Raw genomic sequence first — 56,797 nt, 5'->3', positions numbered from 1 at the left:
CGAGGAACATCACCGAAATGAAAGCGCTGCGGCATCCCGTTGCCGTATGCGGAAGCGTGGCTGCGCATCCATCGCACGACCAACCCGGCCGCCAGCGCAACCACCACGAAAGCCACAAGAGACAACCAAATCATGAGCGGCCGATGGTACCCGTGCTTGCCGCCCCAGCCCGTAACAAAAGACGCGCCTGCGCATATACGGGCGAATTCCAAAGCCTCAGCAGGCTGCGCACATGCCACCGCAAATGACTCCACCGCCTGTGACTGGCACGCTGCCCCGCGTGCACGACATGCACAGGCACCCGCACCAAGGTGCGCCCCAGCAGACGAATACGCAGGCACAGATCCACATCTTCACAATACATGAAGTACGCCTCATCGAATCCACCAACCGCTAACCATACGGGCTGCGGAAGCACCAGGCAGGCCGCATTCACCCAATCGACCTGGCTCTCGTCGCGCCCCAGAAGGCGTCGTCGCCACAACGCCCAAGGGGTAGGCAACTCGCGCTCGCTATCTTGCAACCGCCCCTGCTCATCCAGTTGTACCGGGTACGCACAGCCAGCCCCTGGCTGCCCTGCAGCTTGCACGAGAAGTGCAAAGGGGTCCCCCCCGCCAAGCCGCACATCTGGGTTGAGCACACAGACTGCGGACTCCTCTGCCCCCGCCAAAGCCCGGTTGTGGTTGCTGCCAAAACCAGCGGGTGCTGTATTTTTGACAATTTGAAACACAAATGGCCACCCGCCGGCTGGGGCTTCGGGCTCTGCCTCAGGCAAATTTTGCGTCAGCACCACACGCCCAACTGTCTCCGCAGACAATCGGGCCAGATCGTGAAGCAAAGCCTGGACCAGCGCGCCATGACCATGGCTGACCACGGAGATCACAAGACTGCACTGAGAGGTAGGGGAGACATTCATCAAGCCGCCATTGTCCCAGTTCTCACACCGTCCTCTGTTACAAGTGCACTCTCCCCACCGTCATAATCCCCGGATGACGCATTCAACGGAAGATTTGCACGTTTATCTACGCAGTATCGCAGCGGGCGAACGCACTTCGCTGTCGGTATTGGCCAGCCTGATTCACAGCAACGCAACGGTGCTGGACCTGGGCTGCGGCAGTGGAGCCCTGGGACAGCACGTGACCGAGACTCAGGATTGCATTGTGGACGGCGTCACTCTCAGTGAAGCGGAGGCCACCCATGCCAAGCCCTACTACCGCCGCGTGGTCGTGGACAACCTCGAGTCATGCGACTTGGTTGCCACTTTCGAAGGCCAGCGCTATGACTACATTGTGTGCGCGGACGTGCTGGAACACCTGAGTCGCCCCGAAAAGGTCTTGGATGCTTGCCGCAAACTGCTCAAGACCAATGGAAAACTGCTCATTTCTGTACCCAACGCAGGCTACAGCGGCCTCATTGCAGAATTACTGGAGGGTGAATTCCTTTACCGCGAAGAAGGCCTGCTGGACCGTACGCACCTGCGTTTCTTCACGCGCAAATCGCTGCAGCGTTTTCTCGGCGAGCATCGCTGGGCCTCGGACTCCATTGACACCATCGTCCGGGAGCTGCCCGAGTCGGAGTTCGATGTCGCTTTTGACCGCCTGCCACCCTCGGTAGCACGGCACCTCCTCGGCGTCCCTGACGCTCTGACTTACCAGTTCATTTGCGTCGCCCACCCTACTGCCGAGGCGGCAGCAAACACGGCAGAGCCCACTGCGCGCTCCGAAATGCCCGTCCAGGCGTTGTTTACGACCCAGCTTTATCTAGGTTACGCGGGTCGATACGACGAGGCTCACAAGCTAACGGCGTCAGGTGTCATTGGCAAGGAGCGCCAAACCCTTTGCTTTGATCTGCCCGACTCAGAACTGCCCGTCACACAACTGCGACTGGATCCTGCCGATCGCCCAGGCTTCGTCCACCTGTACCGATTGACGTTGCGAACTGCACAAGGAGGCGTTTTGTGGCAATGGATGGCTGACTCCGGTTCGCGCTCACTTCTGGCCACAACGCCCCATAGCCAGATCGTCTGGCAGGCCCCATTGCCCGCAGCCTCGGGCGCCACACTGTTGCTGCTTGCTGGGGACGAGCCCTGGTTTGAGCTGCCTATCTCCGCCGAAGCCTTGGCCAACAGCCCGCGAGGCGGCACCAAGCTAGAAGTCGAATTGGGCTGGCCCATGTCGGCGGACTATGTCGCCTTGTCTGGCACGGTACTTCCACTGCACGACCGAATCGTTCAGTTGGAAAACAACTGCCGTGACACTGCGAGCAGGCTTAATCAAGCGCAAACAGACCTCGCGGCCACACAAAATCGCAACCAGATCCTCGAAGAAGCCAGCCAGGCCGCATCTCGGCAGCGTGCCACCTGGCAGCAAGAAGCGACTCGACTCCGTAGCGACCTGGACGAACTGGCCCAGCATCTCCACAACATCGAAACCTCTACCGTGTTCCGCGCCACTCGTCCCATTGTTCACGCCAAGATGCGCCTGGACCGACTCCTGGGCCGAGGCCCCAAAGCAGCTCAGCCAGCCAAGCCGGCCCACCAGCCCACGCCAGCCACGCCCCCTCAGCACCCGGTGGACATCATTGTTCCCGCATACCGCGGTCTGGCCGACACCCGCTTGTGCATTGAATCCGTGCTGGCCAGCGCCAACCAGTGTGCCTGGCGTCTGATTGTCATCAACGATGCCAGCCCTGAACCTGAAGTCACGGAATGGTTGCGCGAGCGCGCCGCACAAGACAGCCGTATCACTCTGCTGGAAAACGCCGAAAACCTGGGTTTTGTCGGCACAGTCAATCGAGGCATGGCACTCAGCGACAGCAACGATGTACTGCTGCTCAACAGCGACACCGAAGTGGCCAATGACTGGCTGGACCGCATTCGCCGCGCCGCTTATGGCGATAGCAAGGTGGCCTCGGTCACACCGTTTTCAAACAACGCCACCATCTGCAGCTACCCCCGGTTCTGCAAAGACAACAGCTTGCCAGCCGACTACGACACCGCGCGGTTGGATGCCCTGTGCGCCCAGACCAACCCCGGCGCGGTGGTGGACGTGCCTACGGGCGTAGGTTTCTGCATGTACATCCGGCGCGATTGCCTCGCGCAAGTTGGCCTTTTTGACACCGAGAACTTCGGCAAAGGCTACGGCGAAGAAAACGACTTCTGCCAGCGGGCGGCAGAGGCAGGTTGGCGCAACCTGCACCTGCTCGACACTTTCGTGCTACACACCGGTGGAGTGAGCTTTGGTGACAGCAAAAGCCCCCGCGAGCGCGCGGCCATGGAAACACTGCGCCGCCTGCACCCCCGCTACGAACGGGATATAATGGCTTTTGTGCAGGCAGACCCTGCGCAGCCTTACCGGCTGGCACTTGATATTGCGCGCATGCACCAAGCGCACTTGCCGGTGGTATTGGCTGTTTTGCACGACCGAGCGGGCGGAACCTTACGCCACGTACGAGAACTGGCCTCGCACCTCACAGAGCACGCCCTTTTTCTCACACTCACTCCGGCGCCAGACCGTTGTGTGCGCCTGGAGTTTGCCACCCGGCATGAGGGTTTTCGGCTCACCTTCCGATTGGAGGATCAATACCAGGATCTCGTCCGGATGCTGACGCTACTGGGAGTCAGGCATATCCACTACCACCACCTGTTGGGTCATGATCCAGCGATCATGGACCTGCCTTCGCAGTTGGGGGTCCGCTATGACTTTACCGCGCACGACTTTTACAGCTTCTGCGCGCATATCTCCTTGACGGGCAAAGACAACCGGTACGCCCCCGAACTGGCGCCTGGCGAGTGCGCATGCTGCTCGCCTCAAGACCCAGCCCCTTCCGGCACAGGCACCGTGGCAGACTGGCGGCACCGCAACCGCCACTTCCTGATCGGGGCTCGCCTTGTGATGGCCCCCAGCCACGACACCGCAAGACGCATGGCAGCCTTTGCGCCTGGAGCGCGTGTGCGCGTCATACAACATACCGACATCGCCGATCGGAGCACAACACATCCATCCCAGGCGCCGAACCCCAGCCCACTGCGGCCGGATAAGCCGCTCAAAATTGCGGTGTTGGGTGCGCTCAGCGCCATCAAGGGGGCGGATGTTCTAGAAGCCACCGCACTATACACAGCCCAGTCGGGTGCACCGCTGGAATTTCACCTGCTTGGATATGGCTACCGTCACCTGCAAACCCAGCCACGAGCGCGGCTTACAGTGCACGGCGCCTATCAGGATGAAGACTTGGCCGGGCTGCTCACGTGGCTGCAGCCAGACATCGTCTGGTTTCCAGCAGTTTGGCCAGAAACGTACAGCTACACCCTCAGCGCAGCCATACAGGCAGGCCTGCCGGTGGCAGTGCCAGATATAGGCGCTTTTGTAGAACGCGTGGCAGACCGTGCGTGGAGTTGGGTCTGCCCCTGGGACCAAAACCCCAAACAATGGGTCGGCTTCTTTACCGGCATCCGAGCGGAGCACTTTGCGCAGGCCGTTGGCCCAATGCCCCCGCCATATCCGCTCATCCCAGCCTCTGGTGATGCCTGGGGCTACATTCGCGATTATCTCAGTGGCGTAGAGTCTGCGCCGCGCGCGTCGGCCCCTATTTCTGCGGAGACCCTCCTGCCCTACGCGCAAAAAGCCTCCGCAACAATCCGTTCAGGCGCCCTGGATGCCTTGGTGCACATGCGCTCCTTGCCCCTGCTCAGCAGCATGGCACGTGCCATTCCGCTGCACTGGCAGCGTCGCGTCAAGAACTGGCTACAGAAGTAATTGCACGGCTTATTCACCACGAACATCATGTCAGACCCCAATCTCCTCCTCATCGAATCCGCCCGCGTACTGATTGACCAAGGCCAGTTGACCGAGGCCGCAGATGTGCTCAATAAGGCACGGGCGCAAATTCCCAATGACCCACGCGTTTACATGATGGCCGGTGTCATGTCCGAAAAGGCGGGTAATGTCGCAGGTGCATTTCAACTCATGCGCACCGGGCTGGAACTCGCGCCCAACTGGGCGCCCGGTATTGTCGTTCTAGCCCAATTGCAGGCCAGGCAGGGACAGCTTGCAGAAGCAAAGGAAAACGCAGCCACCGCACTGCAGCTTGATGCCGAAAGTGGAATGGTGCGAGACGGCGCAATCGATGTGGCACATCACATGATGGACGTCAATTTGGCAGTCAGCCTATTGCAGGATGGGCTGAAGCTGCAGCCGACCAACGCCAAGTGGCGCCTGCTGCTGGCTAACGACTTGAGCCATTTGGAGCGCTACGACGAGGCCCTCGCACTTTGGGATGGCCTGATTGCAGAGTCACCCCATGACGAGAAAGCGTTGACGGGTCGCATGCACACACTGCTCGCAGCAGGTCGTCTGAATGAGGCCGCCGCAGTGACAGCAACCTTGCTTGCCCTCGACCCTGCGAACGCGGTTTACGCTTACTACGACGCGCGTGCGAAGGGTCAGACCCCCACCCACCAGCCAGCTGAGCTCAATCGCAAGCTGTTCGATACCGCAGCTCATATCTTCGACCAGCAGCTTGTGCAAGGTTTGCGCTACCAACTCCCGGAGCAGATCGCGAGAAAACTGGTAGCGCTTCACCCAGATAAAAAAATCCGGCTCCTCGATCTGGGCTGCGGTACCGGACTGCTCGGCGCACGACTGGGCAAACTCGACGGACGCCTCGACGGCGTGGACGTGTCACCAAAAATGCTGGAGCAGGCCAGCCGCCTCAAGCTTTACGACAGCCTGAAAGAGGCGGACTTGCACGACACACTACGTCAAGCAGAGGCTGAATCCTACGATGTGATCGCTGCACTGGAGGTTTGCGTGTACGTGGGCGATCTGACGGAGGCCGTTCCTGCAGCTTGGCGCGTATTAGCACCTGGTGGGCGCCTAATTTTTTCCTGCGAAATTGGCCCCGAGGACGGCCCCGACCTGTTTCTCAATCCGACTACTGAGCGGTACGTACACAAGCGCAGTCATGTTGAGGGAGTGTGCCGCGCCGCTGGTTTCTCTGTGGATTCTGAAAACACGGTCTTGCGCTACCAAAAAGGCCAACCCGTGCATGGCTTCGTGATCACGGCACAGAAGATCGCCTAGCGGAAGAAACGCGCGCGGTAAACGCTGGTAGCGGCAAGCAAGCTGCCTTGCCGCTACCCGCCTTTTCGCAAGAGCAGGAAAATTTCATTGTTTCGCAAGACGGTATCGCCGTACTGTTTCAGCAATTGCGCAGGCGGCTGTAACTCCACATTGCGCCGATCTTGCCGCTCTACGGTAAAGCCTGCTTGCTCTACTAGGCTAACCAACTCGTCTGCAGTCAGCCGGTTGAGATGTTGATACTCCTTGAAAACAAACCGCTTGTAGCCCTCCACGCCAAAATCGGCAAACCCGAAATCCACCTCTTCGGCATTGATGGGGCCTTGATGGGCATCAATGATTTGCCACAGCTCCTCCTCAGGCACCAGCAGGTGGTGCCATGGCACATCGTCGTAACGCCGCAGGTGGGAGCCAAACGGTGAGTGGAACAACGGCTCAATCTGGAGAAAAAAAACCCCCCCTGTGCGCAAGCAGGCGTGCAAATCCCGCAGGATTGGCAGAACCTGTTCGCGCTGCACATGCTCAAAGGTTGACCAGCTCATGATGCCATCCAGCCCCGTGTGACGACTTGCCAGTGGTGTCCCGGGCGAAATAGTCTCAAAGGTCAACGCGGACGGAATCCTCTGCATACCCAGTTGCTCACGCGCAATACGAGGCAGCTTGGCATATTCGCGGCGAATATCTACGCCATGGATGGCTGTTGCACCATACCGCAGCACCAGCGATAGATCGGTAATTCCATCACCGCACCCAAAATTGAGAAACCGGGCAGATCGCATATCCAGCACATCGCCCACCCATTGATGTACAACATCGGCCGCGTAGTTGAAATGCGCCCGAAACCACTCGTCACTGATTTGCTCGGCATCCCATGGCGCCAGGCCCCATATACGCTCTTGCAGCTTAAGCCACCAGCTACTGTTCATCACATCTCCGTGAAATGCACCATGTCACAAGACCTTGTACTTCCAGACGCGGGGAAAGCCACTCAGGGCCGACGCAGCACATAGGCATCCTGGTGATTCCAGAAGTGCACTGGTGCCTTATGCACCAGCCTGTCCGCTCCAACGGTTTCAGCGATCCGCGCCAGCACGAAGGCCTCTGACGTGAACGTTGTTCCATACTCTTGTTCATCGATCGCCGTTGACTCACTTGATGCGGCGAAAAAGTACCCCTCCGGATCCAGGGTCACATGGTCAAAGTCGGCAGCCTTGGTGCCATGGGTGCTGAACACGAGCAACCCACCCGGCGCCACCGACTCGTATAGCACCTTGAGCCAGCGTGACCAGGTAGAGCGGGGCAAATGACTAAAAAGGGACAACACAAAGACCAGGTCATAGCGCCCAGGCCATTGCACGGCTTCAGGCATGCTGGCCGAGAGAAAGCCATTCACACCAAACGTTTCTCTGGAGAAACTGATCGCACTTGGCACCACATCCGAGACCTCCACACGGGCAGGCCCCAGGGCCTTGACCAAATGCCGTGTAAATCTGCCATGCCCACTCGCAAACTCCAGCACACGCTGGGTTTTGAGCAGAGGCTGGTCCACGGCCTCCAGTAGCAGCATCAACTCCGACAAGGTGCGCCAACCATCCGCAAGATAGTCCCGCAACGGATTCAAGCTGGAGTGGTGGCCTCTGAAGAATCCAAAAATGTCGTCTTGCTCGGAAATCGTGCAATCCAGGCCCATGACGTTGGTGAACGAGCCGACAAGGTCATTGGTTTCAATGAGCGCGTGGGCAGTCAACACCACATCGCGCTCGTTGCGGGCCCGGGCAAGCACCTGCGCGGCAGCCACTCGGTCACCCCTGCTGAGCAGTTCGCGCCCTTCCTGCAGCAACTGCTGCCCCAGGGTCAATGGTGATTCTGAAGTTGAAGTCATATTCTTTCTATACCGGAGACAGCCGATTATCAAGCGCACGCCCCGAGCTCTCGCTGCCAGCCTGTTGCCCATACCTTACGTAAAAGATGTTGCACAGAACATGTAAGGTTCGCAGCACAATTGCATCCCCAGGCGGACTGATCCGCTGAGGACCGGGACAGAGCGCATGCTGCGCCAAGCTTTTCTGGCACTAGCGCCAGCTGTGCGGCAACCGCACCAGGCCCGGCAGTGGTTTGGGGAAAATGAACCGGAAATGAAGAAACTGGAACCATTCGTCGTAGACAGCCAACCCTGTTTCGTCGAACAGGAATGCACTGATCACGTAGTCCCCGCTGTGCAGCGGCAAGTCTGGGAACGTCAGCACCGACTGCCAAGTACCATCGTTCAACTGTAGAGGCGCCGCCCCCTCTTCGTGTGTTGCCAGCGAGGTGATACCAACCCCTTTGGACTGCTCAATCATAAAACCGATATGGGGTCGTTCTGCACCACGCCCCCGGGCCCGGATCGTCACCATTAGATCTTGCCCCTGTAGCACGGGTGGCTGGTTCCCCACGGGCTCCCCCAGATTTGCCACATCCACAGACAGAATACAGGCACCACCTCCTTCGCCTGCCGCCTGCTGCGGCGAACCTGCGGAACATTGCGGCCCGGCTGCCATGTCGTCCGTTGGAGACTCTTGCGAAGCAGTCTTGGCTATCGATTGGGCGGGCTCATTCGGGGCATTGGCGCCTGTTGCGTTTTCGCGCTCTCGGGTGTGCACGTCGTAGGCAGCCAACACCGCTTCGGTGTTGCCAAATTGCTCCACCCGCCCCGCCTTGAGCCAAAGTGCCCGGTCGCAAAGATGGCGGATGTGATACGGGCTGTGCGAGCAGAACAGAATGGTGCACCCGCTATTGCGGAACGCCGTAATACGTTCGACGCATTTTTTTTGAAAGTTTTGGTCGCCAACAGCCAGTGCCTCGTCGATGATCAGAACATCTGGCTGCACTGCCGTCACCAGAGCAAAGGCCAAGCGTACCGTCATGCCGGACGAGTACGTTTTTACAGGCCGATCCAGTGCCTCACCCAGTTCGCAGAAATCGATGATTTCGGGCTCCAAGCGTGCCATCTCATCATGGGTGATGCCGATCAGGCTGCCAGCAAAGTAAAGATTGTCTCGCCCACTGAAGTCGGGGTGAAAGCCAGCCCCCAGCTCCAGAATGGCCGTCACCCGGCCTACGCGGTCAATGCGGCCATGGCTGGGCTGCAAGGTGCCCGCCAGTAGTTTTAGCAAGGTACTCTTTCCTGCTCCGTTGTCGCCGATCACGCCAATGCATTCACCCCGCCGTAAATCAAACGAAACATCGTTCAGCGCCCAGTGACTGCGGTGTGTGGCCCTGCCCGTCAACAACGCACGCAATCGGGCTCGGGGGGTGGGATATAGCTTGTACTCCTTGGCGACGCCTGCAACTGACAACACGGTGTCACGCATAGCGCCTTCTGCGTAGGAAAGACTTTGGGCACTCACAGCCAGTCCACCAATTGATCGCGGCTGCGAGCCACCAACGCGTTCAGAACAACCATCAGCAAGCCCACCCACACCAGTGCAGCACACCACACGCTCCAGTGCGGCCACTGGCCTTGCAGCAGGACCTGCTGATAGCCCATCACCAGGCCCGTCATCGGATTGAGCCATAGCACCCACCGCCAATCTTGAGGAAAGAGCTGAATAGGGAACAAAATGGGCGACAGATAAATACCCACGGAAAGCAGAAAGCCGACCAGTTGCGCGACATCTCGCAGAGCCGCCGCCAGTATGGCCAGTGCGTAACCCAGCACCATGCACAGCAGCATTTGCAGCAGCAGCAGAGGCACCAGAGCCAAGATGGCAGGCTTCAGCCCATGGGCAGGAATGTAGGCCACTGCCACCAGCAGCAGCAACGGGCCATAAATTGAAAAACTGGCCAGCACCGTGCGTGAAGTAAACAGCACGGGCGGCAGCGGGTTCTTGTGCAGCAGACTACCAGCGTCGATCAAGCTCGTCATGCCACGCTGCACCGCATCGCAAAACGCCATCCAGGGCAAGGCGCCAACCACCAAATAGGCGCCAACGGCCCGCGTAGGGGCCTGCTCCCCAAGGCGCATGCCAAAAACCACGTCAAACACCAGATAGTACGCAGCCACAGTAAGCAACGGCTGCAGGTACGGCCAGACAATGCCCAGCGCCGTGCCAGTGTGGCGCGAGGCCACCTCACGGCGCGTGAGAACCCACACCAACATGCGCGCGCGCCATAACGCGCGCGCTTCGTTCCAGAGAAAGGTCATGAGCGAAAGGGTTGCGGGCGGACGAGCCGCCTGCTGTGGCTTTTCTGGTCTGTTGTTGCTTTTGGCAACGAGCTGTTACTTGCCGCTCTGCACCGGAATGCCTGGGCCCTTGGCGTAGCCTGCAGCAAAGGCTTCAATCGCCTTGGTGTCGGGTTCCACGCCTTCGCCCAGCTTTTGCGCGGCCTTCACGCGGGCGTCTTGCGTCACGCTGGCACGCACTTCCTTGAGCAGCTCTTCCTTCACTTCGTCAAAGGTGCGCGTGGTGGGTGCTTTGCGATCTTCCAGCTTAAGGATATGGAAGCCAAACTGCGTTTCCACCACACCACTCAGGTCACCCTTCTTCTGTAGGGCAAAGGCAGCTTCTTCAAAGGCTGGCACCATGCGGCCCTTGGCAAACAGCCCAAGGTCGCCACCGCGTGCGGCGCTACCCTTGTCGGCTGATTGCTCTTCTGCCAGCTTGGCAAAATCGGCGCCCCCCTTGATGTCGGCCAACAGCTTTTCGGCCTGTGCGCGCGACTCAGGCTTGGTACCAGCAATCAGAATGTGCCGCACCTGCACTTGTTCGCCCACCTGGAAGCGCTCTGGTTTGGCGCGGTAAGTGGCGCGAGCCAATTCCAGCGCAGCAGCATCGCTGGGAGCATTTTGGCTATCAATGCGCTCCAGCATCATGTCCGACAACACTTTGTCGCGCGCGAGCTGTAGCATGGCCGCTACCTTGGGGTCTTTGTCCAGCCCTTCTTGCACCGCCTGCTGACCCAGCGCGCGGCGCACATACATGTTCATCGCCACCTGGCCCACGCTCTGCTTGTTGGCCAGCACCATCGGGCGCATCTCTGCGGGCATGCGCATCAGTGCATCGGCTTCGATGTCGGTGGTGGTGATCGCGAATTTGCCGCCTTGGGTCAGGGGCACTGGGCCTGCCGCATGCACCAAAGATCCACCTGCCAGAACGGCAGCAGCAAGAGCCATGCTGCGCATTGGCGAGAAACAGGTTGTCATCAAGAGCTTCATGGATAAGAAAACAAGTTGTGAAATGAAAAAAAGGCGGGGAAGACCCCGCCTTTTTGGATCGCGTTGCCGCGATTAAGTGCCCACGAATTAACGCGTGAAGCGGTGTGCCCAGTTGATACCGTAGGTACCAGACACGCCAGCACCAGCTTGTGGGTTGCTCAGCTTGATGAAGGACTCACCCAGCAGCGGCAGACCTTGGGCTGCGTTGGTCGTATCGATCACGCCCCAACCGTTGGTGTAGAAACCGGAAGTGACCGTGTTACGAGCCACCGAAGCGCCCAGAACGGAGTTGCCGGTGTCTTGGAAAGCCAGCACGCTGACTTCACCGCAGAACGACACGGTGCTGGCGGTGCCAGGCGAGAACACGGGGCCAGCCGAAGCAGAGGTTTCTTCGCGGTCGAAGAACTTCTGGCCGTCAGCGAACACGCAGATGTTGCCAGCCGTGTCCACGGTTGTGTTGCCACCAGCCTTGAAACCAGCTGCAGCTGCGTAGTCAGCGCTCACAGCAGGATAGAACCACTCACCAGCTTGAGTAGCAGTTCCATTCAGGTCGGTGAACAGACGGTACTTGGCGTTGGCGGTCGTTGGGCCCGTAGCGCCAGTCGTGCCGGTCACAGCGGCGTAGTTGGCAGCCACGTTGTAACGACGGGCGGGCATGGAGAACACCCAGTCGGTCTTGGCAGTGATGCCAGCATCCAGAGCGTACTGGTTGGTCACCGACTTCACCGACAGAGCCGTCAGCAGGTTGGTGGATTGTGCCAGCGTGTTAGCGGACGAAGCGACGCTGAAGAAAGGCGTCGACAGGTCAGGCGCGTCGTAGTTCAGCATCGTCAGTGCGGCGGTCGTAACCTTGGCGCCAACAGCGTCGAACACGTTCAGATTGCGGAACAGCGGGTCAGCGGTCACGCCGTTGGCTGCGTCACCGTTCAGGGTCACCAGGTTGTTACCCAGTTGAGCGAAGTGACGGAAGTTGCCGACAGCAGGAGCAGTACCAGCGCCCGTGTTAGCCACGATAGCGGTAGCAGCGCCAGAGAACGTCGTAGTTTGTGGCACGTTGATGATGTACCAGTCACCCATCAGACCGCCCGAACCGCTGTCCAGACCAGCCGTAGCTGCTTGCAGCTGCGTGGTGTAGTCAGCAATAGCAGCGTTGTTCAGCAGCGTGCGAGCAGCGGAACCAGCCACGGAGCAAGGAGCCACGCCACTGACGTGCTTGGTAGCCGTGTACAGAGCAGAACGGTTAGGGCCTGCAGCGTTCAGAGCACCGTTGGTGTCAAAAGCCTTCAGAGCCGAAATGTCAGCCACATTGAAAATTTCAACGTAACCTTCACGGGTCAGCGCGTTGCGCTGAGCTTCGGTCAGGTACGAAGGCAGACGAGCGGAGGAGTTATTGAACGACTGGGGCACGCCGGAAGCCAGTGCGGGCACCGTGCAGGTGTTGTCGGCGGTCACGATTTGTGCCAAGCCGTTGGCGTCAGCCACCACAGCAGCGGTCCACACGTCGCCAGGCGACAGGAACACTTGGAAGTCCAGCAGGTCGTCAGAGTTCGAAGCAGAGCGGAAACGCACCTTAGCGACCTTACCGTTGACTTGGTCGGTGTTGGTCACGTGCAGAACGGTCATGTTGCCGTTTTGCGCGTTGAAGTAAGGCACGATCAGAGCGTGGCCCACGCCTGCACGCGTCACTTCGAGGTTGTTGGCCGTAGGCGCAGCGATCTTGCCAGCAGCCATGTCAGCAACGGTCAGAGGCGTTGCGCCGGTACCGACGATCACGTCGGCCGAAGCGGCACCAGCGAAGCCCAGGCCACCAATCATGGCAGCAATGCTCAGGGCCATCACATTTTTTTTCATACAAGAACTCCAGTTAAAAAAGTTGGTAAGCGCAACTACCACGATTGATTACGCTAGGGAATCGTAGCACAGCACTTCTGGGAACTACACTTGATTACGCGGGCCCATTCTTCTTTGTTGACCAAATACAACAGTCCCCAATACTCAAATATCATCCCCTGGGCCTGCAAGGAGCCGCCGCGAATCTTTACAGATCCTGGTAGCGCCACCACTGGCCGTCTTCCAACAGCCAAGTCTCACTCAGGTGGGTAGCAATGGTACCCAAATTCATGCCCACCAAGGCAGGTGCAGCACTGATTTTAATGCGGACTGTGCATTTTTCCGGCTCGCAAGTGACATTGACAGGCTCGGCATCCTTAAGCGAGGCGGCGCTACCAAACTGCTTACGAAACTGCTCAGCCGTATGCAGCTTGCGGTAAGAGGGGGTGGACAGGGCATATGCCTTGGCGTGGTCCCCGGCAACGCGAGCCTTCCAGTACTCGGTGGCGCGCTGTTGCACCACTTGCTCTGGCGTGCTCGATATGGTGGCGCACCCCACCAGCGCGGTGGCTGCCATGGCGGCCAAACCCACTGCCCGCAAATTGCGGTGCCTGCTGCTCCACAAGAGGTTCTTCATTTCATCTCCTTTAACTATCACCAACTACTACCAATAGAAAATTGACATTAATCGCACAAAGCGGGAGCAAACCTTCTATTGCGAAGGCACAGGCTGCGCAGTTGCCCCCTCCGCCCCCCCCGGCGCAACACGAGGCTGGACGCGATCTCGCATTTCAATGATGTTCAGCCCCCGCAGGCGATCACGCAGATCCTCACTGACCTCGCGGATCTCGGGGTCGGTGCGAACCACTTTGGGCGTAATGACCACCAGCAGTTCGGTGCGCGCACCGGTGTTTTCGCTGTTGCTAAACAGGGCTCCCACCAACGGAACATCTTTGAGCAAAGGCACCCCGGTCTTGCCGGACGACCGTTTGTCCTTGATCAAACCACCCAGCACGATGGTTTCGCCGCTGCGCACCGCCACCTTGCTGGCAATTTGGCGCTGCATGAAGATGGGCTGGCCATTGGCGCCGGTACTGGGCGACTGATCAGTCATGACCTGATCGATCTGCATCGTGACCAGGTTGCCAGCATTGACAGAGGGCGTCACCGCCAAGTTCACACCTGTATCACGGTACTGAACAGTGCTGGTGGTGGTGCTGCCAATATTGCTGTCAATGATGCTGGAGAGCACCGGAATCTGGTCGCCCACAGACATGGATGCGGTGTGGTTGTCCAACACCATGAGCGAGGGGCTGGAAACCACCTTGAGCAGATCCTGGCTGGCCAGGGCATTCAAGATGACCCGCACGTTGCCCGCCGAGTTGATGAGCGAGTAGGTGAACCCCTTGCCCGCGCTGACATTGAGGTTGCCACTGTTGCTGGCGTTGTTGGTGCCTGTGGACAATTGCCCCGTCCCAGAGCGTCCGCCCCCTGTGCCACCGCTGAACGCCCATTGCAGCCCATATTGCAAGGAGTCATTGAGGGTGACTTCGATGATAGAGGCATCAATAAGCACCTGGGTGGGCGGCAGATCCAGCCGCTTGAGGGTGGATTCGATTTTGAGGAATTCCGAACGCGTGCTCCACACCAGAATGGAGTTATTGAGTTCATCGGCCATCACACGCACGCCACCAATGTTTGTGGCCGTACCCGTGGCGCCCGTCTGGACTGCCGCGTTCTGGCCCGTGCGGTTCTGCGTGCTGCCAAAGGCGTTGCCAAATCCACCTGTGTTGACAGTGCCTGTTCCCGTACGACCCAGGCTAGAGCCTGTATTGCCCCAGGTGTTGCCAAAAGGGCTGGTGTTGCCAAGCCCCTGCTGTTGACCGAATGACGAACCCCCACTCGCACCCAACCCTGGAGCCACTCCGCTGTTGGCGGCATAGCCCGCGTTTTGAGTAGCCCCAAAAATACCCGAAAGCACACCGGCCAAGTGCTTGGCATTGCCGTTTTGCACGCGGTAGATGAACAGCTGCGCCTCTGCCCCGTTGTCACTGGGCTGGTCGAGCTTTTCAATCCAGCGGCGCGCCTCCTCCAGATAAGCAGCACGTGGAGTAACAACCAGAATGCTGTTGAGCCGCTCCACCGGCATGATGCGCAGAGCGCCAAACAAGGGGTTCCCCTCCCCGAGCATCGCAGCGGAAGCCGCCGAGGCCGCCCCCGCAGATCCACCGGTCACCGCAACAGTGGAGCCGCTCGGCGCGGTGGGACTGGCCTGGGGAGAGCCGCTGACAAGGCGCAGGGCTGCTTCAACTTCCTTGATGGTGGCGTACTTGAGCGGAAAGAGCCCCACGGACATGCCTTTGAGCAAGTCCACGTCGAAGGTGTTGATGAGATCGAGCCAACCTTCTGCCTGACTGCGTGTACCGGCCAGCACCAACAGATTGCGAACGTTGTCCACCCGCACAATGGCATCGTTGGGTGCCATGGGCCGCAAAATGGTAGCCATCTCTGCGGCACCGATGTACCGAAGCGGCACAACAATGGCGCCATACCCCGGAGGCAACGGCGCTCCATTGCCCGTCACTTGCCGCACGGCACTGCCCACAGTGCGCAAAGCATCGGCCCGCCCCACGTGGTATGTGCCCCGCGCATCGCGCACCATTGCAAGCCCGTTGGCCTGCAGAGCACCCTCAAGCAAAAACACCGCCTGATCAGGTGATATGGGTGCACGGCTGGAAAGTGTGACAGTGCCACTCAACGGTGGATGCAGCACGTAGGCCATTTTCAGGATGTCCCCCAAAATCGTGCGCGCAACTTCCGCAACAGGCGCCTCTTCGAAATTGAAAGTCAGTGGAGGCCCATCCACAGTCGGTGCGGCTTTGGCAGGCGCCAGAATCTGATCGTTGCCCCGGATGTAACGCGGCTGAGAGGCAGCTGGCGCGACGTCACTGGCAGGCCGAGCAGATTCGGAGGATTCCGTTGCAACAGGCGCGCCGCCTTGCCCCCCGAGAGTCGGCGCATCCGCCACAGGTTGCCGCAGAGCATCTGACGCAGGATTTGACACGCCCTGAGCAAGCACGGCTTGGCACGCTGCCAATGCCGCAACGGTGAGTACAAGTCGGGTTGAATTCATAAATTTACGCAAGCCCTTGTGGGGAAAATGATTACGGTGCACGTCACAGACGTCCTCAGTGCGCCGCGCTGCCGCCGAAAACGGGTTGCAACTGTCGCCCCCCCGCGCGGGATGACTGTGGCGAAGGAGCACCAGCCCCAGGAACAACTGACGACGCGCTGGGTGGCGCCTGCACCGCCCGCACAGGCGCGGACGGCACGCCCGCAGACGGAGCCAACCCCGTGTATGTTGTCACCGCCGCTCGCGGAAGCTGCAGCACGCGGCTCTGGCCACTCCGAGTGAAAGTCACGCTTCGGTCCTGAATATCAGACAACAACCAGCCTTCCACGTTTTCGTTAAGACGTACGCGTCGATGCTTCCCGGCGATCTGAATAATCACGCCGCCATCCTTGTCGCCCCTGAAAAGGCCCGACAGTTGCGCCGTAGTGAGGCTGTCCACAGGCTCCTTTTCCTGCGGAGGCGGAGGTGGCGGAGGAGGACGGCGTGTAGGCGAAAACACGGGCCTGTCCAGCATCGCTATGAACTGGCTTGTGTCAGCTGGCGCCACACCCGGGACACTGGGCACCATCGCCCCGTAGTCAGCCGTTTGCGGTTTGGGCGCCTGCCAGCGCACGTTGCGCAGATGCCCCGCCGAGTCAAACCACAAACGCGCGAGGACAAGCGCCAAGATGACATTGAGAAGCACAAGCATGTGCAGCGAGTATTTTTTCATGAACGCTCTCGCAACACGCTCAGGGTAAATTGGGCGGACAGCCGAGGCGCCAGCTTGGGGTTGAGGTTGGCCAAGCCACCCTGAACCTGAATGTCGATCTCGCTGATGACAATGATGGGCTGCTGATTGCCCAGCACCGCCAATGCACTTTGCACAGCCAGCATTTCCCCCTCTGCGCGCACAACCAGAGGAATGCGATCAAAGCCCTTCTCCTCCTTAGAGGGAAGAACTTGGCTGCTCAATACTTGCAATCCAGCAGACGAAAAGATGTCTCGCACCTTCTGTTGGGCCTGGTTCCCCGTTTGGGCATCGTCTTGCGCCATCGGGTACACGAACTGCTTTCGTAATTCAAAGGCTTTCAATTTGGCCGCTTCAATGTCGGCGCTTTGCAATTCGAGCCCCAGAAGACGCGCATGTCGCGGCTCGATCTGCGCAAGGCGCTCTACCCCCCAGACATGTTTGCGATAAACGTACCAGCCTCCCGCAGCAACGGGTGCCAAAGCAAGGGCGCTGATGAGAAAGAGAAGTGCGGCGCGGCGCAAGGCGGGCTTGTTCATGGCGTTTCTTTGCGCTCAGGCTTAGCGGTGGCAGGCTTGGGTTGCGGTGGCGCGGACTGCGCTGGCCCGCCGCCAAACACGGGCACAAGCGCCCCGCCAGCCGCAGGTGCCGTCTTGGCAGCCACCGGCGCGCTGGGTGCCGACGCCAGTGGAGCAGATGCAGCCGCCGCAGACGCGGACGCTGCTTGCGGAGGCGCTACTGCGATGGCAGATGCCGCAGGTGCCGCAGATGCAATGGGCGGTACAGCAATTGGCGTTGCACCTTGCGCAGTAGCAACACCAAATTCCTGAGGATCAACCATGAACTCGATCACGAAATTCTCTTTGGAGTTCGCCCCCCCTGTACGCGTCGCAGGGTTGGGAGCGCGGACATCACGGACGCCAGACTGTTCTCCCAGTATTTGCATGACCGCCGAAGCATTGGACGTGAGTCCGTTGAGGGTGACCTTCTGCCCTTTCAGCGTAAATGCTTGCAGTGCCGTGTCGTCAGGCAGGATTTTGGTGAGGCGATCAAGGACACGCAGAGGCTCAATGCGTCCTGCAAGCAACTCCGACAAGGCTCCGAGTTTTTCTGCCGATTGCATTAGGAGCTCACGCTCCTTTACCAAGGGTGGTGTACGGTGCACTACAGAATCATGGGCCTTTACCGCTTCTATGGCACGCGCTCGCAGTTGCAAGGTGGGAGTGATTGCAATCCCCCCCACAATAGCCAGAGCCAGCGCCAACAAGCCATAACGAACCCTTCGGCCTCGTAGACTTTTTGCCTCACGAGCGCTTTCACCATAACCCGACAGCACGATGGGCGAGCCCTGATTGAGCGTAGCCCATACCTCTGCCCCCCCCCTTCCCAAGCGGCTGGCCTGCTCCTGCAGATACTGCGCAACCTGCTTGGATGACGCCAGCGCCAGTTCCACTTGGCTGTGTCCCTCGGGTTGCCGGCGCGCGCAGTAACCCCAGACCAAATCGTGTTCAGCAAAGGGGCTGATCGCCCGGGCCTGCAACAAGGCAGCGCTCGCAATATCAGACTCACTCATGGCTGGCATGGTCAGCGCGCGGCGCAACAACAGGTCTTCAGGGAGCTCCAGCGCGTTGAATTCGGCGTTTCCACCTTTGACGCCATTTGGAACACGCACCCCACCCCGCCACAACGATTCGCCGCCATCTGCTTGAAAAAGTCGAACAGATGCCTCCGGTGTAAACCAGACAAACGGGGGCACATCCTGCAAACCGGCCCATGCCTGGCATACGTCGCGCCACAAAGCGTGAAAATCGACCCCAAAAAATCGGGCGTCAGATTGGATGGAGGACATAGCGTTGTACTTCAGGGGTTCTTGCGGGCTAGCGGCTCAACGCCAACTGTCGCGCGAAAGGTGTGCCAAGGGGCTCCGTCGGGAGTGCGTGCATCCAGGGCGACGCTGCGCGAAATGCGGACATAGCCCCCTTCTGCCATAGGCACACGAACCTGAACTTGCATGCGCCGGGAAACAGAAGCGTCGAGAAGATTGGAATCCAGTGCCGAGGTGTCTACCCCCACTTGGCCTGCATCACGCGCTGCGGCGATTTGTGCGGCCACAGCGGTATTACCCCCGGCCAACACAGTGAGCACACCAATCGGCGCAGCCATAGGATTGACGCGCCCGGTACCTCGTACATCAGCCGTCAAAAGGTCGGCAAGTCTAGCATAGAGGTCATAGTCGATCCCTGGCACTTGCAGCAAGTCCTCAGGTGCCTCAAAACTGAGCGCCCCACCTCGGGACGTCCGCCCAAGGCGGGCCTGGACGATGCTTCGCGCGGCAGTTTGCGCAGCATCGGGCGACAGCCCTCCCGCCACAACCAAGAGCCGCTCAAGAAGCGGTGGAGTTGCCATATTGATATCGATGAGCCCACTCAATGGCATGACTTGCACTTGCATAGCCACCCCGCGATAGACAACCTCGGTAAGGAGCACCTTAGATACCGGCTGGTTGCTGGCAAGCAGCGCCTGCAAGGCAATTTGAATAGCCCCCTCTCCCAGCGCCTGGGCTTCAACTTCTTGCCGGGCCTGGACAACTGCGCGGCTCTCTGACCGAATGGAGCGCGTGATCCCGGTGGCGATGATGCTGAGAGCCGCCACAGTCCACAGGACTGCCAGCAATGCCATCCCATGGCCGCGTTCGCGTTTAAACGCGCCTACTGCTGCAGATGCCACGATCAAGTCCCCCCAAACACCGGGCCACTGGAGCGTGGGTCACTGGCAGGCAGCACCCGAAGCGGAACAACGATATCCGGCCAAACACCCGTGACCGTTTGTATGGAGATCATCACGCGATCGGGCAAACGATCAGTGACTGTCCACTGCGGCATAGATGCTGGCGGCTCTCCAGCCGCATCCTGGTACTGCAATGCGAGCCCTGTGACACCCGATAGCAACCCGACGCTCTGTGCGGAGGTCCAATCCGGCTGAATGCCTCCACCTTCCCAAAGCAGATATTGAAGCAGGAGAACCCCCCCCTCCGCGACGCCAAGCCGGAAGTGGTAACGCCCGCCCGCTCCATAGCGCGCGGGCATGACGCCCACCCAGGTCATGAAGTCCGAAGCACCATTAAAGAAAAACGGACTCGAGCCAAGCTCAACCGGCAAAGTCGTCTTCTGCGCAGACACACGGCCGAGCACCGAACGCAAAAAACCATTCACGACGCGCAGGTCGTCCACACGCTGCAGCCGATCATCCACGCGCACCTCGGTCTGCGATGCTGTGCGCAAAGCGGAACCCATTGCCAACACCAGAAGCGACATCAAGACAAGAACGATGAGCAACTCCACCAAGGTAAAGCCGCCTCCCCTGCCAACATTGGCACGATAGCCATCCGTCATCGACGCACCTGTTCTGGCGGCCTGCGCTGAGGGCGCAGCGTGGTGAGATTCAATCTGCGTAAGCGTTCGCCCTCCCCCCAGGTGACGGCGATACCGACCTCATGCAGCACGGGGATCGTCGGTCCAGACAAACCAGTGGAATAGGGCGCCGACTGAATTTGCCACTGATAACCAGCAGACTCTCCGGCCTGCTGCCACCCCCCCTCAGGGACGGTATCGCGCAGCGCGAGCAACGACTGCGCCAATACGGCTGCACGCTGGTACCGTTCGATATCCCCTCCGCTACGGACGCCCCCCCCCATGATGCGATACAACATGCCCAAGGAGAGCGCCATGATGGCAAAGGCCACCAGCAACTCGAGTAGCGTCAGGCCACGCTGTCCATTTTCGATTCTCATGGCAGAAGAGCTTCCTGCGTGGTTCGACCCGAAAGCCAATCCACACGCAACCGGGTGCCCACCCCAGGCGCACGCAGTATCTCTACACTTCCACCAGTCGCACCGCCCGAAGGCAGAAATCGGATGGACATTACACCTTGAGAAGCGACCTCACGGTCTGCCACAGTGACGCGTAACAGCAGCGACTCGGGCAAAGTCTTGAGCGGCTCGCCATCCAAGCCATAGCGGCGACGCCCCATATCAACAACAAAACTAACATCCCGCCCACCACTGATCGCCAAGGAGCGGGCTAAGCGCATTTGACTGAACATGGTGCGAACGGCATCACGGTACTGCGAGCCGTCGCGCATACGCTCATAAGCCAGCGGCACCAGACCAGCAACCAACGCCATGATGGCAAAAACCACCAGAAGTTCAACCAGCGTGAAGCCCTGCTCGCGCCGCAAGGGAAATCCCGCCATGGCCAGCAGCTTTAATCAGGGTGTATTGCGGATATCGGCATTTTCACCATCACCACCAGGAGCACCATCTGCGCCCAGCGAGAGAATTTGAATAGCGCCACCCGAATTGGCATAACGATAGGGATGATTCCAAGGGTCAGAAGGTATCCCCCCCTTCAGGTAGGGGCCATTCCAACCATTCACACTTCCTGGCTTCTTGACCAGGGCTTCAAGCCCCTCTTCAGATGTGGGGTAACGCCCCACATCCAGCTTGAATAACTCTAGTGATTTGTCCAGATCAGCAATCTGCACTGCCGCCGTCTTCGCCTTAGCACCGCCAAGTTGGCCCAGCACACGAGGCCCTACCAGCCCCGCCAGCAGGGTGAGGATTGCTAGCACCACCAGCAATTCAATCAGCGTAAAACCGCGGCTGAAACGGTTTGCAGATGCGGGGCCAAAAATGCGGCGGGCGCGGGTACTCACCATGAGAGACAGATCCTTGGGCAAACAAAAATTATACGGCGAGGTCATTGATCGACAGAATCCCGAGCAGTATGGACACAATGATGGCGGCAATCAGCACACCCAAAACCAGGATGAGTACAGGCTCAACCAAAGTCAGCAGGCGCTTGATGCCAGTCTCAACATCACGATTCAATATATTGGACAACTCCAGCATCATTGATCCGATGCGCCCGGTCTCCTCCCCCACTCGGATCAGGTTGACTGCAAGAGGTTCAAAGATACCTGTAACTGAAATTGCTTGAACCACTTTGCCCCCCTCCTTGACGATAGGGGCAATCCGAGCAAGCGCCTGACGCAAAACTATGTTCCCTACTGTCTCAGTCGCTATGTGCAATGCAGTGAGCATAGGCACACCATTTCCAAGCAGGGTCCCCAGGGAGCGCGAAAAAAGTGTGAGCTGGTACTTGAGAGCGATGCGTCCCACAATCGGCAGCCTCAGCAGACGAGCCTGCCACCACTGTCGACCGATGGGTGATTTCAGCCACCGCATCAGCCATGCCGCAACAATAACAACCCCCGCCCCAATCACCAACCCGTAGTTCGTAAACGCCTGCCCCATCACCATCACCACACGTGTCGGCAAAGGAAGAGCATCGCCCATATCTGAAAAAAGCTTTTCAAACTGCGGCACCACAAACCCCAGCATGGCAATCAACGAGAGCACAGCCACCCCCAACAGGATGGCAGGGTAGATGGTGGCCGATATCACACTATCTCTCAGTGCACGCTGACGCTCCATGTGCTCGACCAATCGATCCAGTACGGCTGACATCTGCCCACTGACCTCACCCGAGCGCACCATATTGATATAGAAGTCACCAAAAAGGTCACGACGTGCCGCCAGCGCACGACTTAGGGGTGTGCCGCCTTTAACCGCATCAAGAATGCCCTGCACCAACACAGAGAGACTCGGCTTGTGACTCATGTCAATCAGTACGCGCAACGCATTGTCTAACGCCAAACCCGCGCGCAGCATGATTGCAAGCTCTGCCGTCAGCGCAAGCACATCTGCAGCTGTTACAGGGCCGTTGGAATGACGCGCCTTGGACGCAGCCATTACACCATTCCCTTCTGGCAAGGCTGCCTTCACACCCGCGATCGCGACATCATCAACACGCAACGGTGTCATTCCACGTTCGCGCAACAGCTTGATGACCGCAGCGCTGCTGGGCGCAGACAGTCTCCCCTCTTCGATCTTGCCTGCCGCTGAGGCAGCCCTCCAGGCAAAATCAGGCATCAGACTGATCCTGAGTGACGCGCGCCAACTCATCAAGCGTGGTGACGCCAGCTGCCACCTTGCGCAACCCGTCCTCAAACAAACTGAGCATTCCAGAACCAGCGGCGATTGCATTGAGTGCATTGGCATCTAGTCCCTCAATGATGGCACGACGCATAGGCTCATCCAGCACAAAAAGCTCGTGGATCCCAGTCCGCCCGCGGTAACCAGACTGCCGACAGTGCTCACACCCAACAGCCCGGTAAATGGGACGATCGGAAGGACAGAAACGCGTTAACCCCGTACTCTGGCGCACCTCCGGCCCAGGCTCGTAAGGCACCTTGCAATGACTGCAGAGGGTGCGCAAGAGACGTTGTGCCAGCACCCCATTAACCGAAGAGGTAATGAGGTAACTCTCTACCCCCATGTCTTGCATACGGATCACGGCCCCAGCCGCCGTATTGGTGTGAAGCGTGGAGAGCACCAAATGGCCCGTGAGAGCAGATTGCACCGCAATTTGGGCAGTCTCACCATCGCGCATTTCACCAATCATGATAATGTCGGGATCCTGGCGAAGGATAGAACGCAACGCGTTAGCGAAGGTCAGATTGATTTGTGGATGTACCTGAATCTGATTGATCCCCTCAAGCTGATACTCGACCGGGTCCTCTACCGTAATGATTTTGTTCGATTTCGCATCTATTTTCGACAACGCAGCATAGAGCGTAGTGGTCTTGCCGGAACCCGTTGGGCCAGTGACTAGCAGGATTCCATGTGGACGGGCGAGCAGCGCATTGAAACGCGCCAACGTATCCTGCTCAAAACCCATGGTATCCAAATTAAGCCGCACACTGGCGCGATCCAGCACACGCATCACGACGCTTTCACCATGCACCGTCGGCACGGTGGAAACACGCAAATCCAGCTCACGCCCCTTCACCCGCGTTTTGATACGTCCATCTTGAGGCAAGCGACGCTCGGCAATGTCCAGATGCGCCAGCAATTTAACGCGGGAGCTAACAGCAGCCGACAGACGAGGGGGCACCAGCTCACCCATATGTATCACCCCATCGACGCGGTAGCGCACATGCAGACCGTCGTCAAAGGGCTCCAGATGAATGTCGGACGCTCTCAAGTCGGTCACGCGGCCGATGATGGTATTGACCAAGCGAATGACCGGCGCCTCGCTGGCCAAATCTTTGAGATGCTCAACAAAATCCCCCCCGTCAAGGGCATCGCCAAAACCATCATCGTCTTCTGGCGCCTCCTCCACGGGCTCCACCAGCGCCTTTTCGATATCATTTTCCAGAGCCAAGTACGGACGAATGGAGAACCCCGTGGCAAGGCGCAGGGCCTTTACTACGAATGCATCTTGCGGCACCGCCATAGCTACATGAAGCTCCCGCCCATCCAAGCGCAGCGGGAAAACAGCGTTCGCATGCAAGAACTCTGGCAGCAAGCCTTCCACCTCTGGCATGAGGTCAGGAAAACCATCTGCCGCCACAAAGTCCAGCTTCAGCTGACGCGCAAGCATGTTGGCGACGTCAACATCCGAAACCAGCCCCAACCGAACCAACACACGCCCCAACATTCCGCCCATTTCCAATTGGGCGGAGAGCGCTCGCTCAAGATCGCGGGCGCTGAGTTTTCCGGCTTGCACCAGCAGCTCGCCCAACCTCGGCTGCTCCAAGGCTGCACCGCCCTGCAGCTCAGCCGTGGGAATCAATGTTTGTGTGGTCATGATGATCTGAAAACCGAGCCCGATGGGCGAGAAAGCCAGCGAACTGCAAAGAATGGGCGAGAGTGTAGCCCGGGCTCTCAAACCGGGTGAATCATGGGCAACCCAACAACTCAACAGGCGAACGCCACACGAAGCCAAGCGGGATGCTCAACATCACCTTCGCGTACAGTCGTTAGAAAACATTCCTTGAGCACATGCACGCAATCTTCCAGAAAACCACAGCGTTTGCCATTGCAGGGGCATCCTGTAGCGTCGCTATCGCCGGTATTGTCGGCGCCGCATGGTTTTACAAAGTCGCCCCATCCACTCCCAAACCATCAGGGCCAATGATGCTGGCCCCTATGGTTGGCGTGATCGACACCTGTATTTTAAGACCCGAGGCTGACACCGCCCCCGACTCACTTGCGCAGCACTGTACAGGGCCGCAAGGCTCTGCTGCCGCCCTTGTAGAGTCCACACTGTCGCAGCTACAACCCTCGCATCGCACTCACTCCCCATTCCCCATGGGATACACACTGCCAGTTCCGCTGCTGCAGTTGTTTCGGGCGCAAGGCTCCGACTGGGTCATTGACACGGAGAGGATCAAACGCCTGGTGCGAACGGTGCGCGATACAGAGCGACCGCTGATCCTGTACCTTTTTTCCACCCATTTCTCGGCGCGGGCCCCCATTGAGGAAACCCTGGCACGCAATGCCGCCAATCTCGCACAGACCCGCGACGGGCCACTGCCTGTAAGTACATACTATGGAGACCCTGTTTATCCATGGACTTTTGCCACCACACAAACAGAAATCTCTGCCAAGCGTATGCAGGCAGCCCACGCACTGCTCGACGAGTTATGCACATTGCCAGCACATGACATATCCAAGGTCAGGGGGATAACACTGCTGGGGGAACTACACCACCTGTTCCCCGACTTTGAAGGAGGGATGGGCTTCAACCCACCCTACCGAGTGACGGACTACAGCCCCGCCTCCGTTGCAGGATTCCAGAGATACCTGACAACCCAGTTTGGGAACATTGGCCAACTGAACCGTGTGCTGGGCTCGCAGTTTTCGTCTTTTGCGGATGTTTCCCCACCATCGCGAGACATCCGAACCGAGTCGCTGCAAAACTACTTTGAGCATATCGATTCACATGCCCACGGCAGCATGCCGATTGCCGGATGGGCCTTCGCCCCTCCCCAAGATGCTGCTTCCCCCCCTGCCTGGATCCACGTTTACCGCAACGGTATCTTTGTCGGAAAGACAGCGGTCAACAAAGGGCGCCAGGATGTCCTCCTCGCGAAGCCCGAATTTGGCGATGCCAACACCGGCTGGCGACTGGACATGGATTTCAGACAACTGCCTGCAGGTCTACACAAGATCGATATATTCCTGGAACGCACCCCGGGCCACTTGATTGCACTGGACACCCGACGGGTTGCCATCATGGATCGAGAGCAAAAAACACCAGTCCTGCAGCCACAGCGTCCGCTACCCAAACATACTCTGGCGGACGGTACGCTGCCAGCCTACGTAGACATGCCTGCGGATCAATCGTCCTACTACTACAACCCGCTGGTTCCACTGTGGCATGCGTTTCGAGGCCAGCAGGTATTAGCCTATCTACTTTTTTTTGACGCCGTCGTCGGGCAATCCTGCCTAGCCAAGGCACCACGATATACCCACCAAATCATCCCTTTCGCCAACCCTAGCTGGGACGCGCAGAAATTCGCAATAGATGCATCACTTCGCAACACAAACAGCATCCGGCTTGGCGTGAGTCTGTATGGTGACGCGACTTATGGGCCTGACTTTCCCGCGTGGTACGGCACAACTGCACACCGCAGATATGGCATCACGGAGTTTCACCCCCTCAAAGCACTCTCTGCACCCGAGTTGCGTAAGGTTCTGGATCAACACGCCCGACAGGGGGCCGATTTCCTGTCATTCTTCCTGGAGCCCTACTGGCAAGGCAACACGGTTGCGCGCGATCACAACCTGTTCTCGCTAGACCCGCAGAATGCAAAATTCGGCTCCTCGGATCTCTACAAGGCTCTCCAACGCCTTCATTGAGCCCCACCCTCTGGAGCGCCATCGTCATAAAAAGAGTTCAGCTTCTGCGAGCCGGACTCCTTTTGCGTCTTTGGCCGACAGCAAGGGCTGCAGGCCCGCAAGGCGCCAATCAATTGCAAGATCAGGATCATTCCATGCAATGCAACGCTCATGCGATGGGGCATAGTAATCCGTGGTCTTGTAAAGAAACTCCGCCGTATCGCTTAGCACGACGAAACCATGCGCAAAGCCAGGTGGCACCCACAACTGGCGACGGTTTTCCTCACTGAGTTCTTCACCCACCCAATGGCCAAAGGTGCGGGAACTACGCCGAATGTCCACCGCCACATCAAACACTGCACCACGGACTACGCGGACCAGTTTGCCTTGAGGCTGTTGGATCTGATAATGCAATCCCCGCAACACCCCCTTGGCGCTACGGCTGTGGTTGTCTTGCACGAACTGCAGAGAAGTACCTGTAGCTTCGTTGAACACGCGCTGGTTGAAGCTCTCGTAGAAAAAACCTCGGGAATCACCAAACACGGTGGGTTCAACAAGAAAGACATCCGGAATGGACAGTGACGTGATTTGCATGGAATCTCAATAAATTCTATCTTTGAGCAAACGCAACAGATATTGCCCATAGCCGCTCTTAATGAGTGGCTGGGCCATGCTCTCAAGTTGACTGCTATCTATCCATTGATAGCGCCATGCGATTTCTTCTGGGCAAGCGATTTTGAGCCCCTGGCGATGCTCCAGCGTGGCGATGAACTGGCCCGCTTCGAGCAGGCTTTCATGCGTGCCGGTGTCCAGCCAGGCATAGCCGCGCCCCATGATTTCGACATTCAGCTGCCCCTGCTCCAGGTACAGCCGGTTCAGATCGGTGATTTCCAGCTCTCCGCGTGGCGAGGGCTTGAGACCCTTGGCCATCTGAACCACCTGGCTGTCGTAGAAATACAGGCCCGTGACCGCATAGCTGCTCTTGGGCTGTTTGGGTTTCTCTTCCAGCGACAGCACCTTGCCCTGGTCATCAAACTCGGCGACGCCATAACGCTCAGGGTCTTGCACATGGTAGGCAAACACGCTGGCACCCTCCGTGCGTTGCCGGGCATTGCCCAGCAGCTCGTGAAAGTCGTGGCCGTAGAAGATGTTGTCGCCCAGCACCAGGGCACTGGGCGCCCCATCCAGAAACGCCTCGCCGATCACAAACGCCTGCGCCAGGCCATCCGGGCTGGGTTGCACTGCGTATTGCAGATTCAGCCCCCACTGGCGGCCATCGCCCAGCAGCTGCGCAAAACGTGGCGTGTCCTGCGGGGTGCTGATGATGAGGATGTCGCGGATGCCCGCCAGCATCAGCGTGCTCAGCGGGTAATAGATCATGGGCTTGTCGTATACCGGCAGCAGTTGCTTGCTGATGGCAAGGGTGGCCGGGTGCAGCCGGGTGCCGGAGCCTCCGGCCAGGATGATGCCTTTGCGTTGCGTCATGTGAGGGTGCCGTTCAGAGAATTTCAGCCAGCATGCGCGCCACACCGGCCTGCCAGTGCGGCATCTGCAGACCAAAGGTGGTCTGCAGCTTGGCCGTGCTCAGGCGCGAGTTGTGCGGGCGGGCCGCCGGGGTCGGGAAAGCACTGGTGGGCACAGGCGCCACCTCTTTTGCTATTATTTTAATAGCTGAATTTTCAATATTGGCGCGCGACAGCACGTATTTTGCATACGCATTCCAGGTCGTTTCGCCTGCGGCAACGCAGTGGTACAGGCCCGCGTGCTCGGGGTGCCTCTGCAGGTGGCGGATGGCGTGGGCCGTCACATCTGCCAGAAGGTCCGCGCCGGTGGGCGCACCCCACTGGTCATCGATCACCGTCAGGCGTTCACGCTCCTGCGCCAGGCGCAGCATGGTCTTGGCAAAGTTGCCACCGCGTGCGGCGTACACCCAGCTGGTGCGCAGAATCAGGTGCTTGGCGCCGGATTGGGCGATCAACTGCTCGCCTTCGAGCTTGGTGCGGCCGTACACGCTCAGCGGGGCGGGCGTGTCGGCCTCCACCCAGGGCCGACTGCCGCTGCCGTCGAACACGTAGTCGGTGCTGTAGTGCACCAGCCAGGCGCCCAGCTCGGCGGCCTCCTGCGCGATGGCGCCGGGGGTGGTGGCGTTCAGCGTGCGGGCGAAGTCAGCCTCGCTCTCGGCCTTGTCCACGGCGGTGTGGGCCGCCGCATTGACGATCACATCGGGGCGCAGGGCGCGCACCGTCTCGGCCACGCCAGCGGGGTTGGCAAAGTCACCACAGTGCTCGGTGCTGTCGTGGTCCAGCGCGGTGACGGTGCCCAGCACCGACAGGCTGCGCTGCAGCTCCCAGCCGATCTGGCCGCCCTTGCCGAAGAGCAGAATGTTCATGCGCGGGCGCTCGCCACGGCTGCGGGCTGCTGCTCGTACTGGGTCTCCACCCAATCGCGGTACGCGCCGGTCTGCACGTTGGCCACCCAGTCGGCATGCTCCAGGTACCACTGCACGGTCTTGCGGATGCCGGTGTCGAAAGTCTCGGCGGGCTTCCAGCCCAGCTCGCGCTCGATCTTACGCGCGTCGATCGCGTAGCGGCGGTCGTGGCCGGGGCGATCCTTCACATAGGTGATCTGGCTGCGGTAGCTCTGGCCATCGGCGCGAGGGCGCAGCTCGTCGAGCAAGCTGCAAACCATGTTCACGATCTCGATGTTGGGTTTCTCGTTCCAACCGCCTACGTTGTAGGTCTCACCGGGAGCGCCCGCCTCCAACACGCGGCGGATGGCGCTGCAGTGGTCCTTCACATAGAGCCAGTCGCGCACCTGCATGCCGTCGCCATACACCGGCAGGTTCTTGCCGGCCAGGGCGTTGACGATCATCAGCGGGATCAGCTTTTCGGGAAAGTGGTAGGGCCCGTAGTTGTTGCTGCAGTTGGTGGTGAGCACCGGCAGGCCGTAGGTGTGGTGCCAGGCGCGCACCAAGTGGTCGCTGGCGGCTTTGCTGGCGCTGTAGGGGCTATTGGGCTCAAAGCCGCGCGTCTCGGCAAAGGCGGGGTCGGTGGGTGCCAGCGAGCCATACACCTCGTCGGTGGACACATGCAGAAAGCGGAAGGCGGCACGGTCGCCCTCTGGCAATGCGCCCCAGTAGGCGCGCACGGCTTCGAGCAGGCGGAACGAACCGACGATGTTGGTCTGGATGAAGTCCTCGGGCCCGTGGATGGAGCGGTCCACATGCGACTCGGCCGCGAAGTTGACCACGGCACGGGGCTTGTGCTCGGCCAGCAGGCGGGCCAGCAGCGCGGTATCGCCGATGTCGCCCTGTACGAAGGTGTGGCGCGCGTCGCCCTTTATCCCGTCCAGGTTGTGCAGATTGCCTGCGTAGGTGAGCTTGTCGAGGTTGACGACGGGCTCGCTGGAGGCAGCAAGCCAGTCAAGAACGAAGTTGGCGCCGATGAAACCCGCGCCGCCGGTAACCAGAATCATAGGGAGGCTGTGTGTAATGCCAACTTGGCAAAGCCTGTGATTATCCCTGCCCGCCTAACCTCTGGGTAACAGAGTTCAACACGGGCCGATCCGAGCGAAGCGGCGCAGCTTCAAAAGTGGATACCACGCATCATCTGCTGCAGCGCCACCGCCTCGGCCGAGAGCTGCGGCTTGGCATCCTTGCCACCGCCCTTGGCGGCCGTGGAATCCGGGAACATGCGGAAACTGGTGTTCATGGTGATCTGCGCCACGCGCGGCACCAGCGCATGCAGCAGCTGCCCCGTGATGCCCAGGCGTGTGGCGATGCGCACCGGCTTGAAGATGCAGGCCTGGGCGATCATGTCAGCTGCCTCTTCGGGGCTCAGCGTGGGGACATTGTTGTAGATCTTGGTGGGCGCGATCATGGGCGTGCGCACCAGCGGCATGTTAATGGTGGTGAAGGTGATGCCCTGGTCGGCAAACTCGCTGGAGGCACAACGCGTCCAGGCGTCCAGCGCCGCCTTGCTGGCCACATAGGCCGAGAAGCGCGGCGCATTGGTCAGCACGCCGATGGAGCTGATGTTGACCACATGGCCCTTGCGCTTTTCCACCATGCCGGGCAGGAAGCCCATGGTCACGCGCAGGCAGCCAAAGTAATTGAGCTGCATGGTGCGCTCGTAGTCGTGGAAGCGGTCGTAGCTCGACTCGATGGCGCGGCGGATGGAGCGACCCGCGTTGTTGATCAGGAAATCCACACCGCCATGGTTGTCGATGAGCAGCTGCACAAAACGGTCGCAGTCGGCCATGTCGGCAATGTCGGCCGAATAGGCGATGAACTGATAGCCCTTGGCCTTGGCTTCGGCACAGGCTTCATCAAGCTTATCCTGGTCGCGACCGCAGATGATGGTGGTGGCGCCCGCCTCGGCAAACTTGTGCGCTGCGGCCAGGCCAATGCCGGACGACCCGCCCGTGATCAGCACCACCTTGCCCGCCACCGTGCCCTTGAGCGTGCGGTCGATGAACAGCTCGGGGTCGAGGTTGCGCTCCCAGTAGTCCCACAGGCGCCAGGCGTAGTCCTTGAGGTTGGGGCAGGCCACACCCGAGCCCTTGAGCGCCGCCATGGTTTCGCGGCAATCGAAGCGCGTGGGGTAGTTCACGAAGGTCAGCATGTCCTCGGGCAGGCCCAGGTCCTTCATCACCGCATTGCGCACACGGCGCACGGGCGCCAGCGCCATCAGGCTTTTCTTCACGCTCTTGGGAATGAAGCCCAGCAGCGCAGCGTTGACGAACAGGTTCATGCGCGGTGCATGGGCGGCGCGGCTGAAGATGTCGAGCACGTCGCCCACGCGGTAGCCCACCGGGTCCACCAGGTGGTAGCACTTCTTGCCGATGTCCTTCTGGTGGCTGATGACGTTGAGCGCGTTCACCACAAAGTCCACGGGCACGATGTTCACGCGCCCGCCTTCCAGTCCCACCGTGGGCATCCAGGGCGGCAGCAGCTGGCGCAGGCGCTGGATGAGCTTGAAGAAGTAGTAAGGGCCGTCGATCTTGTCCATCTCGCCGGTCTGGCTGTCGCCCACCACCATGGCCGGGCGGTACACCGTCCAGGGCACCTTGCAGTCCTGGCGCACGATCTTCTCGCTCTCGTGCTTGGTCTGGAAGTACGGGTGGTCCAGGCCCTCGGCCTCTTCGAACATGTCCTCGCGGAACACACCTTCGTACAGGCCCGCAGCAGCGATGGAAGAGACATGGTGGAAGTGCCCGGCGTCAATGGCCTTGGCCAGGTCCACCGTGTTGCGCGTGCCCTCGATGTTCACGGCCACCTGGGTTTCCTCATCAGCAGCCAGGTCGTACACCGCTGCCAGGTGGTAGAAGTGGTCGATCTGGCCCTTGAGCTTCTTCACATCATCGGCCGCCACGCCCAGCTTCTTGGCGGTAAGGTCGCCAAACACGGGAATCGCACGCGTGGGCCCCACACCCCAGAAGCTGCGCAGGTCGGCCACCTTGTCGGCACTCTCCTTGCGAATCAGGAAGTGGACCACAGCGCCCTTGCGCTCCAGCAGCTTCTTCACAAGCCGCTTGCCAATGAACCCCGTTGCCCCCGTCACGAAATACTGCATGGATAACTCCTCTGAGATAACTTCATTCTTGCGCAAGGCCTGCGCACCCCGATTCAGCAGAAACCCGCGCCGATACTAGGCGGCCAACGATCCGCAGGCTAGATGGCACGCTCTACATTTTTAGGAGCGCGCGCCTACACCTTGCGGACCGTGCGGCGTACAGTGCGGCCATGCGTCGAAGGCAAAATCGCCCCGACAACCCCAACCAACCGCACCACGGAGGCCTTATGGTCAAGAAACTGCAGAAACTCAGCGCTGACAAAAAGAAGAGCAACGCCCAACTGTCCAGCACCGTCAAGGACTCCGCACAGCAGATCTGGCTGGCGGGCCTGGGCGCCTTCTCCAAGGCACAGGAAGAAGGCGGCAAGGTGTTTGAAGCCCTGGTCAAGGAAGGCCTGACCATCCAGCGCAAGACCCAGGCCGTGGCCGAAGAAAAGATCACCGAAGCCACCAGCCGCGTGACCACCATGGCCAGCGACATCGGCTCCAAGGCCCAGGGCCAATGGGACAAGCTCGAAAACATCTTTGAAGACCGCGTGGCCAAGGCCCTGGCCAAGCTGGGCGTGCCCTCGGCCCGCGACCTGGAAGCCCTGAGCGCCCGTGTGGACGCCCTGGCCAAGGGCAGCAAGGCAGCTCCCGCCAAGGCTGCAGCCAAGCCAGCCGCCAAGGCCCCTGCCAAGAAAGCCGCAGCCAAGAAGGCCGCTCCTGCCAAGGCAGCCGCCAAGCCCGCAGCCAAGGCCCCCGCCAAGAAAGCTGCAGCCAAGAAGCCCGCAGCCCGTGCCGCAGCCGACACCGGCGCCAGCACTCCATCGGCCAGCTGATCGCTCACCACCCACTGGCGCAGGCGGGCAGCAGCACGCCCGCTGAAAGCGGCCCACGTGCAACAGCGCGCTGGCCGCTTTTCTTTTTTTGGCGAAACCTGTGAAGTGCGTTACAAGCAACTGCAGCAAGGGTTTGCCGCAAGACGGCATGCCGCACTGCAGCATGACTGCGTGGGTTAGAGTAGGCATCAGAGAGACACCGAAACAACGAAGCACAACGACGCGAAGGGCCTGCACACATGGTGAAGAAAGCGCCACGCCGCACCGCAGAACGCATTCTGGAAGTCACGCTGGACCTGTTCAACCGGTTCGGCGAACCCAACGTCTCCACCACCCTGATTTCGGCCGAGCTGCGCATCAGCCCCGGCAACCTGTACTACCACTACCCCGCCAAGGACGAGCTGATCAACGCGCTGTTTGATCGCTATGAGCGCTCGCTCACCGAGTTGCTGGCCGCCGCCGACGGCGTGCGCAATGTGGAAGACGCCTGGTTCTTCATGCACACGCTGTTCGAGCTGATCTGGCAGTACCGCTTCCTGTACCGCGACCTCAACGACCTGCTGTCCAAAAACCGGCGCCTGGAGACCCACTTCCAGGCCATCCTCAAGAACAAGACCCGTGCCGTGCGCGCCATGCTCGATGGCATGGGCCGCGCGGAATCCCTGCACATCGACTCGCGCGAGCTGGAGGCCACCGCCACCAGCATGGTGGTGGTGCTGACCTACTGGCTCAGCTTTGAATACGTGCGCGACCCGCGCCGCGCACTGGAGCCCGAAAGCGCCCAAACCGCACTGCTGCGTGGTGCCCACCATGTGCTGAACCTGCTCATGCCCTACCTCGAAAGCGGCCAGCGGGCCCACCTGCTGCAGCTGGTCGGCGCTTATGCAGCAGCGCCCGGCTGATACCGCCCACCCGCCACAGACATCCACCAACAAGAACTTCCGGAGACACACCATGGCCAAATGGACCCCCTTCCCCCACGCGGGCGACTACCGCTTTGACGCCGCGAGCGTCAAAAAGCACTGGGCCCGGCTGCATGGCGGGGACGCCGAACCCTGCCCCAAGGACACCGCCGTGCTGGAAGCCTGGGCACTGTTCCACAACGGCGACTTTGAAAAGGCCGCCGCTGCAGGCCTGGCCGCCGGTGGCGCAGGCATCACCGTGGCCAACAAGGCCACGTCCATCTACGCCAACTACCTGGAACCCAAGGAAAAGACGCGCCTGGACCTGTTCACCCAAGTGGCCGAGCGTGCCGAGGCCCAGGCGGGCGAAGACCCCAGCAACGCCAACGCCTGGTACTGGCATGCCTACGCGCTGGGCCGCTACAGCCAGGGCATCAGCGTCGCCAAGGCGCTGGCGCAGGGCCTGGGCGGCAAGGTGAAGGAATCGCTGGAGAAAGCCATCGCCCTGTCACCCAAACATGCCGACGCGCGCATCGCACTGGGCGCCTTCCATGCCGAGGTGATCGACAAGGTGGGCTCGCTGATTGGCGGTATGACTTATGGCGCCAAGAAGGACGCGGGCCTCAAGCTGTTCCAGGAAGCCCTCAAGCTCAACCCGGGCTCGGCCATCGCCATGATCGAGTACGCCAATGCCCTCGTGATGCTGGAAGGCGACAAGAAGATGAAGGAAGCCACCGCGCTCTACGAAAAAGCCGCCGCAGCAGAGCCCATGGACGCCATGGAGCGGCTGGATGTGGAGATGGCACGGAGTGAACTAGAGGAAGAGTAAGGGAGCATCCCCCTGAGGCGCTTCGCGCCTTCCCCCTTCTCTCGACTGGCTACGCCATTCGGGAAGGGGGACGACACCCTCGCTGCGGGGCGGCCCTTGCTCGGTGTCCCAGGCGTGGGCAGCGCCAGTTTTGCAGGTCGATGGGCATAGAAAACCGCTTCGCACTGATGCAGCGACTGCGTTGCAAGGCCCTTAGCCCCCAAACCGCCGCGCGGCAATCTCCAGCAGGCCGTCAAAAATCAGGTTGTCCACCAGCTCGAAAGGCCGGGTCATGCTGGGCGCCATCTTCCAGCCCGCCCCGCCCGTCATGATGCAGGCGGGCTCCTGGCCGCAGTGCTGCAGCAGGTGCTGGTACATGCGCTCCACCGCTCCGGCAATGGCATAGGTGCCACCGCTGGTCAACGCGTCGCTGGTGTTGGTCGGGAACAGGCGCACTTCGCCCGTGGGCACATGCAGACCGGCGGTACCGGTCTCCAGCGCCCGCAGCATGATGCCGTGGCCGGGCAGGATGAGGCCCCCCATGAAACGGCCTTCAGCGTCGATGCACTCGACCGTGACGGCCGTACCCACCATCACCACGATCAGCGGCCGCGCAGGGCCTCGGGCCAGCACATGGTGGCGCGCGCCGATCATGGCCACCCAGCGGTCCGAGCCCAGGCGCGAGGGGTGGTCGTAGCCATTGGTGAGGCCTGCTTCCTGCGCGGATGACACGACCCATGAGGGTGCCACGTCCCACAGTTCCATTTGCTCCTGCACCCGGCGTTTGACGGCATCGCCCGCCACCACACAACCCAGCATGTGCTCCGGGTGGATCAGCGGGGCCCAGCTGCCTTCGGCCAGGCGGTCAATGTGGTCGAGGAACTCGGCGCCATGCGCCATCAGCGCAGCCCCGGGGCGGGGAGCGTCGTACAACGCCCATTTGAGACGGGTGTTACCGACGTCGATGGCCAGAAAAGTCATGCGGCGGATTATCCCGAGTTTTGGCATCCGGGCTGATCCCGCTGCGACAGCCCTCCAGCCGCCCTGGCGGGATTGTGAAAAATCGTTTCGCGCCGCTGTCTGACACGGGGTGGCCTCGCATTGCCGCTACAGTGGTCGTTCCTTATTCTTTCTGCAACCTCAGGAGGTACGACATGGGTCTTTTCAGTTTCATCAAGGAAGCCGGTGAAAAGCTGTTTGGCGGCAAGGACGCGCAGGCTGCCACCGCCGCCGCCCCCACGCAGGATGAGCTCAACACTAAGGCCGGCAAGGCCATCGAGACCTACATCGCCGCCCAGAACCTGGGCGCCAGCAACGTGCAGGTGGCCTTCCAGGGCCCGGAAGGCAAGGTCACCGTCAAAGGCGCAGCCCCCACGCAAGCCGCCAAGGAAAAGATCACCCTGTGCTGCGGCAACGTGGCCGGTGTCACCAGCGTCGAGAACCTGATGGAGGTCACCAACCCCGAGCCCGAAGCCCAGTACCACGACGTGGTGCGCGGCGACACGCTCAGCGCGATCGCCAAGAAGTTCTATGGCGATGCCAACAAGTACCCCGTGATCTTCGAGGCCAACAAGCCCATGCTGAGCCACCCCGACAAGATCTACCCCGGCCAAAAGCTGCGCATCCCTGCACTGAAGTAACCCCCCTGAGTCGCCTTCGGCGCCTTCCCCCCAGGGGGACGCACCCAGTGGCCCGGCAAAGCCGGTTCCACGGGTGCACCGGCGGGAGCGGGGGTGTATTTGACGCCCGAGTCCGTGCGCAGCGCGCGGCTCCCGCGAATTCAGGAAAAGTAGCTGCTACCGCTTGATAAACAGGCGCCCGCAGCTATTCTTTTAGGAGCATCAACCCTGCTTCCACGGCAGGCCATGAAAGCGCCAGCCGCCCTTCTTGCCGCGCTGGCCTTGCGCATCCGCGTCGCCCTCAAACCCTTCGAGGATGTTGTACGCGGTAATGCCCAGCTCGGTAGCGCGGCGCGCGGCGGCGATGGAGCGCACGCCGCTGCGGCACAGCAGCACGGCCCGTCCGCCCTCGGGTACGACGGCGCGCATCTGGGCATCGAAGTCGGCGTTCATCGCCATGCCCGGCCACTGCTTCCAGGCCACAGCGGCGGCGCCGGGCACGTAGCCGACCCACTCGCGTTCGGCGTCACTGCGCACGTCCACCAGCACGGCCTGCCCGGTCTGCACCCATTGCCAAGCCTGCTGGGGGGTCACATCGCCGGCATAGCCGTCGGCGGGGCAAATCGTTGGTTCAGTCATCGTCGGGGTCCTTTCAATCCCACAAAGGGGCGGGTTCGTCGCGCAAACGACTTCGCAGCTGCGCGTAGTCGGGCACCACCGTAGCCACGGTGTCCCAGAAGCGGGGGCTGTGGTCCATCACGCGCAGGTGGGCCAGTTCGTGCGCCACCACGTAGTCGATGATGGCCGGGCGGTAGTGCAGCAAGCGCCAGTTCAGGCGGATGGAGCCGTCGGCCTTGGCGCTGCCCCAGCGGGTGTTGGCGCTGGACAGGCGCAGGCTGGCCCAGCGCACGCCCAAGAGCGGCGCAAAGTGGTCCAGTCGCTCTGTGAAGTGGCGGCGCGCGTCACGCATGAGCCAGGCCTGCACGGCGTCGCGGATCTGCGCGGGGCTGGCGCTGTGGGGCAGGCCGATGTGCAGGCTGGGCTGATCCGTTGCAGTGACCAGCGCCCCGCCCTTGCCCGCAAAGCCGTGGCTCGGGTCCAGCACCACCGTCAAAGGCTCGCCCAGGTAGGGCAGCACGGCACCATGCGCCCACACGATGCGGCCGCCCTCCATGCGCTTCTGGCGCTCGCGCGCCTCGCCCAGCTTGCGCAGGATCCAGTCGGATTTTTCGCGCAGCGCAGAATCCACCGCGCTCAGCGTGACCCAGCTCGGCGCCCGCACCGACAGGCCGTCGGGCCCCACCGAGAAGCCGATGCTGCGGCGCCGCGCGCGCTGCAGCGCGTAGGCCACCACAGCATCGCCCAGCAGCACCTCGCGGTTGGCCTGGGGGTGGCGAAACTCGGCGGGGGACAGCAGGGAAGGCAGCGGCACGGCGGGCGTTGCAGGGCGGTTTACTATCGTTTTAGGAGCTACCAGCGCTTGCCCATCGGGCGCAGAGGGCATTTTTGGCTTGGTACTTGCCTCACCCAGGGCCGGGGCCTGCGGTGCAGGTGCCGCAGCGGCCGGCGGGTCAAACAAGTCCAGCGCCAGTTGCACAAGCCGCTGCATCACGATGGGCTTACTTCCCGCTTTGGGTGGTTGTGTCGGCCGCAGGGGCAGCGGGGGCTTGCGGGTAGGCCCCGGGATCCAGGCGGCGCATCTCGGCCTCGATCCAGGCTTCGACCTCGCGCATCAGCTCATCGGGCTCGCGCCCCACGCTGGAGATGGGTTGGCCGATCGACACGTCCACCACGCCGGGGCGCTTGATGAAGGCCTTGCGCGGCCACACCTTGGCCGAGGTCACGGCAATCGGAATCACGGGCGCACCCGTGTCGATGGCCAGACGCGTGCCGCCGGTCTTGTACTGGCCCTTTTGCCCGCGCGCGATGCGCGTGCCTTCAGGAAACATGATGATCCAGATGCCCTTGGCCAGCAGGTCCTTGCCCTGCTGCACCACCTTGTTGAAGGCCTGGGTGCGCTGGCTGCGGTCGATGTGGATCATGTCCAAACGCCCGATGGCCCAGCCGAAGAAGGGTACGTAGAGCAGCTCCTTCTTGAACACGTAGGCCAGGGGGTGCGGCATGATCGTGGGCATCAGAAACGTCTCGAACGTGGACTGGTGCTTGACCAGCAGCACCGCACCTGCGTTGTCGCCCTGCGGCAGATGCTCCATGCCGGAGATCTCCACCCGGATGCCCAGAATAGTCCGCGCACCGCTGATGCACAGCGACAGCCAGGCCCGCGCGATGCGGTACAGCGGCAGGCCGCGCACCCCCAGCAAGGTGCCCAGCATGATGGCCAGGGCGTAAGGCACCACGGTGATGCCCATCCAGAGAAGGTGAATGACAGAACGGAGAAAGGCCATTTTTTGATGGTTTTTAGGCCGCTACCGCCTGTCCATCAAGCGATTACAGCTATTGAATTGATAGTATCAGGAGACCAGCCCACCCACCGCAGGCAAGGGCATTGCCGCCAGCGGTGGCGCCGTGGCGGGCACTGCAGGCAACAGCTGGTCCACAAAATCGCCCAGGCTGGCATGCACGCGCAGGCCCGGTGGCAGCCCTGCAGGCAGCGGCCCCATCGGGTGCACCTGCGCCGACTGCCCCGTGCACACCAGGTGCAACTGCGCACCCAGCGCAGCCCCGGCCTGCAGGTGTGCGGCGCAGCTGCCCACCACCTGCACATCGTTGCGCTCCACCCCGTAGCGGTCGCTGATCTGCTCCAGCAGGCCGGGAGCAGGTTTGCGGCAGGCGCATTCCTCGTCGGCCGCATGGGGACAGTAAAAAACAGCGTCGATGCGCCCACCCACGGCCGCCACCTGGCGGTGCATCTTGGCGTGGATGGCGTTGAGCGCCACCACGTCAAACAGCCCGCGCCCCAGCCCCGGCTGATTCGTGGCCACCACCACATGCCAGCCCGCGTGGTTGAGCCGCGCAATCGCTTCCAGCGCGCCGGGCACGGCGGTCCACTCGTCGGCCGAGGTGATGAAGTCCTCACCCAGCGGGTTGAGGGTGCCGTCGCGGTCCAGGATGACGAGTTTCATAGGAGGGGGTACCTTGTGGAAACAGACCGCCAGCCTATCAGCCCCGGGGTCACACCGCCAGGCGGGACAGGTCGGCCACGCGGTTCATCGCGTTGTGCAGCATCTTGAGCAGCCCCAGGCGATTCATCCGCACATCCAGCTGCTCGGCGTTGACCATCACATCGTCAAAGAACGCATCCACCGGCGCGCGCAGCACGGCCAGGGTCTGCAGGCTGGCGGTGTAGTCGCCAGCATCGAACTGGGCATTGGCTTCGGGCACAAAACGCTGCAGGGCGGCGAACAGGTCCTGCTCGGCCTTTTCCTGCAGCAGCTCGGGGTTCACGTGGGCGTCCACGGGGCCTTCGACCTCGGCTTTTTTCAGGATATTGCCGACGCGTTTGTTGGCTGCGGCCAGTGCAGGCGCTTCGGGCAGCGACGCAAAGGCGCGCACAGCCGCCAGCTGCTTCTCGACCAGGGCCAGACGCTGCGGGCGCAGGGCCAGCACAGCGTCCACCTCTTGCGCGCTGTAGCCCTGCTCGCGCAGACTGCCGGCCAGGCGGTCGTAGATGAAGTCAGCGAGTTGCGCCGATGCGTCGGTGATCTTGTCGCCAAAAGCAGGCACGGCACCGGCCAGCAGCGCGTTCAAATCAAGCGACAGGTCTTTTTCGACCAGCATGCGGATCACGCCCAGCGCATGGCGGCGCAGCGCGAACGGGTCGCGGTCGCCGGTGGGCAGGTTGCCAATGCCGAACATGCCAACTAGAGTTTCGAGCTTGTCTGCCAGGGCCACCACCACGCCCGCCGTGTTGCGGGGCAGCGCATCGCCCGCAAAGCGGGGCTTGTAGTGGTCTTCAATGGCATTCGCCACGGTCTCGCCCAGGCCGTCGTTCAGGGCGTAGTAGCCGCCCATGATGCCCTGCAACTCCGGGAACTCGCCCACCATGTCGGTCACGAGGTCGGTCTTGGCCAGCAACGCAGCTTGGTCAGCGTCTGCCACCAACTGAGAGTCGCCCAGTTGCTGCGCGACGGCCTTGGCAATGGCGCGCACGCGCTCCACACGCTCGCCCTGCGTGCCCAGCTTGTTGTGGTACACGACCTTACCCAGACCTTCGACGCGCGAGGCCAGGGTCTTCTTGCGGTCTTGATCAAAGAAGAACTTGGCATCGGCCAGGCGCGGGCGCACCACGCGCTCGTTGCCGCCGGTGACAAAGCTGGTGTCGTCGGGGCTGATGTTGCTCACCACCAGGAACTTGTTCGTCAGCTTGCCTGCGGCGTCCAGCAGCGGGAAGTACTTCTGGTTGGCCTTCATCGTGAGGATGAGGCACTCTTGTGGCACGCCCAGGAACTGCTCTTCAAACTGGCAGATGACCACGTTGGGGCGCTCGACCAGCGCGGTCACTTCGTCCAGCAGGGCATCGTCTTCGATGGGGCGGGCGCCATTGCCCACCTTGGCGGCAGCAGCAGCGAGCTGGCGGGCGATCTCGGCCTTGCGCTCGGCAAAGCTGGCGATCACGGCACCGTCCTTCTTCAGCGTGGCGGCGTAGCTGTCGGCATCGGCCAGCACCACGGGCGACACGGCGGCTTCAAAGCGATGGCCCTGGGTTTCACGAGTGGCTTTCAAGCCAAACTTTTCGATATTCACAACCTCACTGCCGTGAAGGGCTACCAAGCCGTGCACAGGGCGAACGAAACTAACGGTATCCCATCCAGGCAAAGCCCCGCCTTCCAGTTGGTAGCTCATCAGTTTTGGAATAGGCAAACGGTCAAGCGAATGCGCCATTGCTTTCGCCAAACCCAGCTCCAAGGTGAGGCCCTCCACAGTGCTGTCGTAGAACAGGGCTTCGGCCTTGCCATCCTGCGCGCGCTTCAGGGCTGCCACGGCGGCGGCCGGGTCGGACACATCCGCACCCAGCGCCTGCAGCTTTTTCAGTAGCGCGGGCGTGGCGTTGCCGTCCTTGTCCAAGCCCACGGTCACGGGCATCAGCTTTTGCTGCACGGCCTTGTCGGCGGCCTTGTCGGCCACGGCCGTCACATGCGCAGCCAGGCGGCGGGGCGATGCAAAAGGGGTGACCACAGAAGCGGCTGTGGCCAGGCCCTGGGCCTTGAGCTGGTCGCCCAGCACGGTGGCAAAGGCATCGCCCAGCTTCTGCAGCGCCTTGGGAGGCAGCTCTTCGACAAACAGTTCAACGAGGAGGTTTTGGGTTGTCATCGTCATTTCTCTCACGCAGCCTTCTTCGCCATCTGTTCCACCCACTCGCGCGGCGCCATGGGGAAGCCCAGGCGTTCGCGGCTCTCGTAGTAGCTTTGCGCCACGCTGCGGGCCAGGTTGCGGATGCGGCCGATATAGGCAGCGCGTTCCGTCACGCTGATGGCACCGCGCGCATCCAGCAGGTTGAAGCTGTGTGCGGCCTTGAGCACTTGCTCATACGCAGGCAGCGCCAGCTGCTGTTCCATGAGGTACTTGGCCTGCTTTTCGTGCGCGTTGAAGGCGGTGAACAGGAAGTCCGCGTCGCTGTGCTCGAAGTTGTAGGTGGACTGCTCCACCTCGTTTTGCTTGTACACGTCACCGTAGCTCAGGGTGTCGGTCCACTTCAGGTTGTAGACGTTGTCCACGCCCTGCAGGTACATGGCCAGGCGCTCCAGGCCGTAGGTGATCTCGCCCGTGGCGGGCTTGCAGTCGATGCCGCCCACTTGCTGGAAGTAGGTGAACTGCGTCACTTCCATGCCGTTGAGCCACACTTCCCAGCCCAGGCCCCAGGCGCCGAGGGTGGGGTTCTCCCAGTCGTCTTCGACAAAGCGGATGTCGTTCTTTTTCAGATCAAAGCCCAGGGCTTCGAGACTGCCCAGGTACAGCTCCAGGATGTTGGCCGGAGCGGGCTTGAGCACCACCTGGTATTGGTAGTAGTGCTGCAGGCGGTTGGGGTTCTCGCCATAGCGGCCGTCCTTGGGGCGGCGGCTGGGCTGCACGTAGGCGGCCTTCCAGGGCTCGGGGCCGATGGCGCGCAGGAAGGTGGCGGTGTGCGAGGTGCCAGCGCCCACTTCCATGTCATAGGGCTGCAAGAGTGCGCAACCCTGCGCGTCCCAGTAGGACTGCAGCTTCAGGATGATTTGCTGGAAGGTCAACATGAGGTTCGGGGCACTGGCAGGGCCAGGGCCGGGCAATGAGGAAGGTGAAACAACAACGGGATCAAGCCGGTGCCCGGGCCCGCTGTCTCTCAAGAAGAAACGGCGTTGCGCCAGGGCGAAACCGGTGATTTTACGGCGCCCCGCCAAGAACAAAGGCCGGGGCCCTTGTGGAGCCCCGGCCTCGGCAACCGGTATCGCGTGCAGTGCGCTCTGGCGAGCGGTTGGTGCGCAGTTCGGGAGATCAGTATTCCCAGAAAATGCGCTGGAGTTCCTTGCTGTCCTGGGTCTTGGTCAAAGCCACCATGGCAAGGATGCGGGCCTTTTGCGGACGCAGGTCATGCGCCACCACCCAGTCGTATTTGTCGTCAGGCTGCTCGGCATTGCGCAGCACAAAACCATCGGGCACGCGGGCCGAGCGGATGATCTGCACGCCCGAGGCGCGCAGGGCCTTGAGCGATTCCACCGCCTGCGCAGCCACCGAGCCGTTGCCGGTGCCAGCATGGATCAGCGCCTTCACGCCCGCCTTGCCGTAGGCTTCGATGCCGGTGGTGTTCATGTTGCCGTAGCCGTACACGATGTCCACAGCAGGCAGCGCCTTGATGTCGTCGATGTTGAACTCGGATTGCGTAGTGTGGCGCTTGACCGGCGCGCGGAACCAGTAGTTCTTGCCTTCCACCACCATGCCCAGCGGGCCCCACTGGCTCTTGAAGGCCTCGGTCTTGATGTTGATGGTCTTGCTCACGTCGCGACCGCTCTGGATCTCGTCGTTCATCGTGACCAGCACGCCCTTGCCGGCAGCGTCCTTGCTTGCGGCCACGGTCACGGCGTCGTACAGGTTCAGTGCGCCGTCGGCCGACAGGGCTGTGCCGGGGCGCATGGAGCCCACCACCACGATGGGCTTGGCGGTGCGCACGGTGAGGTTCAGGAAGTACGCGGTTTCTTCCAGCGTGTCGGTGCCGTGGGTGATGACGATGCCGTCCACGTCAGCCTGCTTGGACAGGGCGGAGACACGCTGGCCCAGGCGCAGCAGGTGCTCGTTGGTGAAGCTCTCGGAGGCAATCTGGAACACCTGCTCACCAGACACCTTGGCTACATTGGCCAGCTCGGGCAGGCCCGCCAGCAGCTTATCGACCGGCACCTTGGCGGCGGCATAGGTCGCGCTGTTGGCAGCCGAAGCGCCCGCACCGGCAATGGTGCCGCCCGTGGCGAGCACGACCACATGGGGCTTGGCCGCCTGGGCCAGGGCGACCGTGGACAGGGCCGAGAGCACGACGCCCGCAAACCAGCGGCGCGTGATGGACGAGGAAGAAGAAGCAGAAAAAATTCGCATGGTTGTGTCTCCGGGTCATTCTCCGGGCGCTGCGGGGTGGTGCGGCGCCCTGCTGCCGTCCGCCCCGGTGCGCGGGTGTCGGACGGTGCGGCATCCTATGAGAAATCCACACACAGCCAAGTGGAATAATTGGCGCCACCCTGTGAATTGGATTCACACCCCTTCTTCCCGGAATTCCCATGAACCTGCGCCAGCTCGAAGTGTTCCAGGCCGTTTTGCAGACCGGCAGCATGAGCGCGGCAGGCCGTCTGCTGTGCATCACGCCCTCGGCCGTGAGCAAGGCCGTGGCCCACACGGAGCTGCAGCTGGGCTACCGGCTGTTCAACCGCACGCCAGCGGGCCTGACGCCCACGCCCGAGGCGCAGGTGCTGGCCGTGGAATCCGGCAGCATCCACCGCCAGCTGGATGCGCTGCAGCGCACGGCGCGCAACCTGGCGACCACCGAGCTGGGCGATGTGCGGCTGGCAGCCATCCCGTCCATCACCCACGAATTTCTGCCCACGCTGCTGCATCGCCATGCGCAAAAGCACCCACAGGTGGGGGTGGAGGTGCGCACCATCCACCAGGACCAGATGACGCAGGCACTGCTCACGCGCAGCGTGGACTTTGGGCTGGGTTTCTTCGAGCATCCGCACCCGCAGGTGCATAGCGAGCTGCTGGTGAGCGGGCGCCTGTCGCTGGCCGTGGCCCGCACCCTGTGGGACCGCGCTCCACGTGCCGCCAGCACCGCTGCGCGCCTGGCGCAGGTGCCCGCCATCCGGCTGGTGGGCGACGACCCGATGCGGCAGTCCATCGACCACACGGCCGACCGCCTGGGCACACCGGGCGGGCCAGGCATCCAGGTGCAGACATCGCGCCTGGCGCTGGAACTGGTGCGGCTGGGCATGGGCTGGACGGTGGTGGACTTCCTCACCGCCATCCGCCTGGACCCGGCGCACATGGTGGCAGTGGAACTGCCCGACCTGCCGCCCATGTCGCTGTACAGCTACCACGCGGGCAACCACCCACCGGGTCTGCAGGCCACGCGCATGCTGGCCATGCTGCCTGCGCTGCTGCATGAGGCGCTGTCGCCCAGGCCGCGCAAGTAGCCCCCGCAGCCACAAAAAAACCCGCCGCCGCAAACGCGGGGGCGGGTTGGGACGCAGCGGCAGTGCCTACCGCGTCAGGCGCCCATCCAGCGGCGCAGCACCAGGCTGGCGTTGGTGCCGCCAAAGCCAAAGCTGTTGGACAGCACCGTGGTCAGCTGCGCGTCGCGCGTCTGCGTGACCAGGGGCATGTCGCCCAGGGCCGGATCGGGCGTTTCCACATTGGCCGATCCCGCGATGAAGCCCTGGTTCAGCATGATCATGCAGTAGATCGCCTCCTGCACCCCGGTCGCACCCAGCGAGTGGCCGGTGAGCGATTTGGTGGACGAGAACGGCGGCACCTTGTCGCCGAACAGGGCCTTCATGGCGCGCACTTCCTGCATGTCACCCACCGGCGTGGAAGTGCCGTGGGTGTTGATGTAGTCGATGGGGCCGTCCAGGCCTTCCATCGCCTGTTGCATGCACGCAATGGCGCCATCGCCCGACGGAGCCACCATGTCTTCGCCATCACTGGTGGCACCAAAGCCCACCACCTCGGCCAGGATGGTGGCGCCGCGTGCCTGGGCATGCTCCAGGCTCTCCAACACCACCGCGCCACCGCCGCCTGCAATCACAAAACCATCACGGTTCGCGTCGTAGGCGCGCGAGGCTCTCTCGGGCGTTTCGTTGTATTTGCTGGACATCGCGCCCATGCCGTCAAACAGCAGCGACATGCCCCAGCTCAGCTCTTCACCGCCGCCCGCGAACATCACGTCCTGCACGCCCCAGGCGATCTGCTGCGCAGCTGCGCCGATGCAGTGCGCCGAGGTCGAGCAGGCCGAGGTGATGGAGTAGTTGATGCCCTTGACCTTGAAGTTGGTCGCCAGGCAGGCAGAAACCGTGGAGCTCATGCAGCGCGTGACCTGGTACGGCCCCACACGGCGGATGCCCTTTTCGCGCAGCGTGTCGGCCGCTTCGATCTGGTTGGCAGGCGAGCCACCGCCCGAGCCCATGATGAGGCCGGTGCGCGGGTGGCTGACCTGCTCGGGCGTGAGACCGGCTTGCTGGATCGCGTCTTCGAGCGCGATCTGTGCATAGGCCGCCGCGTCGCCCATGAAGCGCAGCTGCTTGCGGTCGATGCGTGCTTCGATGTCGATCTCGGGCGCGCCGCCCACCTGGCTGCGCAGGCCCAGTTCCTTGAACTTTTCCACGGCCTTGATGCCACTGGTGCCCGCACGCAGCGAGGCCTCCACTGTGGCCAGGTCGTTACCGATGCACGAGACGATGCCCGCACCGGTGATGACTACACGCTTCTTGGTCGTCGTCATGCTGCTACGTCCTTGTCGTCGCCCTCGCGCTTGAACAAACCCACGCGCAGGTCGTTGGCGACGTAAATTTCCTTGCCATCAGCCAGCAGGCGGGCGTCGCCAATGGCCATCACCAGCTTGCGCTTGATCACACGCTTGATGTCGATTTCGTAGGTGACCAGCTTCACGTCCGGGCCCACTTCGCCGGTGAACTTGACCTCACCCGCACCCAGGGCGCGGCCCCGGCCGGGCAGTTGCAGCCAGGTCAGGTAAAAACCGATGAGCTGCCACATGGCATCGAGCCCCAGGCAGCCGGGCATGACCGGGTCGCCCTGGAAATGGCAGGCAAAAAACCACAGATCAGGCTTGACATCCAGTTCAGCGCGGATTTTTCCCAGCCCGTGCGCCCCCCCATCACTGTCGATGTGCGTGATGCGGTCAAACATCAGCATGGGTGGCAGCGGCAGACGCCCGCTGTCAGCGCCGAACAGCCGGCCTTCGCCCGAGGCGATCAGTTGTTCGTAGGAAAAGGAATCTGCCATTTTCAGTCGTGCTCCAGAACGGCGGGTTCGCCCGCCTCAAATCATCGTTGTCCGCAAAACAAGCCCCCGCTTGCGGGGCTCTATTATCAAGGCATAGGGAGGAGCCTCTAAAGAAGGGATTGTCCGGCCCTCTGGCGGCTCCACAGGCGGATGACCTAAATCAACCGCCCCGCGCCCTGTGCACACCCCGTGCCAGCAGGGCCGCAACCAGCGCCAGCCCCCCCAGGGCCCACAGCGGCCACAGTCCCCAGCGCGCCACCCACCATGCATAGGGCGTGATCGCCCAGCCGGTTTGTGCGCTGAGCCCGCGGCCTTGCACGTCGCCCCGGAGCACGCCCCGGGTGTGGCGCTCCAGCTGGTGCGTGACCACGCCCCGGTGGTCGATGATGGCCGTGGCGCCTGTGTTGGTGGCGCGCACCATGGGGCGCTCGAACTCCAGCGTGCGCATGCGGCTGATGTGCAGGTGCTGGTCAATCGCCACCGAGTTGCCAAACCAGCCGATGTTGCTGAAGTTCACGAACACGGTGGGCGCCTGGGCCGGGTCGATGAAACGCGCGCCCAACTCCTCGCCAAACAGATCCTCGTAGCAGATGTTGGGCGCAATGCGCTGCCCCTTCCACATGAAAGACGCCTGACCCACGGCGCCCCGGTTGAAGTCTCCCAGCGGGATGTCCATCATGGCCGTGAACCACTTGAAGAAGGGCGGAATGAATTCGCCAAAAGGCACCAGATGGTGCTTGTCATAGCGGTAGGGCGTGGCCTGGGTGGCGGGCCCCATGCCAAGCACCGAGTTGGTGTAGCCCAGCGTTTCATCCCCCAGCGGAATCCCCACCAACGCGGCCTGCGGGCCTTGCGCGTAGCGCTGCTGGATGCCCTCGAGGTACCCCGGAATGAGCTGCTGCGGCAGCAGCGGAATCGCAGTTTCGGGCGCCACCACCAGGTCGGCCTTGGCATCGCGCAGCGCTGCGGCGTACCACTGAAGGGCCACGGGCACACCACTGCCCGGCTGGAATTTCTCGTCCTGCGGAATGTTGCCTTGGAGCAGCTCCAGGCTCAGCGCGGGCGGCTGGGGTTGCGAGGGCGTGTGGCACAGGTTGACCGCACAGAAGCGCTGCGCCGTGGCCCCGGCCAGCACAGCTGCCAGGGCCAGCAGCAGCGCCAAAATGCGCCACCGGCGCAGGTCGGCGAGGCGTAGTTGCACCACCCCCATGGCCAGCGCTGCCGCCACGGCGCCCAGGCCATAGACCCCCACATACCGTGCCAACGGCGCCAGCGGCCCGTCCACATGGGCATAGCCCCCCGCCCCCCAGGGAAAGCCCGTCCACCAGATGCCCCGCGCTAGCTCGGCCAGCAGCCAGAGCGCTCCAAAAAGGAGAGCAGACCCGCCTTGATGGACGGGCGCAAGGCGGCAAAAAAGGCCTAAAACGGCGGCATAGTAGCTGCCCAGAAACGCGGCCAGCGCCAACACGGCGGCCACCGCCAGCGGCGCAGGCAGGCCGCCATAGGTGTGCATGGAAATGAACAGCCACCAGAAGGTGCCCGAAAGCCAGGCCGTGGCAAACACGCCGCCAATCAGCGCCCCCCGCTGCCAGGACACCACCGCCCCCGCACCCGGCCGCACCAGGCGCGCCAGCACGGCCAGAGATAGCAGCTGCAGCCACCACAAGGGCTGGCCATGGCCCGGCCAGGCCAGGGAGGCCGCCTGCGCCAGCCCGGCGGCCAGCGCCATCAGCGCCTGCAGGGGCCAGCGCATCGTCACGGAAGCCCGCGCCATCAAGCGGCAGCGCTGCCGTCTTCGGCCTTGGACACCTTGAACCAGCGCACGGCACCGCCCTTGGTGTGCAGCACCACAAACTGCAGGCCACCCAGCTGCAGCTGCTCGCCGCGCTTGGGCACATGGCCCATTTCGTGGGCAATCAGGCCACCAATGGTGTCAAAACTTTCGCCGGGATCGCTGCTCTGGATCAGTACATCAAAGGCTTCACAGACGCGCTCGACCGAGGTGTCGCCGCTCACGCGGTAGGTGCGGTCGGCGAGGCCGAAGATGTCGCCGTCGTCCTCGGGGATGTCGAACTCGTCCTCGATCTCGCCCACGATCTGCTCCAGCACATCCTCGATGGTGACCAGCCCGGCCATGCGGCCAAACTCGTCGATCACGATAGCCAGGTGGTTGCGGTTGCCCCGGAACTCGCGCAGCAGGTCGTTCAGGCCCTTGCTCTCGGGCACAAACACCGCCGGGCGCAGCAGGGCGCGGATGTTCAGCTCGGGCGCCCGCTGCAGCTTGAGCAGGTCCTTGGCCATGAGGATGCCAATGATGTTGTCGCGTTCGCCCTGGTACACCGGAAACCGCGAATGCGCGGTGTTGATGACCAGATGCAGCAAATCGTCGAACGGGGAGTCGATGTTGACCAGATCCATGCGCGGCGCAGCCACCATCACGTCGCCCGCCGTCATGTCGGCCATGCGGATCACACGCTCCAGCATCACGCGCGACTCGGCGCCAATGACCTGGTTGTCCTCGGCTTCGGCCAGGGTCTCGATCAATTCCTGGGTCGAGTCGGGGCCAGGGTGGATGAACTCTGCCACCTTCTGCAGGAAGGTGCGTTTGTCTTCCTTTTCGGGCGGGCGCCCGGGATGCGGATCAGACACTGTCGTGGAGTGCAGGACGTGCGGTAGTGGATCGGGCCCCTAGGATAGCGGATTGTGGTGACAGGGCCCGCACCGGCCCCGCCCCGTGCCCAGCCAGGCCTTACTCGGCCGACTGGTGGCGCGCGTGCTGCACGCCGCTGCGCACTTCCTGCACGTTGGCCAGAAAGTCCCAGAACTGCTTGGCCTGCTTCTTGAGCTGGTAGTCCACCTCGGCAAACTGCTGCTCCACGATCTCGGCCATGCGCGTGTCGAGGCTTGCGGGCGGGATCTGCAGGTAGGCCTCGGACTCTGAGCCATCGCGGCGCACTGTGGCACCCGCGTTGCGCGCGATCTTGAGCATGGCCGTGTTCTCGGACAGCGCATGGATGAACACCATGTTCACGCCTTCATTGCGGGCATGCATCACGGCACGCTCGAACAGGCGGGCGCCAAAACCACGGCCCCGGGCCTGCTTGAGCACGGACACACCGAATTCGGCGCATTGCTTGTGCTCAGGGTGCTCGGAAAACGCCAGGTGGGCCATGGCGATCAGTTCGAGGCGGCGGTTGTAGATGCCGAAGATTTCGTCACGGTTGAAATCCAGCTGCTCCGCGTAGCGGCGGATCTGCTCGTCGTTGGCGGCGTAGCCAAAACGCAGGTAGCGGTCTGCAGGCTCCAGCTGCAGCAGGTGCTGGGTGATCCGCTCCCGATAGGAGGGGCCCAGGGAGCGGATAGGAACCATCACGGGCGTCTCCTGCTGGTGGATGTGAATGTCAGAGGCAGAGGAGCCGCCCGTTACCGGGCGCAGCATGTCCCGGCCTGCGTACCAGGATGCCTTGAGCCAGTCTTTGGTTGCGAACATGCAGCCAAATATAAGGGTTTTCCCTCATTTTTTCCAGTTCAAATTGCTGCGGCGCAGCAAAATAGTGACACTACTCAAAAGGCAAAGAAATCGGCTCCAAGCGCCTGATGAACAAGCTTCAGAAGCTATCAATTTAAGAGTAATCATGCTGTGAAACTCCTCTGCAGGGGTCGCACATGCGACGGCTGGGTGGCTGGACTGCCGTCTGCACCATGCCCCCTTAGCCCCCACCGGAGCGTATAGCGCGGCGCGCCTGGCAGCAACCTCCGCCGCACCGACAGGCACGCTAAGAAATCACGCCTGCGACATGCACAGGCGCATCCGAGGACGAAGGTGCCGGGCTACACCGGCACGGCCGTGGTCGCTTTCACGCGGTCGAGCACAAAGCTGGTCTTGCAATCCTGCACGCTGGGGTGCTTGAGCAGGGTGTCCATGATGAAGCGGCTGTAGTGCGCCATGTCGGCCACCACCACGCGCAGCAGGTAGTCCATCTCGCCGGTGAGCGAGGCGCACTCCACCACCTCGGGCCAGGTCTGCACGCTGGCGCGGAACAGGTCCATGGGGTTGCGCTTGTGGCTTTCGGTGTGTTTTTCGAGGCGCACGTTGAGGTAGGCCGTGAGCCCCAGCCCCACCGCTTCGGGCGGCACCAGGGCCACATAGCGGTCGATCACGCCGCTGTCCTCCAGCCGCTTGACGCGGCGCAGCACGGCGCTGGGCGACAGGCCCACCTGCTCGCCGATCACGTCGTAGGTCTCGCGGCCGTTTTCTTGCAGACGGCGCAGGATGGCGCGATCCAGCTTGTCCAATGCGTCAAAAGCTTTCATGGCGCAGGATTTTACGGAATCCAGGCAATTTCCCGCCGACCACATTGCAGGCACGGGTATGTCCCGATAGTGACAGCAGCCATCTCCCCAAAAAATAAACACTGCAAAAACGAACGACCGTTCTATTTTGCAAGCATAAGAAATCACATCAACGGAGACAAACACATGACCGGATTTTTCAGCCGCTTGTTGCGGCGACTGGTGCTGGCAGCAACGGCGGGGTTGCTGCTGGTGGGCGGGGGCGCGCAGGCGCAAACGGGCTACACGCAAACGCGGTATCCCATCGTGCTGGTGCACGGGCTTTTTGGCTTTGACTCGGCGCTGGGCATCGATTACTTCTACGGCATTCCCGACGCACTGCGCCAGGGTGGTGCCAAGGTCTACGTGGCCCAGGTGTCGGCCGCCAACAGCACCGAGGTGCGGGGCGAGCAGCTGCTGGCCCAGGTCAAGACCATCCTCGCCATCACCGGCGCGGCCAAAGTGAACCTGGTGGGCCACTCGCACGGCGGCCCCACCACGCGCTATGTGGCGGGTGTGGCGCCGCAGTTGGTGGCCTCGGTCACATCCATCGGGGGCGTGAACCGGGGTTCGCGCGTGGCCGACATCCTGCGCGGCGTGGCGCCTGCAGGCTCGGTGTCCGAGGCCGTAGCCAATGCGGCGGCCAAGGCGCTGGTGGGTTTGATCAACCTGACCTCGGGCGGCACGGGCCTGCCCCAGATGCCCACGGCGGCGCTGGACTCGCTGACCACCGCAGGCTCCGCCAAGTTCAACAGCCGCTTCCCACAGGGGGTGCCCACCTCCGGCTGCGGCAATGGTGCTGAGCTGGTGAATGGCGTGCGCTACTACTCCTGGACCGGCACCCTGCCCCTGACCAACGTGCTCGACGCCAGCGACGCACTGCTGACCACGCTGAGCCTGACCTTTGGCGAAGCCAACGACGGCCTGGTGTCGGCCTGCTCGTCGCGCCTGGGCAAACACCTGGGCGACTACCGCCAGAACCACCTTGATGAAGTGAACCAGTTGCTGGGCCTGCGCGACTGGTTCTCCACCGACCCGGTGACGCTGTACCGCCAGCACGCCAACCGCCTCAAGCAGCAAGGCCTGTAAGCCATGGCCCAACCCTTGCGCACCTGGGCGGTTGCCGCCGCACTCCTGGCCTTCACCACGGCCGCCGTGGTCTGGTGGCTGGGAGGCCCTGCCGGGTTGGGCGCGGGGGTTACGCATCAACCACCCGTGGGGGCGGCCGCCGCCACCGCCGGTGCCCAGGTACAACCATCGCCAGCACAGGGCGTGGACAACAGCTTTTTTGCACGCCGCCGCGCCATCACCGCCGATGGCCCGGCCGACCCGCTGCTGGTGCACGGCCTGCGCGACACGCTGGAAGCCCTGTTGATGGAAGCGGGCGACGCCAGCGACCCGGCCGTGCTCAAGCAGCGCCTGGCCGCACTGGTGAACCAGCATTTCCCCGCCACCCTGGCCACCCGTGCGCTGGCCCTGGCCGAGCGCTATGTGGACTATCGCGTGGCCCTGGGCAGCCTGCGCGCGCCGCAGGACCTGACCGACCCACGCGCACTGCGCGACGCACTGGAAGCGCGCCACAAGGTACGCCTGCAGTTTTTTGACGACGCCGAATACGACGCCCTGTTTGCCCGCGAGGCCGACCTGGACCGCTACACCCTGGCACGCCTGGAGATTGAGCGCAACACCCAGCTCAGCCCCGAGCAGCGCGCCCAGGCGCTGCAGGCGGCTGACAACGAAATCTCCGCCGAGCGCCGTGCCGAACGCAGCGCCGCCACCGAACACATGGCCGCCGCCGCGCAGACGGCCGCGTTCAACGCCAGCAACGCCGACGAACGCACCCGCTACGCCGCCCGCAGCGCGCAATACGGTCCGGCAGCCGCGCAGGCCATGGCCCAGCTGGACCGGGAGGAACAGCACTGGAACCAGCGCCTGGACCAGTACAGCCAAGCCCGCGCGCAACAGGGCGAGGGCCCTGGCCTGCAGCAGTTGCGCCAGCAGCTTTTCTCGCCCGAGGAGCAGCAACGCATTGACGCCGCGCTGGCGCTGCGCCGGCTTAGCGCGGGCGCTTCGGGCTCCTAGCGCTCTGCGGGCACCTGGCGACGCCGCATCGGCGCGGCGACCCTCCCTGCCCGAAGCGCCGCCTGATTGCGCGAAATTTTGACCATTCACAATATTCCTGCAAATCAAGCGGCAAAGCCTCTTGATTTCGCTAGAAACATGAGGCAGGCCACGCCTAAAGTCCATGACATTCATCAACGAATGCCGGAGACCCCCCATGAACGCCGCCTTGCCGCAAGAAACCACCGCCCAGCTCGCTGCCTGGGACAACCCCATGGGCCTGATGGGCTTCGAGTTCGTCGAATTCACCTCGCCCCAGCCCGGCGTGCTGGAGGCGGTGTTTGAAAAGCTGGGTTTCACGCTGGTCGCCAAGCACCGCTCCAAGGACGTGGTGCTGTACCGCCAGAACGGCATCAACTTCATCCTGAACCGCGAGCCCCACAGCCAGGCGGCTTACTTCGGCGCAGAGCATGGCCCGTCTGCCTGCGGCCTGGCCTTCCGCGTGAAGGATGCGCACAAGGCTTACAACCGCGCACTGGAGCTGGGCGCCCAGCCCATCGACATCCCCACCGGCCCCATGGAACTGCGCCTGCCCGCCATCAAGGGCATTGGCGGTGCACCGCTGTACTTGATCGACCGCTTTGAAGACGGCAAGTCCATCTACGACATCGACTTCGAATTCATCGAAGGTGTGGACCGCCGCCCTGTGGGCCATGGCCTGAACCTCATCGACCACCTCACGCACAACGTGTACCGGGGCCGCATGGGCTTCTGGGCCAACTTCTACGAGAAGCTGTTTAACTTCCGTGAGATCCGCTACTTCGACATCCAGGGCGAATACACGGGCCTGACCTCCAAGGCCATGACAGCGCCCGACGGCATGATCCGCATCCCGCTGAACGAAGAAGCCAAGCAGGGTGGCGGCCAGATCGAAGAATTTTTGATGCAGTTCAACGGCGAAGGCATCCAGCACATCGCGCTGATCTGCGACAACCTGCTGGACGTGGTGGACAAGCTGGGCATGGCCGGCGTGCCCCTGGCCACGGCACCCAACGAGGTCTACTACGAAATGCTGGACACCCGTTTGCCCGGCCACGGCCAGCCCGTGCCCGAGCTGCAGTCGCGCGGCATCCTGCTTGATGGATCCACCGCTGACGGCACGCCCCGCCTGCTGCTGCAGATCTTCTCCACGCCCATGCTGGGCCCGGTGTTCTTCGAATTCATCCAGCGCGAAGGCGACTACCGCGACGGCTTTGGCGAAGGCAACTTCAAGGCGCTGTTCGAGTCGCTGGAGCGCGACCAGATCCGCCGTGGCGTGCTGAACACCTAAGTCATCAGACATCCAGGGTTAACCCTGAACAGGTGCCTATACTGCGCGCTCCCCGGAACTCAAAAGGATCCCGATGTCGCTCCGTAGCACCCTGTTCAGTGTTGGCCTGACCTGTGTGGCCACCTTTGCCATGGCCCAAAGCCCCTCTGCCCCGCTCACCATCGTGGTTCCCTACCCCGCTGGTGGTCCGCTGGACACCTCGGCCCGCATCGTGGCCGACGGTGCTGCCGCCCAGTTGGGCTCCATTACCGTGGAGAACAAACCGGGGGCGGGTGGTAGTACCGGCGCCGATCAGGTCGCCAAATCTCCCAAGACCAGCAACCAGGTGCTGATGGGCGCCGTGGCCACCCACGCCGTCAATCCCTGGCTGTACAAGAACTTCCCCTACAACGCACTCAAGGACTTCAAGCCCATCGCCCTCGTGGCGCGCACGCCCAATGTGCTGGTGGTGAGTGCGGCGCAAGCAGCCAAGCTGGGCATCAAGACCACGCCCGACCTGGTGCAGTACCTCAAGAAGAACCCGGACCAGGCCAAGTACGGCTCGGGTGGCAACGGCAGCATCGGCCACATCTCGGCCGAGATGTTCAAGTCGCTCACCAACACCAAGATGGGCCACACGCCCTTCCAGGGCTCCAAGCCCGCGCTCGCCGCGCTGGAATCGGGCCAGGTGCTGATGGTGTTTGACAACCTGGCCTCGGCGTTGCCGCAGATCCAGTCGGGCAAGCTGCTGGCGCTGGGTGTGACCACCCTCAGCCGCAACGAGGCGCTGCCCAACGTGCCCAGCATCAACGACAGCGTGCAGGGCTTCAATGTGTCCACATGGTTCGGCCTGTTCGCGCCGACCTCGCTGCCTGATGCGGACGCGCGCCGCTATGCCAACTCGTTCAGCGCCGCGATGCACTCGCCCGCAGGCAAGGAGAAGTTCAAGAAGATGGGCATCACGCCCGAAGAGCTGACGCTCGACGGGTTTGCGCAGTTTGTGCGCTCGGAAAACAGCAAGTACGAATTTCTGATCCGGGCCGCAAAGATCAAGATCGATTAACAGCCGCCGGTCAAATGCGCGCCGGTCGGTGCGCAAGGTCATGGCGGCAAAGGAGAAAAAAATGGGACAAGCCCCTGTCGTCTATGGCCAATCCACTCGCCCACCGCGTGGCGACTATTCGCGTGCCAGCGCGGACTACACCTGCCCGCAGGACTATGCGAGCTACACCGACGCCGACCACGACACCTACCGCCGTCTGTACGAGCGCCAGCGCGCCCTGCTGCCCGGCCTGGCCAGCCAGGCGTTCATCGACGCCCTGCCCTCACTGGGCGCGAGCGACCGCATCCCGCGTTTTGAAGAGGTGAACGAGCGCCTCTACAAAGCGACCGGCTGGGAGCTGGTGGGCGTGCCGGGGCTGATCCCGGAGGTGCCCTTCTTCACCCTGCTGGCCAACCGCAAGTTCCCGGTGACGGACTGGATCCGCAAGCCCGAGGAGTTCGAGTACATCGTCGAGCCCGACATTTTTCACGACCTGTTCGGCCATGTGCCGCTGCTGTTCAACCCGGTGTTTGCGGACTACGTACAGCGATACGGACAGGGCGGGCTGAAGGCGCAGGGGCTGGGGTCGTGCGAGATGCTCTCGCGTTTGTACTGGTACACCATCGAGTTCGGGCTGATCCGCGAGGCGGGGCAGTTGCGGGCGTACGGGGCGGGGATTTTGAGCTCATCGGGCGAGTTGGCGTATTCGGTGCAGAGCCCGGAGCCGCAGCGCATTCCGCTGGCGCTGGAGCGCACCATGCGCACGCGCTACAAGATCGATACGTACCAGCAGACGTACTTTGTGATCGACAGTTTTGAGCAGCTGTTCGAGATGACGGCGGCGGACTTTGCGCCGATCTATGAGCGGCTGCGGGGGTTGCCGGAGTTTGCTGCGGATGAGCGGGACGCTGTGGCGGCTTGATGTTTTGAAAGAAATTGGCTGCCTCCGCCTGTCTAAAAAGCGCTGACAGCTACTATTTTTATAGCACTACAGTGACCGTTCGGGCTGAGCCTGTCGAAGCCTTGGCGTACTGGTTTGAATGGCGTGCTTGGGTTGAGGGCGGAGGCCGGGGTGTGCGCCCGGCGGCGCAGTAACTTTCTTTCGTCTCGCCTGTTCAGACCGGACACATGGGAAACAGGTGTGCGGGAACATGGGTAACACCTCCTCAATTGGAAGCCGTCAA

51 protein-coding genes (1 of these 51 cut by a window edge) are annotated in these 56,797 nt (G+C 61.9%); 13 read left to right on the top strand and 38 right to left on the bottom strand.

What is annotated here, in order from left to right:
• Positions 1-134, bottom strand: the 5' portion of a protein-coding gene (locus tag AC07Z7_RS11815; protein WP_494766343.1) for an MraY family glycosyltransferase. Its footprint begins 970 nt before the window's first position; 134 of the gene's 1,104 nt are visible here — the first part of the coding sequence; it begins with the start codon at positions 132-134; its stop codon lies beyond the left edge, outside the window.
• Positions 131-916, bottom strand: coding sequence for a glycosyltransferase family protein (locus tag AC07Z7_RS11810; protein ID WP_494766342.1), 786 nt, complete (start codon positions 914-916; stop codon positions 131-133). Before AC07Z7_RS11810 ends, AC07Z7_RS11815 begins: the two co-directional genes overlap by 4 nt.
• Positions 917-989: 73 nt before the next feature.
• Between AC07Z7_RS11810 and AC07Z7_RS11805 the strand changes: the two genes are divergently transcribed.
• Positions 990-4,754 (top strand): methyltransferase domain-containing protein, encoded by a 3,765-nt coding sequence (locus AC07Z7_RS11805; RefSeq protein WP_494766341.1) that lies wholly within the window; start codon positions 990-992, stop codon positions 4,752-4,754.
• Between the two features lie 27 nt (positions 4,755-4,781).
• The gene (locus AC07Z7_RS11800) at positions 4,782-6,080 is read left to right on the top strand and encodes a tetratricopeptide repeat protein (protein WP_494766340.1); all 1,299 of its coding nucleotides are present in this window, start codon (positions 4,782-4,784) and stop codon (positions 6,078-6,080) included.
• 53 nt (positions 6,081-6,133) lie between these two features.
• Here the strand turns inward: AC07Z7_RS11800 and AC07Z7_RS11795 are convergent, their stop codons facing one another.
• From AC07Z7_RS11795 to AC07Z7_RS11715, 17 genes are all read right to left on the bottom strand, one after another.
• Positions 6,134-7,003 (bottom strand): class I SAM-dependent methyltransferase, encoded by an 870-nt coding sequence (locus tag AC07Z7_RS11795; protein WP_494766339.1) that lies wholly within the window; start codon positions 7,001-7,003, stop codon positions 6,134-6,136.
• Positions 7,004-7,065: 62 nt separating this feature from the next.
• On the bottom strand, positions 7,066-7,959 hold the full coding sequence (locus AC07Z7_RS11790; RefSeq protein ID WP_440113837.1) for a class I SAM-dependent methyltransferase: 894 nt from the start codon (positions 7,957-7,959) through the stop codon (positions 7,066-7,068).
• A gap of 190 nt (positions 7,960-8,149) precedes the next feature.
• Entirely contained in the window at positions 8,150-9,430 is a 1,281-nt protein-coding gene (locus tag AC07Z7_RS11785; RefSeq protein ID WP_494766338.1) for an ABC transporter ATP-binding protein, read from the bottom strand.
• A 32-nt stretch (positions 9,431-9,462) separates the two neighbouring features.
• Positions 9,463-10,263, bottom strand: coding sequence for an ABC transporter permease (locus tag AC07Z7_RS11780; protein ID WP_494766337.1), 801 nt, complete (start codon positions 10,261-10,263; stop codon positions 9,463-9,465).
• A 75-nt stretch (positions 10,264-10,338) separates the two neighbouring features.
• Complete coding sequence (locus AC07Z7_RS11775; RefSeq protein WP_494766336.1) at positions 10,339-11,175, bottom strand: peptidylprolyl isomerase; 837 nt, start codon at positions 11,173-11,175, stop codon at positions 10,339-10,341.
• A gap of 186 nt (positions 11,176-11,361) precedes the next feature.
• A complete protein-coding gene (locus AC07Z7_RS11770; protein WP_494766335.1) occupies positions 11,362-13,125 on the bottom strand; it encodes a cell surface protein in 1,764 nt (587 codons plus the stop codon).
• Positions 13,126-13,312: 187 nt separating this feature from the next.
• Complete coding sequence (locus tag AC07Z7_RS11765) at positions 13,313-13,741, bottom strand: hypothetical protein (RefSeq protein WP_494766334.1); 429 nt, start codon at positions 13,739-13,741, stop codon at positions 13,313-13,315.
• Positions 13,742-13,816: 75 nt separating this feature from the next.
• On the bottom strand, positions 13,817-16,279 hold the full coding sequence (gene gspD, locus AC07Z7_RS11760; protein ID WP_494766333.1) for a type II secretion system secretin GspD: 2,463 nt from the start codon (positions 16,277-16,279) through the stop codon (positions 13,817-13,819).
• Between the two features lie 666 nt (positions 16,280-16,945).
• Positions 16,946-17,506: a type II secretion system protein GspM gene (gene gspM, locus AC07Z7_RS11755; protein ID WP_252660347.1), complete on the bottom strand. Its 561-nt coding sequence runs from the start codon at positions 17,504-17,506 to the stop codon at positions 16,946-16,948.
• On the bottom strand, positions 17,503-18,816 hold the full coding sequence (locus AC07Z7_RS11750) for a PilN domain-containing protein (RefSeq protein WP_252660348.1): 1,314 nt from the start codon (positions 18,814-18,816) through the stop codon (positions 17,503-17,505). Before AC07Z7_RS11750 ends, gspM begins: the two co-directional genes overlap by 4 nt.
• Positions 18,817-18,827: 11 nt before the next feature.
• Entirely contained in the window at positions 18,828-19,646 is an 819-nt protein-coding gene (locus AC07Z7_RS11745; RefSeq protein WP_494766332.1) for a type II secretion system protein GspK, read from the bottom strand.
• A 50-nt stretch (positions 19,647-19,696) separates the two neighbouring features.
• Positions 19,697-20,359 (bottom strand): prepilin-type N-terminal cleavage/methylation domain-containing protein, encoded by a 663-nt coding sequence (locus AC07Z7_RS11740; RefSeq protein ID WP_494766331.1) that lies wholly within the window; start codon positions 20,357-20,359, stop codon positions 19,697-19,699.
• Entirely contained in the window at positions 20,356-20,757 is a 402-nt protein-coding gene (locus AC07Z7_RS11735) for a type IV pilus modification PilV family protein (RefSeq protein ID WP_494766330.1), read from the bottom strand. Before AC07Z7_RS11735 ends, AC07Z7_RS11740 begins: the two co-directional genes overlap by 4 nt.
• The gene (locus tag AC07Z7_RS11730; protein ID WP_440113805.1) at positions 20,754-21,218 is read right to left on the bottom strand and encodes a GspH/FimT family pseudopilin; all 465 of its coding nucleotides are present in this window, start codon (positions 21,216-21,218) and stop codon (positions 20,754-20,756) included. The genes AC07Z7_RS11735 and AC07Z7_RS11730 overlap by 4 nt, the downstream gene beginning before the upstream one ends.
• Positions 21,219-21,233: 15 nt before the next feature.
• A complete protein-coding gene (gspG, locus tag AC07Z7_RS11725) occupies positions 21,234-21,683 on the bottom strand; it encodes a type II secretion system major pseudopilin GspG (RefSeq protein ID WP_440113802.1) in 450 nt (149 codons plus the stop codon).
• Positions 21,684-21,711: 28 nt separating this feature from the next.
• A complete protein-coding gene (locus tag AC07Z7_RS11720; RefSeq protein ID WP_494766329.1) occupies positions 21,712-22,959 on the bottom strand; it encodes a type II secretion system F family protein in 1,248 nt (415 codons plus the stop codon).
• Positions 22,952-24,679, bottom strand: a complete 1,728-nt coding sequence (locus tag AC07Z7_RS11715) for a GspE/PulE family protein (RefSeq protein ID WP_494766328.1) — start codon at positions 24,677-24,679, stop codon at positions 22,952-22,954. The genes AC07Z7_RS11720 and AC07Z7_RS11715 overlap by 8 nt, the downstream gene beginning before the upstream one ends.
• A gap of 503 nt (positions 24,680-25,182) precedes the next feature.
• Between AC07Z7_RS11715 and AC07Z7_RS11710 the strand changes: the two genes are divergently transcribed.
• The gene (locus AC07Z7_RS11710) at positions 25,183-26,736 is read left to right on the top strand and encodes a hypothetical protein (protein ID WP_494766327.1); all 1,554 of its coding nucleotides are present in this window, start codon (positions 25,183-25,185) and stop codon (positions 26,734-26,736) included.
• A gap of 24 nt (positions 26,737-26,760) precedes the next feature.
• Here the strand turns inward: AC07Z7_RS11710 and rfbC are convergent, their stop codons facing one another.
• From rfbC to AC07Z7_RS11685, 5 genes are all read right to left on the bottom strand, one after another.
• Positions 26,761-27,309 (bottom strand): dTDP-4-dehydrorhamnose 3,5-epimerase, encoded by a 549-nt coding sequence (gene rfbC / locus AC07Z7_RS11705; RefSeq protein ID WP_494766326.1) that lies wholly within the window; start codon positions 27,307-27,309, stop codon positions 26,761-26,763.
• A 6-nt stretch (positions 27,310-27,315) separates the two neighbouring features.
• Positions 27,316-28,200 carry a glucose-1-phosphate thymidylyltransferase RfbA gene (gene rfbA, locus AC07Z7_RS11700; protein ID WP_494766325.1) on the bottom strand — a complete coding sequence of 295 codons (885 nt, stop codon included), beginning with the start codon at positions 28,198-28,200 and terminating at the stop codon, positions 27,316-27,318.
• Between the two features lie 13 nt (positions 28,201-28,213).
• Positions 28,214-29,104, bottom strand: a complete 891-nt coding sequence (rfbD, locus tag AC07Z7_RS11695) for a dTDP-4-dehydrorhamnose reductase (protein ID WP_494766324.1) — start codon at positions 29,102-29,104, stop codon at positions 28,214-28,216.
• Positions 29,101-30,189: a dTDP-glucose 4,6-dehydratase gene (rfbB, locus tag AC07Z7_RS11690; RefSeq protein WP_494766323.1), complete on the bottom strand. Its 1,089-nt coding sequence runs from the start codon at positions 30,187-30,189 to the stop codon at positions 29,101-29,103. The genes rfbD and rfbB overlap by 4 nt, the downstream gene beginning before the upstream one ends.
• Positions 30,190-30,299: 110 nt before the next feature.
• Positions 30,300-32,288: an SDR family oxidoreductase gene (locus tag AC07Z7_RS11685; protein WP_494766322.1), complete on the bottom strand. Its 1,989-nt coding sequence runs from the start codon at positions 32,286-32,288 to the stop codon at positions 30,300-30,302.
• 227 nt (positions 32,289-32,515) lie between these two features.
• Between AC07Z7_RS11685 and AC07Z7_RS11680 the strand changes: the two genes are divergently transcribed.
• The 3 genes from AC07Z7_RS11680 to AC07Z7_RS11670 all read left to right on the top strand — a co-directional run bounded on the left by AC07Z7_RS11680 (position 32,516) and on the right by AC07Z7_RS11670 (position 34,840).
• The gene (locus tag AC07Z7_RS11680) at positions 32,516-33,109 is read left to right on the top strand and encodes a phasin family protein (RefSeq protein ID WP_094288898.1); all 594 of its coding nucleotides are present in this window, start codon (positions 32,516-32,518) and stop codon (positions 33,107-33,109) included.
• Between the two features lie 239 nt (positions 33,110-33,348).
• On the top strand, positions 33,349-34,011 hold the full coding sequence (locus AC07Z7_RS11675) for a TetR/AcrR family transcriptional regulator (protein ID WP_252660368.1): 663 nt from the start codon (positions 33,349-33,351) through the stop codon (positions 34,009-34,011).
• A gap of 52 nt (positions 34,012-34,063) precedes the next feature.
• Positions 34,064-34,840, top strand: coding sequence for a tetratricopeptide repeat protein (locus AC07Z7_RS11670; RefSeq protein ID WP_094289405.1), 777 nt, complete (start codon positions 34,064-34,066; stop codon positions 34,838-34,840).
• A gap of 192 nt (positions 34,841-35,032) precedes the next feature.
• Here the strand turns inward: AC07Z7_RS11670 and AC07Z7_RS11665 are convergent, their stop codons facing one another.
• Positions 35,033-35,800 carry a type III pantothenate kinase gene (locus AC07Z7_RS11665; RefSeq protein ID WP_094288902.1) on the bottom strand — a complete coding sequence of 256 codons (768 nt, stop codon included), beginning with the start codon at positions 35,798-35,800 and terminating at the stop codon, positions 35,033-35,035.
• Between the two features lie 173 nt (positions 35,801-35,973).
• Between AC07Z7_RS11665 and lysM the strand changes: the two genes are divergently transcribed.
• Positions 35,974-36,459 (top strand): peptidoglycan-binding protein LysM, encoded by a 486-nt coding sequence (gene lysM / locus AC07Z7_RS11660; protein WP_094288904.1) that lies wholly within the window; start codon positions 35,974-35,976, stop codon positions 36,457-36,459.
• A gap of 201 nt (positions 36,460-36,660) precedes the next feature.
• Here lysM and AC07Z7_RS11655 read toward each other — a convergent pair whose 3' ends face one another.
• The 7 genes from AC07Z7_RS11655 to AC07Z7_RS11625 form a co-directional block, all read right to left on the bottom strand.
• Entirely contained in the window at positions 36,661-37,077 is a 417-nt protein-coding gene (locus AC07Z7_RS11655; RefSeq protein WP_494766321.1) for a rhodanese-like domain-containing protein, read from the bottom strand.
• Positions 37,078-37,090: 13 nt separating this feature from the next.
• Positions 37,091-38,047 (bottom strand): M48 family metallopeptidase, encoded by a 957-nt coding sequence (locus tag AC07Z7_RS11650; RefSeq protein WP_494766320.1) that lies wholly within the window; start codon positions 38,045-38,047, stop codon positions 37,091-37,093.
• 10 nt (positions 38,048-38,057) lie between these two features.
• Positions 38,058-38,843 (bottom strand): lysophospholipid acyltransferase family protein, encoded by a 786-nt coding sequence (locus AC07Z7_RS11645; RefSeq protein ID WP_440113766.1) that lies wholly within the window; start codon positions 38,841-38,843, stop codon positions 38,058-38,060.
• A gap of 66 nt (positions 38,844-38,909) precedes the next feature.
• Positions 38,910-39,521, bottom strand: a complete 612-nt coding sequence (gmhB, locus tag AC07Z7_RS11640) for a D-glycero-beta-D-manno-heptose 1,7-bisphosphate 7-phosphatase (protein WP_494766319.1) — start codon at positions 39,519-39,521, stop codon at positions 38,910-38,912.
• 49 nt (positions 39,522-39,570) lie between these two features.
• Positions 39,571-41,709: a glycine--tRNA ligase subunit beta gene (glyS, locus tag AC07Z7_RS11635; protein ID WP_494766318.1), complete on the bottom strand. Its 2,139-nt coding sequence runs from the start codon at positions 41,707-41,709 to the stop codon at positions 39,571-39,573.
• A gap of 11 nt (positions 41,710-41,720) precedes the next feature.
• The gene (gene glyQ / locus AC07Z7_RS11630) at positions 41,721-42,626 is read right to left on the bottom strand and encodes a glycine--tRNA ligase subunit alpha (protein ID WP_094288919.1); all 906 of its coding nucleotides are present in this window, start codon (positions 42,624-42,626) and stop codon (positions 41,721-41,723) included.
• Positions 42,627-42,867: 241 nt separating this feature from the next.
• Positions 42,868-43,956 carry a type II asparaginase gene (locus AC07Z7_RS11625; RefSeq protein WP_094288921.1) on the bottom strand — a complete coding sequence of 363 codons (1,089 nt, stop codon included), beginning with the start codon at positions 43,954-43,956 and terminating at the stop codon, positions 42,868-42,870.
• 179 nt (positions 43,957-44,135) lie between these two features.
• Here AC07Z7_RS11625 and AC07Z7_RS11620 point away from each other — a divergent pair, with 179 nt between their 5' ends.
• Positions 44,136-45,044 (top strand): LysR family transcriptional regulator, encoded by a 909-nt coding sequence (locus AC07Z7_RS11620; protein ID WP_094288923.1) that lies wholly within the window; start codon positions 44,136-44,138, stop codon positions 45,042-45,044.
• Positions 45,045-45,118: 74 nt separating this feature from the next.
• Here AC07Z7_RS11620 and fabB read toward each other — a convergent pair whose 3' ends face one another.
• The 6 genes from fabB to AC07Z7_RS11590 all read right to left on the bottom strand — a co-directional run bounded on the left by fabB (position 45,119) and on the right by AC07Z7_RS11590 (position 51,183).
• Positions 45,119-46,348 (bottom strand): beta-ketoacyl-ACP synthase I, encoded by a 1,230-nt coding sequence (gene fabB, locus AC07Z7_RS11615; RefSeq protein ID WP_494766317.1) that lies wholly within the window; start codon positions 46,346-46,348, stop codon positions 45,119-45,121.
• Positions 46,345-46,869 carry a 3-hydroxyacyl-[acyl-carrier-protein] dehydratase FabA gene (fabA, locus tag AC07Z7_RS11610; RefSeq protein ID WP_094288927.1) on the bottom strand — a complete coding sequence of 175 codons (525 nt, stop codon included), beginning with the start codon at positions 46,867-46,869 and terminating at the stop codon, positions 46,345-46,347. The genes fabB and fabA overlap by 4 nt, the downstream gene beginning before the upstream one ends.
• A 160-nt stretch (positions 46,870-47,029) precedes the next feature.
• Positions 47,030-48,643 carry an apolipoprotein N-acyltransferase gene (gene lnt / locus AC07Z7_RS11605; RefSeq protein ID WP_494766316.1) on the bottom strand — a complete coding sequence of 538 codons (1,614 nt, stop codon included), beginning with the start codon at positions 48,641-48,643 and terminating at the stop codon, positions 47,030-47,032.
• A complete protein-coding gene (locus tag AC07Z7_RS11600) occupies positions 48,643-49,518 on the bottom strand; it encodes a CorC family transporter (RefSeq protein WP_094288931.1) in 876 nt (291 codons plus the stop codon). Before AC07Z7_RS11600 ends, lnt begins: the two co-directional genes overlap by 1 nt.
• Positions 49,519-49,618: 100 nt before the next feature.
• Positions 49,619-50,359: a GNAT family N-acetyltransferase gene (locus AC07Z7_RS11595; RefSeq protein WP_094288933.1), complete on the bottom strand. Its 741-nt coding sequence runs from the start codon at positions 50,357-50,359 to the stop codon at positions 49,619-49,621.
• Positions 50,360-50,700: 341 nt separating this feature from the next.
• Positions 50,701-51,183 carry an Lrp/AsnC family transcriptional regulator gene (locus AC07Z7_RS11590; protein WP_109790902.1) on the bottom strand — a complete coding sequence of 161 codons (483 nt, stop codon included), beginning with the start codon at positions 51,181-51,183 and terminating at the stop codon, positions 50,701-50,703.
• A 165-nt stretch (positions 51,184-51,348) separates the two neighbouring features.
• On the opposite strand from AC07Z7_RS11590, the gene AC07Z7_RS11585 reads away from it, so the two are divergent.
• From AC07Z7_RS11585 to phhA, 5 genes are all read left to right on the top strand, one after another.
• The gene (locus AC07Z7_RS11585) at positions 51,349-52,290 is read left to right on the top strand and encodes an esterase/lipase family protein (protein WP_094288937.1); all 942 of its coding nucleotides are present in this window, start codon (positions 51,349-51,351) and stop codon (positions 52,288-52,290) included.
• A 3-nt stretch (positions 52,291-52,293) separates the two neighbouring features.
• Positions 52,294-53,283, top strand: a complete 990-nt coding sequence (locus AC07Z7_RS11580) for a lipase secretion chaperone (RefSeq protein WP_494766315.1) — start codon at positions 52,294-52,296, stop codon at positions 53,281-53,283.
• Positions 53,284-53,479: 196 nt separating this feature from the next.
• Positions 53,480-54,592: a 4-hydroxyphenylpyruvate dioxygenase gene (hppD, locus tag AC07Z7_RS11575; RefSeq protein ID WP_094288941.1), complete on the top strand. Its 1,113-nt coding sequence runs from the start codon at positions 53,480-53,482 to the stop codon at positions 54,590-54,592.
• 73 nt (positions 54,593-54,665) lie between these two features.
• On the top strand, positions 54,666-55,634 hold the full coding sequence (locus AC07Z7_RS11570) for a Bug family tripartite tricarboxylate transporter substrate binding protein (RefSeq protein WP_494766314.1): 969 nt from the start codon (positions 54,666-54,668) through the stop codon (positions 55,632-55,634).
• Between the two features lie 61 nt (positions 55,635-55,695).
• Positions 55,696-56,535, top strand: coding sequence for a phenylalanine 4-monooxygenase (phhA, locus tag AC07Z7_RS11565; RefSeq protein WP_494766313.1), 840 nt, complete (start codon positions 55,696-55,698; stop codon positions 56,533-56,535).
• The last annotated feature ends 262 nt before the right edge of the window (positions 56,536-56,797 follow it).

The organism is Acidovorax sp. GW101-11A03 (assembly GCF_059424825.1).
Note: the sequence above shows the minus strand (reverse complement) of the source record. Positions and strands in the feature narration are given on the sequence as shown.

What these genes read in the sequence shown, in the direction of transcription:
- AC07Z7_RS11750 (WP_252660348.1), bottom strand. Translation starts at nt 18,816, where the DNA reads ATGTCCTCCATCCAATCTGACGCCCGATTTTTTGGGGTCGATTTTCAC.
- AC07Z7_RS11650 (WP_494766320.1), bottom strand. Translation starts at nt 38,047, where the DNA reads ATGCAGCGGCTTGTGCAACTGGCGCTGGACTTGTTTGACCCGCCGGCC.
- AC07Z7_RS11720 (WP_494766329.1), bottom strand. Translation starts at nt 22,959, where the DNA reads ATGCCTGATTTTGCCTGGAGGGCTGCCTCAGCGGCAGGCAAGATCGAA.
- phhA (WP_494766313.1), top strand. Translation starts at nt 55,696, where the DNA reads ATGGGACAAGCCCCTGTCGTCTATGGCCAATCCACTCGCCCACCGCGT.
- AC07Z7_RS11810 (WP_494766342.1), bottom strand. Translation starts at nt 916, where the DNA reads ATGAATGTCTCCCCTACCTCTCAGTGCAGTCTTGTGATCTCCGTGGTC.
- gspG (WP_440113802.1), bottom strand. Translation starts at nt 21,683, where the DNA reads ATGGTGAGTACCCGCGCCCGCCGCATTTTTGGCCCCGCATCTGCAAAC.
- rfbA (WP_494766325.1), bottom strand. Translation starts at nt 28,200, where the DNA reads ATGACGCAACGCAAAGGCATCATCCTGGCCGGAGGCTCCGGCACCCGG.
- glyS (WP_494766318.1), bottom strand. Translation starts at nt 41,709, where the DNA reads ATGACAACCCAAAACCTCCTCGTTGAACTGTTTGTCGAAGAGCTGCCT.
- AC07Z7_RS11625 (WP_094288921.1), bottom strand. Translation starts at nt 43,956, where the DNA reads ATGCGAATTTTTTCTGCTTCTTCTTCCTCGTCCATCACGCGCCGCTGG.
- rfbB (WP_494766323.1), bottom strand. Translation starts at nt 30,189, where the DNA reads ATGATTCTGGTTACCGGCGGCGCGGGTTTCATCGGCGCCAACTTCGTT.
- AC07Z7_RS11800 (WP_494766340.1), top strand. Translation starts at nt 4,782, where the DNA reads ATGTCAGACCCCAATCTCCTCCTCATCGAATCCGCCCGCGTACTGATT.
- gspM (WP_252660347.1), bottom strand. Translation starts at nt 17,506, where the DNA reads ATGAACAAGCCCGCCTTGCGCCGCGCCGCACTTCTCTTTCTCATCAGC.
- AC07Z7_RS11590 (WP_109790902.1), bottom strand. Translation starts at nt 51,183, where the DNA reads ATGAAAGCTTTTGACGCATTGGACAAGCTGGATCGCGCCATCCTGCGC.
- AC07Z7_RS11620 (WP_094288923.1), top strand. Translation starts at nt 44,136, where the DNA reads ATGAACCTGCGCCAGCTCGAAGTGTTCCAGGCCGTTTTGCAGACCGGC.
- AC07Z7_RS11595 (WP_094288933.1), bottom strand. Translation starts at nt 50,359, where the DNA reads ATGTTCGCAACCAAAGACTGGCTCAAGGCATCCTGGTACGCAGGCCGG.
- AC07Z7_RS11710 (WP_494766327.1), top strand. Translation starts at nt 25,183, where the DNA reads ATGGGATACACACTGCCAGTTCCGCTGCTGCAGTTGTTTCGGGCGCAA.
- AC07Z7_RS11740 (WP_494766331.1), bottom strand. Translation starts at nt 20,359, where the DNA reads ATGACGGATGGCTATCGTGCCAATGTTGGCAGGGGAGGCGGCTTTACC.
- fabB (WP_494766317.1), bottom strand. Translation starts at nt 46,348, where the DNA reads ATGACGACGACCAAGAAGCGTGTAGTCATCACCGGTGCGGGCATCGTC.
- AC07Z7_RS11780 (WP_494766337.1), bottom strand. Translation starts at nt 10,263, where the DNA reads ATGACCTTTCTCTGGAACGAAGCGCGCGCGTTATGGCGCGCGCGCATG.
- AC07Z7_RS11730 (WP_440113805.1), bottom strand. Translation starts at nt 21,218, where the DNA reads ATGGCGGGATTTCCCTTGCGGCGCGAGCAGGGCTTCACGCTGGTTGAA.
- AC07Z7_RS11585 (WP_094288937.1), top strand. Translation starts at nt 51,349, where the DNA reads ATGACCGGATTTTTCAGCCGCTTGTTGCGGCGACTGGTGCTGGCAGCA.
- AC07Z7_RS11655 (WP_494766321.1), bottom strand. Translation starts at nt 37,077, where the DNA reads ATGACTGAACCAACGATTTGCCCCGCCGACGGCTATGCCGGCGATGTG.
- AC07Z7_RS11570 (WP_494766314.1), top strand. Translation starts at nt 54,666, where the DNA reads ATGTCGCTCCGTAGCACCCTGTTCAGTGTTGGCCTGACCTGTGTGGCC.
- AC07Z7_RS11745 (WP_494766332.1), bottom strand. Translation starts at nt 19,646, where the DNA reads ATGGCATTGCTGGCAGTCCTGTGGACTGTGGCGGCTCTCAGCATCATC.
- AC07Z7_RS11765 (WP_494766334.1), bottom strand. Translation starts at nt 13,741, where the DNA reads ATGAAGAACCTCTTGTGGAGCAGCAGGCACCGCAATTTGCGGGCAGTG.
- AC07Z7_RS11675 (WP_252660368.1), top strand. Translation starts at nt 33,349, where the DNA reads ATGGTGAAGAAAGCGCCACGCCGCACCGCAGAACGCATTCTGGAAGTC.
- AC07Z7_RS11645 (WP_440113766.1), bottom strand. Translation starts at nt 38,843, where the DNA reads ATGGCCTTTCTCCGTTCTGTCATTCACCTTCTCTGGATGGGCATCACC.
- AC07Z7_RS11665 (WP_094288902.1), bottom strand. Translation starts at nt 35,800, where the DNA reads ATGACTTTTCTGGCCATCGACGTCGGTAACACCCGTCTCAAATGGGCG.
- lnt (WP_494766316.1), bottom strand. Translation starts at nt 48,643, where the DNA reads ATGGCGCGGGCTTCCGTGACGATGCGCTGGCCCCTGCAGGCGCTGATG.
- rfbD (WP_494766324.1), bottom strand. Translation starts at nt 29,104, where the DNA reads ATGAACATTCTGCTCTTCGGCAAGGGCGGCCAGATCGGCTGGGAGCTG.
- AC07Z7_RS11790 (WP_440113837.1), bottom strand. Translation starts at nt 7,959, where the DNA reads ATGACTTCAACTTCAGAATCACCATTGACCCTGGGGCAGCAGTTGCTG.
- AC07Z7_RS11715 (WP_494766328.1), bottom strand. Translation starts at nt 24,679, where the DNA reads ATGACCACACAAACATTGATTCCCACGGCTGAGCTGCAGGGCGGTGCA.
- AC07Z7_RS11670 (WP_094289405.1), top strand. Translation starts at nt 34,064, where the DNA reads ATGGCCAAATGGACCCCCTTCCCCCACGCGGGCGACTACCGCTTTGAC.
- AC07Z7_RS11735 (WP_494766330.1), bottom strand. Translation starts at nt 20,757, where the DNA reads ATGAGAATCGAAAATGGACAGCGTGGCCTGACGCTACTCGAGTTGCTG.
- hppD (WP_094288941.1), top strand. Translation starts at nt 53,480, where the DNA reads ATGAACGCCGCCTTGCCGCAAGAAACCACCGCCCAGCTCGCTGCCTGG.
- AC07Z7_RS11805 (WP_494766341.1), top strand. Translation starts at nt 990, where the DNA reads ATGACGCATTCAACGGAAGATTTGCACGTTTATCTACGCAGTATCGCA.
- AC07Z7_RS11795 (WP_494766339.1), bottom strand. Translation starts at nt 7,003, where the DNA reads ATGAACAGTAGCTGGTGGCTTAAGCTGCAAGAGCGTATATGGGGCCTG.
- lysM (WP_094288904.1), top strand. Translation starts at nt 35,974, where the DNA reads ATGGGTCTTTTCAGTTTCATCAAGGAAGCCGGTGAAAAGCTGTTTGGC.
- AC07Z7_RS11685 (WP_494766322.1), bottom strand. Translation starts at nt 32,288, where the DNA reads ATGCAGTATTTCGTGACGGGGGCAACGGGGTTCATTGGCAAGCGGCTT.
- gmhB (WP_494766319.1), bottom strand. Translation starts at nt 39,521, where the DNA reads ATGAAACTCGTCATCCTGGACCGCGACGGCACCCTCAACCCGCTGGGT.
- glyQ (WP_094288919.1), bottom strand. Translation starts at nt 42,626, where the DNA reads ATGTTGACCTTCCAGCAAATCATCCTGAAGCTGCAGTCCTACTGGGAC.
- fabA (WP_094288927.1), bottom strand. Translation starts at nt 46,869, where the DNA reads ATGGCAGATTCCTTTTCCTACGAACAACTGATCGCCTCGGGCGAAGGC.
- AC07Z7_RS11785 (WP_494766338.1), bottom strand. Translation starts at nt 9,430, where the DNA reads ATGCGTGACACCGTGTTGTCAGTTGCAGGCGTCGCCAAGGAGTACAAG.
- rfbC (WP_494766326.1), bottom strand. Translation starts at nt 27,309, where the DNA reads ATGCAAATCACGTCACTGTCCATTCCGGATGTCTTTCTTGTTGAACCC.
- AC07Z7_RS11770 (WP_494766335.1), bottom strand. Translation starts at nt 13,125, where the DNA reads ATGAAAAAAAATGTGATGGCCCTGAGCATTGCTGCCATGATTGGTGGC.
- AC07Z7_RS11580 (WP_494766315.1), top strand. Translation starts at nt 52,294, where the DNA reads ATGGCCCAACCCTTGCGCACCTGGGCGGTTGCCGCCGCACTCCTGGCC.
- AC07Z7_RS11680 (WP_094288898.1), top strand. Translation starts at nt 32,516, where the DNA reads ATGGTCAAGAAACTGCAGAAACTCAGCGCTGACAAAAAGAAGAGCAAC.